This is a genomic window from Cereibacter sediminicola (assembly GCF_007668225.1).
GTDB lineage: Bacteria > Pseudomonadota > Alphaproteobacteria > Rhodobacterales > Rhodobacteraceae > Cereibacter_A > Cereibacter_A azotoformans.
Map to the genome: position 1 here is coordinate 163927 of NZ_VDEK01000003.1, position 55408 is coordinate 219334.

Genomic DNA, 55408 nt, shown 5'->3' on the forward strand with positions numbered 1-55408 from the left:
ATCACGCCCAGCACGTTGATCGCGGCCGCACCCATCAGCATGGACCATTGCACCCCGTCCATCCGGCTTTCGACCGGATCGGTCTCCTTGCCGAAATACATGTAATAGACGATGCGCATGTAGTAGTAGGCGCCGATCACCGCAGCCAGAACCGTGAGGATCGCAAGCCAGGCCATCCCCGCGCTCACCGCCGCCTTCAGGACGTAGAACTTGGCGAAGAAGCCGATGAAGGGCGGCACCCCGGCCAGGCTGAACATCAGGATCAGCACCGCCAGCGCCTTCAGCGGCTCGCGCCTGGCGAACATGTTCAGGCTGTCGATGCTGGTGACCGGGCGGCCGTCCTTCTCCATCGACAGGATGAAGGCGAAGGTGCCGATGTTCATGGTGACATAGATCGCCATGTAAAGCAGCATCGCCTGCACGCCCGCCGCCGTCCCGGCCGCAAGCCCGACGAGCGCATAGCCCATGTGGCCGATCGAGGAATAGGCCATCAGCCGCTTGATGTCGCGCTGCCCGATGGCCGCGATCGAGCCGAGGAACATCGAGGCCACCGCCAGCGCCGCCAGCACCTGCCGCCAGTCCATCGGGATGCCGCCGAAGGCGTCATGCACCGTCCGCGCGATCAGGGCGATCGCCGCCACCTTGGGCGCGGTCGAGAAGAAGGCGGTGACCGGCGTCGGCGAGCCCTCATAGACGTCCGGCGTCCACATGTGGAAGGGCGCGGCCGAGACCTTGAAGGCGAGGCCCGACAGCATGAAGACCAGCCCGAACAGCAGGCCCAGCGGCACCCCCTCGTTCAGCGTCAGCATGATGCCCGAGAAGAGCGTCGTGCCGGCATAGCCATAGACGAGCGACGCGCCGTAGAGCAGCAGGCCCGACGACAGGGCGCCCAGCACGAAATACTTCATGCCGGCCTCCGTCGATTTCACCGAGTCGCGCCGCAGCGAGGCCACGACATAAAGGGCAAGGCTCTGCAGCTCGAGCCCCATGTAGAGCGCGATCAGGTCTCCGGCAGAGACCATCATCATCATGCCGGTGACCGAGAGCGCGACAAGGATCGGGAACTCGAACCGGCCGAGGTCGCGTCGCTGCATGTAGTCCTGCCCCAGCAGCAGAACCGCCGCCGCCGAAACGAGGATCGTGACCTTGGCAAAGCGCGAGAACGGATCCTCGATGAACATGCCGCCAAAGGCCAGGCGCGCGCCCGAACCGCCAAAGCCGATCCAGACCGCCAGGAGCAGCATCAGGCCCGAGATGGCCCAGGTCATCACGGGGGTCGTCCGGTCCTTGCCCCCATAGACCCCGGCCATCAGGCCGATCATGGCGGCGGTGGCGAGCACCACTTCGGGAAGGACGGTCGAGAAGTCAGCGGAGGTCATCGTTCGTCCCTCATTCCATGGCCAGCCGCGAGCCCGCCTCGAACAGGGCAGCCGCGGACTGGTAGTCGCTCGTCAGGCGGGCCACCGAGGGCCCGATGATGTCGGTCACAAGGCTCGGATAGACGCCGAGCAGCAGCGTCATGGCTACGAGCGGGGCGAAGATCGCCTTCTCGCGCCGGTCCATGTCGCGGATGGTGCGCAGCGCTTCCCGGACCAGTTCGCCGAAGACCACGCGGCGGTAGAGCCAGAGGCCGTAGGCCGCCGAGAGGATCACGCCGGTCGTAGCCACCATCGCCACCCAGGTGTTGACCTGGAAGATGCCGACGAGGGTCAGGAACTCACCCACGAACCCGCTGGTGCCGGGAAGCCCCACGTTGGCCATGGTGAAGAACATGAAGATCAGCGCATAGGCCGGCATCCGGTTCACGAGGCCGCCGTAGGCGTCGATCTCGCGCGTGTGCATCCGGTCGTAGATCACGCCGACGCAGAGGAACAGCGCGCCCGAGATGAAGCCGTGCGACAGCATCTGGAAGATCGCTCCGTCCACGCCCTGCTGGTTCGCGGCGAAGATCCCCATGGTCACATAGCCCATGTGCGCGACCGACGAATAAGCGATCAGCTTCTTCATGTCCGACTGCGCCAGCGCCACCAGCGAGGTGTAGACGATGGCGATCGCCGACAGCCACAGCACCAGCGGCGACAGCAGGTCCGACCCCACCGGGAACATCGGCAGCGAGAAGCGCAGGAAGCCATAGCCGCCCATCTTCAGCAGGATCGCCGCCAGCACGACCGAACCCGCCGTCGGCGCCTGCACGTGCGCGTCCGGCAGCCAGGTGTGCACCGGCCACATCGGCATCTTCACGGCGAAGCTCGCGAAGAAGGCCAGGAACAGCAGCGTCTGCAACCCGCCCACGATCTGGAAGCCCGCGATCGACAGCGTCCCCGACGAGAATTCATGCGCCATCAGCGTCGGAATGTCGGTCGTGCCCGCGTCGAAATACATCGCGATCATCGCGATCAGCATCAGGACCGAGCCGAGGAACGTGTAGAGGAAGAACTTGAAGGCCGCGTAGATCCGCTCCTTGCCGCCCCAGATCCCGATGATGAGGAACATCGGAATGAGGCCCGCCTCGAAGAACAGGTAGAAGAGCACGAGGTCAAGGGCGCAGAAGACGCCGATCATAAGCGTCTCGAGCACCAGGAAGGCGATCATGTATTCCTTGACCCGGTTCTCGACCTCCCAGGCCGAGGCGATGGTCAGCGGCATGAGGAACGTGGTCAGCATCACGAACAGGATCGAGATGCCGTCCACGCCCATCTTGTACTTCAGGCCCGCGATCCAGTCGTAGGTCTCGACGAACTGGAAGCCGGTGTTGTCGGGGTCGAAGCCCGCCAGCAGGAAGAGCGACACGAGGAAGGTCGCCGAGGTGGCCAGCAACGCCAGCCACTTGGCGTTCCGCTGCGCGGCCGCGTCCTCGCCCCGCAGGAACAGCGCCATGATCAGCGCCGCGACCAGCGGGATGAAGGTGATGATCGACAGCAGGTTTTCCATCAGTGCGCGCCCCCCGTGAGCGTCATCCAGGTAATGAGGATCGCGATGCCGAGGAACATGGCGAAGGCATAGTGGAAGATGTAGCCGGACTGCACGCGGCCGGCGAGCCGGGTCAGCGCCGGGATGATCCCCAGCGCAAGCCCGTTGATCGCGCCGTCGATCACCGCCCCGTCGCCCCGCTTCCAGAGGAAGCGGCCGAGGAACCGGGCCGGACGGACGAAGATCACGTCATACAGCTCGTCGAAATACCACTTGTTCAGCAGGAACAGGTAGAGCGGACGCTGGTTCTGCGCGAGAGCCCCCGGCAGCGACGGCTTGGCGATGTAGAAGAGCCAGGCAAAGGCAAAGCCGATCAGCATTGCGACGAAGGGCGAGACCTTGACCCAGACCGGGGCGTGGTGCGCCTCGTCCATGACATGGTTCTCTGGGCCCATGTAGATCGCGCCGATCGGGCCAAGCGCCGCCACTTCGGCATGGGCCTCGGTCTCGGCCGCGCTCGGCGCCTCGCCGGCACCGGCCAGGTTGCCGGCCTCGGGCAGCGCCTCGTCGGCGGCCTGGGTCCCCGCTCCGTGCTCGGCCGCGGCCTCGGCGTGCGACTCGCCCTCTTCCGAGGAGGCCGCGTGGTGCGGGATGCCGAACCAGGTGGCCACGCGGTTGTGGTCGCCGAAGAACGAGTTGTACCAGATCATCCCCGAGAACACCGCGCCAAGCGCCAGGACACCCAGCGGGATCAGCATGGTCTTCGGGCTTTCATGCGCATGGTCATAGGCATGGTGATCGCCGCGCGGCGTGCCGAAGAAGGTCAGGAAGATCAGCCGCCAGGAATAGAAGCTGGTGAAGCAGGCGGCCACGACCAGCAGCCAGAAGGCATAGGAGGAGCCCACGAAGGCGCTCTCGATGATCGCGTCCTTGCTGAGGAACCCGGCGAAACCGATATGGGTGAGCGGGATGCCGACGCCGGTGATGGCGAAGGTGCCGATCATCATCGCCCAGAAGGTCAGCGGGATCTTGTGGCGCAGGCCGCCATAGTTCCGCATGTCCTGCTCGTGGTGCATGGCGTGGATGACCGAGCCCGCGCCGAGGAACAGCATCGCCTTGAAGAAGGCGTGGGTGAAGAGGTGGAACATCGCCGCCGAATAGACGCCCACGCCCGCCGCCACGAACATGTAGCCGAGCTGCGAGCAGGTCGAATAGGCGATCACCCGCTTGATGTCGTTCTGCACGAGGCCCACGGTCGCCGCGAAGAAGGCGGTGGTGGCGCCCACCACGACGATCATGGTCTGGGCATCGGGCGCGAACTCATAGAGCGGCGACATGCGGCAGACGAGGAAGACGCCCGCGGTCACCATGGTGGCGGCGTGGATCAGCGCCGACACGGGCGTCGGGCCCTCCATTGCGTCGGGCAGCCAGGTGTGCAGGCCGAGCTGGGCCGATTTCCCCATCGCGCCGATGAACAGCAGCACGCCGATCAGGTTCGCGGCGTTCCACTCGGTCCACAGGAAGGTGACGTTGGTCTGCGCAAGCTGCGGCACCGCGTCGAAGACATCGTCGAAACGGATCGAATCCACCAGGAAGAACAGGGCCATGATGCCAAGGGCAAGGCCGAAGTCACCCACGCGGTTCACCACGAAGGCCTTGATCGCGGCCGCATTGGCGGACGGTTTCCGGTAGTAGAAGCCGATCAGCAGATACGAGGCGACGCCTACGCCCTCCCAGCCGAAGAAGAGCTGCACGAGGTTGTCCGAGGTCACCAGCGTCAGCATCGCGAAGGTGAAGAACGAGAGATAGGCGAAGAACCGCGCCTTGTAATGCTCGTGATGGTTCCAGTTGTCGTCATGCGCCATGTAGCCGAACGAATACAGGTGCACGAGCGCCGAGACGGTGTTCACCACCACCAGCATGATCGCGGTCAGCCGGTCGATGCGGATCGCCCATTCGGTCGAAAGCGAGCCGCTCTCGATCCAGCGCAGCAGGACGACCTGATACATCTCGCCGTCGAAGCCGAGGAAGATGATCCACGAGAGCAGCGCCGCGAGGAACACCAGCGCGGTGGCGATGATCTGCCCCGCCCGCTCGCCGATGAGACGCCAGCCGAAGCCGCAGATCAGCGCGCCGAGGAGCGGCGCCAGAAGGATGATCGTTGCCATGTGCCTCAGCCCTTCATCACGTTGACGTCTTCGACGTCGATGGTGCCGCGGTTACGGAAGAAGGTGACGAGGATCGCAAGCCCGATCGCGGCCTCGGCCGCGGCCACGGTCAGCACGAAGAGCGTGAACACCTGCCCCGTGAGATCCCCGAGGAAGCTCGAGAAGGCCACGAGGTTGATGTTCACCGCGAGCAGCATCAGCTCGATGGACATCAGGATCACGATCACGTTCTTCCGGTTGAGGAAGATGCCGAAGATCCCGATCACCAGCAGCGCGGCCGATACCGTCAGATAATGCTCAAGTCCCACCATTCTCGTCCCTCCGGCTCACCGCCCGTCTTTCCCTTGTGCCGGCGGCCGGCCCGCGCGCAAGCGCAGACCCCGGCCCCCGGATCTTCCGCACGCGGACCCGACGAGGGGTCCGCACCACGGTCTGTCCGTCAGGCTCCGAAGAGCCCGTCCCGGTCTGGCCTCAGAGGCCCTGCCCCGGCTTCACGTCCTTCAGTTCCATCGCCTTGGCGGGATCGCGCCACATCTGCGCCAGCACGTTCTGGCGCTTGACGTCGCGCCGCTCGCGCAGCGTGAGCAGGATCGCCCCCACCATCGCCACGAGCAGGATCAGCCCGGCCGCCTGGAAGAGGTAGAGATACTTGTCATAGATCAGCAGGCCGAGCGCGCGGCTGTTCTCGATCTGGTTCGGGTCGGGCGTCGGCGCCTGGCGCAGCCCCGGCGCGCCCTCGGCCTGCACCCATGCGCCGATCCCCATCGAGAGCTGAAGCAGGATCACGATCCCGATCAGCGCCGCCACCGGCATGTAGCGCGCCATCTCGGACTTGAGCGCCTCGAAATCGACGTCGAGCATCATCACGACGAACAGGAACAGCACCGCCACCGCGCCGACATAGACGATCACGAGCAGCATGGCCACGAACTCGGCGCCGAGCAGCACGAACATCCCGGCCGAGCTGAGGAACACGAGGATCAGCCACAGCACCGCATGAACCATGTTGCGCTGCGTCACGACCATGAGCGCGGCGAAGACCGCGGGCACGGCAAAACAGTAGAAGGCCAGATCGGCGACACTCATTCGTCTGTCTCCTCGAACTCGGCAAAGACGCTCTGGGCCACGTCCAGCGCCTTCTGCATGGCGGGCACCCCGCCGAATAGGCTCATCTGCCAGATCACCTCGGCGATCTCGCGCTTGGTGGCCCCGGCCGCCAGCGCATGGCGGATCGTGAGCCGGATCTGGGGCTCGGCATGGGCGCCGAGAACGGTCAGGGCGGCGATCGTCACGAGGAGGCGGGTCTTGGCGTCCAGCCCCTCGCGGTTGAAGGTCTTGCCGAACCACATCTCCATCACGTCCTTCGACATGGTGGGGATGAGCTTCTCGAACTCCTTCACCTGGAAATGCTCAAGGGCAGGATTGAACGAGCGGGCCATCTCGTGGCCCTGCTCGATCATCGCCTTGAACATCTTCGCCAGCTCGTCGTTCATCGGTAGGGCGCATCCAGTTCGAGGTTGCGGGCGATCTCGGCTTCCCACCGCGCGCCGTTCTCGAGGAGCTTTTCCTTGGTGTAGAACAGCTCCTCGCGCGTTTCGGTCGAGAATTCGAAGTTCGGCCCCTCCACGATCGCATCCACCGGGCAGGCTTCCTGGCAGAAGCCGCAGTAGATGCATTTCGTCATGTCGATGTCGTAGCGCGTGGTGCGGCGGCTGCCGTCCTCGCGCGGTTCGGCGTCGATGGTGATGGCCTGAGCCGGGCAGACCGCCTCGCAGAGCTTGCAGGCGATGCAGCGTTCCTCGCCGTTGGGATAGCGGCGCAGCGCGTGCTCGCCCCGGAAGCGGGGCGACAGCGGCCCCTTCTCGTGCGGGTAGTTCAGCGTGTGCTTGGGCGCGAAGAAATACTTCATGCCAAGGCCGAAGCCCTTGATGAAATCGAGCAGCAGGAAGTATTTGACCGCCCGGCCGTAGTCGATTGCGCCTGTCCTGGCCATGTCAGCCCCCCATCGCCCAGCGGGCCCAGAAGCCGCCGAACACTTCGAATTTCGCAAGGAACGCCACCAGAACCACCCAGGCGAGGCTGAAGGGCAGGAACACCTTCCAGCCGATCCGCATGAGCTGGTCGTAGCGGTAGCGCGGCACGATGGCCTTCACCATCGCGAACAGGAAGAAGAAGAAGCCCATCTTCAGCACCATCCAGAGCGCGCCGTCGGGCAGCCCCGGAATGGGCGAGAGCCAGCCGCCGAAGAACAGAAGGCTCATCAGCGCGCACATCAGGAAGATGGCGATATATTCACCGGCCATGAACAGCAGGAACGGGGTCGAGCTGTATTCGACCTGGAAGCCGGCAACGAGTTCGGATTCCGCTTCGGGCAGGTCGAAGGGCGGGCGGTTGGTCTCGGCCAGCGCCGAGATGAAGAACAGCGCCACCATCGGCAGGTGCGGCAGCCAGTACCAGTTGAAGATCCCGAACGAGCCCGCCTGCGCCTCGACGATGTGGGTCAGGTTCATCGAGCCCGTCGAGATGATGATCCCGATGATGATCAGCCCCAGCGACACCTCGTACGAGATCATCTGCGCCGCCGAACGCAGCGAGCCGAGGAACGGATATTTCGAGTTCGAGGCCCAGCCGCCCATGATCACGCCATAGACCTCGAGCGAGGAGACGGCGAAGACGAACAGGATCGCCACGTTGATGTCCGACAGCACCCAGCCGGGGCTGAAGGGGATCACGGCCCAGGCCAGCACCGCCAGCACGAAGGACAGAAGCGGCGCAAGGAAGAAGACCGGCCGGTCCACGCCCGCGGGAACCACGACCTCCTTGAAGACGTATTTGGCGGCGTCGGCCACCGTCTGCAGCAGGCCGAAGGCGCCGACCACGTTCGGGCCGCGCCGCATCTGCACCGCCGCCCAGATCTTGCGGTCGCCATAGACGAGGAACAGGAGCGAGATCATCACGAAGCCGATGACCAGAAGCCCCTGCGCCGCGATCGTGAGGATGATGCCCATCCCCGAATTCATGAACTCACCCATGGCGCCTCGCATCCCTCATGCCGATCGTCATATCGTCGGTATTCCCTGTTCCCGGCAATCGCGCACCGTCACCTCGGCGTCGATCGTCTGCACGCCGCGGGGCAGCGCGGCCGAAATGGTGTAAATCGCATCACCCCGCCAAATGCCACCCCTCTCCGCGACATTTGTTCGCAGATGCCGGGCAAAGCCGTAACCGCGGATGAGCGTGTATTGGGCAGCGGCGCAGCGGGCGTAATCCTCGACATCGGGGATGCCCCGCGCTCCCTCCATCTCGACGAGGAACTCGACGAGATCATCGTCGAGCAGCCGCGTCTCGATGCCCTTGTAGACGGGCGTGAACTCCTCGTCCGGCAGCGCGGCCTCGGGTGCGGCCGGCGGACCGCACGAGGCGAGGCCCGCCAGAGCGAGCCCGACCGGAAAGAGGACGGCCGGCCGCACGCCCTACTCCGCGGCGAGCGACGGCTGGCCGCGCCGCGCGGCCAGAGCCGAAAGCTCGCCCATCAGCGCCGAGGCGCGCGCGATCGGGTTGGTCAGGTAGAAGTCCCGCACCGCAAGACGGAAGTCCGCCGTGCCCGGTTCGCGCAGCGGCAGCGGCTGCCACTCGTTCGCGGCCACCTGATCGACGCGGCCCAGATGCGGCACGGCCTCGACCAGCTTGCGGCGCAGGGCGGCCATCGTGTCCCACGGAAGCGTCTGGCCCAGTTCGGACGACAGCGCGCGCAGGATCGCCCAGTTCTCCTTGGCCTCGCCCGGCGGGAAGCCCGCGCGGAAGGCGAGCTGCGGACGACCCTCGGTGTTGACGAAGAGGCCGTTCTCCTCGGTGTAGGCGGCGGCCGGCAGGATCACGTCGGCGCGGTGCGCGCCGCGGTCACCGTGGCTGCCCTGATAGATCACGATGGGGCCTGCTCCGATCTCGACTTCGTCGGCGCCGAGGTTGAAGATCACCTCGGCCCCCTCGATGGCGGCCGGAAGCCCGCCCTCGGTCACGCAGCCCACATCCATCGCGCCCACACGCGCGGCGGCGGTGTGCAGCACCAGAAGCTTCGCGCCCGTCGCCTCGGCCAGCTTCATCGCCTGCGCCAGAACCGCCTCGCCATCGGCCTCGGTCAGCGCGCCCTGCCCCACGATCACGAGGCCGCCGCGCTTCTCTTCCGCCACAGGCTCGTCCGCCAGCTTCACCAGCGCCGCCCGGTCGGTGCCGAGATGGGCATAGTCATAGGTCAGATCCACGGCGCGGCCGATCAGCCCGACCTCGGCCCCCAGAAGCCACGCCTTGCGGATGCGCGCGTTCAGCACCGGCGCCTCGTTGCGCGGGTCGGCGCCGATCAGCAGGATGCGCTTCGCGGTGTCGATCTCCTCGATCGCCGCATTGCCCACATAGGCCGAACGGTTGCCCGCGGGCAGCCGCGCGCCGTCCGTCCGGCACTCGACGCGGCCCCCCAGCCCTTCGACCAGCGTCTTCAGCGAGAAGGCGGCCTCGACCGGGACCAGATCGCCCACGAGGCCCGCGACCTTCCGGCCCTTCATCGCGGCGGCGGCGGTCTGCAGCGCCTCGGCCCACGAGGCTTTCCGCAGCTTGCCGTTCTCGCGGACGTAGGGAACATCCAGACGCTGGCGGCGCAGCCCGTCCCAGACGAAGCGGGTCTTGTCGCTGATCCATTCCTCGTTCACGCCGTCGTGGTTGCGCGGCAGGATGCGCATGACCTCGCGGCCCTTGGTGTCCACGCGGATGTTCGATCCCAGCGCGTCCATCACGTCGATCGACTCGGTCTTGCCCAGTTCCCACGGCCGCGCCGTGAAGGCATAGGGCTTCGAGGTCAGCGCGCCGACCGGGCAGAGGTCGATGATGTTGCCCTGAAGGTTGGTATCGAGCGTCTGGTTGAGATAGCTGGTGATCTCGCTGTCTTCGCCGCGGCCCGTCTGGCCCATCTGGCTGATGCCGGCGACCTCGGTCGTGAAGCGCACGCAGCGGGTGCAGGAGATGCAGCGCGTCATCTGCGTCGCCACCAGCGGCCCGAGGTTCAGGTTCTCGGAGGCGCGCTTCGGCTCGCGGTAGCGGCTGAAATCGACGCCATAGGCCATCGCCTGGTCCTGCAGGTCGCACTCGCCGCCCTGGTCGCAGATCGGGCAGTCGAGCGGGTGGTTGATGAGCAGGAACTCCATCACCCCCTCGCGGGCCTTCTTGACCATGGGCGAGTTGGTCTTGACCACCGGCGGCTCGCCGTTCGGGCCGGGGCGCAGGTCGCGCACCTGCATCGCGCAGGAGGCGGTGGGCTTCGGCGGGCCGCCCACGACCTCGACAAGGCACATGCGGCAGTTGCCGGCGATCGACAGCCGCTCGTGGTAGCAGAAGCGCGGGATCTCGATCCCGATTTCCTCGGCCGCCTGCAGAAGCGTCATGGCGCCGTCCACCTCGACCTCGATACCGTCGATGATGATCTTCTTGAGGTTGCTCATCCGCCTACTCCGCCGTGCGGCCCCCGCCGCCCAAGTTCCGTTCCGTCACGCGCGGGCCCGCTGGGCCCGCGGCTCGGTCATTCCGCCGCCATGGCGCCCATGCGCCCGGTCTTCTTCGCCTTGATCCGGTCCTCGATCTCTTCCCGGTAGTGCCGGATCAGGCCCTGGATCGGCCAGGCCGCCGCATCGCCGAGCGCGCAGATCGTGTGGCCCTCGACCTGCTTCGTCACCGAGAGCAGCATGTCGATTTCTTCAACCTCGGCCTCGCCGCGCACGAGGCGGTCCATGACCCGCATCATCCAGCCCGTGCCCTCGCGGCAGGGGGTGCACTGGCCGCAGCTTTCGTGCTTGAAGAACTTCGCCAGCCGCCAGACCGCCTTGATGACGTCGGTCTGCTGGTCCATCACGATCATGCAGGCGGTGCCGAAGCTGGATTTCAGCTCGCGCATCCCGTCGTAGTCCATCACCGCGTCTTCGCATTGCTCGGCCGGGATGATCGGGCAGGAGGCGCCGCCGGGGATCACCGCCTTGAGGTTCTTCCAGCCGCCGCGCACCCCGCCGCCATGCTTCTCGATGAGTTCCTTCATCGAGATCGACATGCTCTCCTCGATGACGCAGGGCGTGTTGACGTGCCCCGACATGGCAAAGAGCTTCACGCCCGCGTTGTTCGGCCGGCCAAAGCCCGCGAACCACTCGCCGCCCCGGCGCAGGATGGCCGGGATCACCGCGATGGATTCCACGTTGTTCACCGTGGTCGGGCAGCCGTAGAGACCGGACCCGGCCGGGAACGGCGGCTTCATCCGCGGCATTCCCTTCTTGCCCTCGAGGCTTTCCAGCAGCGCGGTTTCCTCGCCGCAGATGTAGGCGCCGGCGCCGTGGTGCAGGTAGATGTCGAAGTCGTAGCCCGACTTGCAGGCGTTACGGCCGATCAGGCCCGCGTCATAGGCCTCGTCGATGGCGGCCTGCAGGGCCTCCTTCTCGCGGATGTATTCGCCGCGGATGTAGATGTAGGCCGCAACCGCCCCCATCGCAAAGCCCGAGAGCAGCGCGCCCTCGATCAGCGTGTGGGGGTCGTGCCGCATGATCTCGCGGTCCTTGCAGGTCGCGGGCTCGGATTCGTCGGCGTTGATGACGAGATAGGAGGGCCGGCCGTCCGACTGCTTGGGCATGAAGGACCATTTGAGGCCCGTCGGGAAGCCCGCCCCGCCCCGGCCGCGCAGGCCGGAGGTCTTCACGATGTCGATGATCCGGTCGCGGCCGAGCGCGAGCAGGTCGGCCGTTCCGTCCCACTGGCCCCGCGCCATCGCGCCCTTCAGGCTGCGGTCGCCCATCCCGTAGAGGTTGGTGAAGATCCGGTCCTGGTCCTTCAGCATCGCATCGTCCTCATTTCCCCTGGCGCCGTCGCCAGATCCGCCAGGTTGTCACCAGCGCCCAACTGAACCCGGCGAGCGCCGCCAGGTCGAAGAGGAGGTAGATCCGGGCCTCCAAGCCCAGCCATCCTCCCAGGATCTGCGCCCCGATCCACATGAGACCCGTCGCCGCGATGAGAAGCGCGACCTGCCGCGCCTGCCGCGTGTCGTCGGGCCCGCCAGCCATCAGCCCTCGGGCTTCTTCGGATCGGAGGTCTGCGCCCCCGGTTCGGCCGTGGCCGTTCCGCCGGTGGCCACGCCCGTCTTCTCGGGACGCGCCGCCCGATCGGCCGGTGCCTCCTCGATGGTGACGCCGGTCTTGTCCACCGGACGGCCCGCGCCGGGTGTCGGCCGCTGCGGCTCACCGGCCGCCGCGGCCACCGGCGGACGCCGGCCCAGCCACGGGGTCAGGATCGGAACCTCGGTCCCGTCGATCCGCTTGATCGTGTCGCCGATCCCGAGCGCCAGCGCCACCGAGGCGTTGTGCTCGGAGACCTGCGGGCCGACCTCGGTCAGGCTCGTGGCGCCGCCCGCGGGCTCGGACGAGAAACGCCCGATCTGCGAGCCGGGCCGCGGCACCTCGCCCGCCGAGAAGCGGTCGATCAGCGCCGAGAGCGTCTCGGCGTTCAGATCCTCGTAATAGTCCTTGCCGATCTGGGCCATCGGCGCGTTCGCGCAGGCGCCGAGGCACTCGACCTCTTCCCACGAGAAGCGGCCGTCGGCCGACAGCATGTGCGGCTGCGGCGCGATCTTCTCGCGGCAGACGCGGATCAGCTCCTCGGCGCCGCAGATCAGGCACGAGGTCGTGCCGCAGATCTGGATATGCGCCACGCTGCCAACGGGTTGCAGCTGGAACATGAAGTAGAAGGTTGCCACTTCCAGCGCCCGGATGCGGGCCATGCCCAGCATGTCGGCCACATGTTCGATGGCGGGCTTGGTCAGCCAGCCCTCCTGCTCCTGCGCGCGCCACAGAAGCGGGATGATCGCCGAGGCCTGACGGCCCTCGGGATATTTCGAGATCTGGCCACGCGCCCATTCGAGATTCGCCGGAGTGAAGGCGAAGCTGTCGGGCTGGGCGTGATGCAGGCGGCGAAGCATTAGCGGTCGATCTCCCCGAACACGACGTCGAGCGTGCCGATGATGGCGGACACATCGGCCAGCAGGTGGCCCTTGGCGATGTAGTCGATGGCTTGCAGATGCAGGAAGCCCGGCGCGCGGATCTTGGCGCGGTAGGGCCGGTTGGTTCCGTCCGCGACCAGATAGACGCCGAACTCGCCCTTGGGCGCCTCGACGGCGGCGTAGACCTCGCCCTCGGGCACGTGGAAGCCCTCGGTGTAGAGCTTGAAATGATGGATGAGCGCCTCCATCGAGGTCTTCATCTCGGCCCGCGGCGGCGGCGTGATCTTGCCCCGCGCCAGCACGTCCCCCTTCTCCACCCGCAGCTTGGCAAGGCACTGCTGGATGATCCGGGTGGACTGGCGCATCTCTTCCATGCGGCAGAGGTAGCGGTCGTAGCAGTCGCCGTTCTTGCCCACCGGGATCTGGAAGTCGAACTCGTCGTAGCATTCGTAGGGCTGCGAGCGGCGCAGGTCCCACGCCAGCCCCGACCCGCGCACCATCACGCCGGAGAAGCCCCAGTCGAGAATGTCCTTCTCGGACACGACGCCGATATCGACGTTGCGCTGCTTGAAGATCCGGTTCTCGGTCAGGAGTTCGTCAAGGTCGTCGAGCACCTTCGGGAAATGCTCGGCCCACTCCTCGATGTCCTCGATCAGGCGCGGCGTCAGGTCCTGGTGCACGCCCCCGGGCCGGAAGTAGGCCGCGTGGAGCCGCGCCCCCGAGGCCCGCTCGTAGAAGACCATCAGCTTCTCGCGCTCTTCGAAGCCCCAGAGCGGCGGGGTCAGCGCGCCCACGTCCATGGCCTGCGTCGTGACGTTCAGCAGGTGGTTCAGGACGCGCCCGATCTCGGAATAGAGCACGCGGATGATGCTGGCGCGCCGCGGCACCTGCACTCCGGTCAGCTTCTCGATGGCGAGGCACCAGGCATGTTCCTGGTTCATCGGCGCCACATAGTCGAGCCGGTCGAAATAGGGCAGGTTCTGCAGGTAGGTCCGCGTCTCCATCAGCTTCTCGGTGCCGCGGTGCAGCAGGCCGATATGCGGATCGCACCGTTCCACCACCTCGCCGTCAAGCTCCAGCACAAGGCGAAGAACGCCATGCGCCGCAGGGTGTTGCGGGCCGAAGTTGATGTTGAAGTTGCGAAGCTTCTGCTCGCCGGTCAGCACGTCGTCGAACTTGGTGTCCATGGCCATCCCCTTACGTCCGCGCCTTGTCGTCGCCGGGCAGGATGTAGTCCGCACCCTCCCACGGGGAAAGGAAGTCGAACTGGCGGTATTCCTGCACCAGCCTTACCGGCTCATAGACCACGCGCTTCTGGACCTCGTCATAGCGGACCTCGGTGTAGCCCGTGGTCGGGAAGTCCTTGCGCATCGGATGGCCACGGAAGCCGTAGTCGGTCAGGATGCGGCGCAGGTCGGGGTGGCCGGTGAAGAGGATGCCGAACATGTCGAACACCTCGCGCTCGAACCAGTTGGCCGAGGGATGCACGGAATGGATCGAAGGCACCGTCTCGTCCTCGCGCACCTGCATCTTCAGGCGGATGCGGTGGTTCTGATACATCGACAGGAAGTGATAGACCATGTCGAACCGGGCCGGCCGCTCGGGATGGTCCACCGCCGTGATGTCCACCAGCGACGAGAACCGGCAGCGCGCGTCGGTGCGCAGGAACTCGACCAGTCCGACGATATGGTTCGGCGCAACATCCAGCGTCAGCTCGCCGAACTCGATCCGATGACCGAGGATCGCGTCGGGCTGGCGCATCTCGACATGCGCGGCCAGTTCCTGAAGGGCTTCGGCCATGTCGGTCTCCTCAGCGGGTAATGGTGCCGGTGCGGCGGATTCTCCGCTGCAACTGGAGGATGCCATAGAGCAGCGCCTCCGCCGTGGGCGGGCAGCCCGGCACATAGATGTCCACCGGCACGATCCGGTCGCAGCCGCGCACCACCGAGTAGCTGTAGTGGTAGTAGCCCCCGCCATTCGCGCAGGAGCCCATCGAGATCACATAGCGCGGCTCGGGCATCTGGTCATAGACCTTGCGCAACGCCGGCGCCATCTTGTTGGTCAGGGTGCCGGCCACGATCATCACGTCGGACTGGCGCGGGCTGGCGCGCGGCGCCACGCCGAACCGTTCCACGTCATAACGCGGCATCGAGGTGTGCATCATCTCGACCGCGCAGCAGGCCAGGCCGAAGGTCATCCAGTGAAGCGAGCCGGTGCGCGCCCAGTTGATGAGATCCTCGGTCGTGGTCAGCAGGAAGCCCTTGTCCTGAAGCTCGCGGTTGAGGCCCGCGGTGTCGTAGTCGCGGTCATGGCCCGCGGTGTTGAGGCCGGTCATTGCCATTCCAGCGCCCCCTTCTTCCATTCGTAGGCGAAGCCGACGGTCAGGACGGCCAGGAACACCATCATCGACCAGAAGGCCGTCATCGAGATGTCGCCGAAGGCCACGGCCCAGGGGAACAGGAACGCCACCTCGAGGTCGAAGATGATGAAGAGGATCGAGACGAGGTAGAAGCGCACCTCGAACTTCATCCGGGCGTCGTCGAAGGCGTTGAAGCCGCATTCGTAGGCCGACACCTTCTCGGGGTCGGGCCGGCGCACCGCCACGATCACCGCCGACAGCATGAGCAGGAGCCCGAGGCCTCCCGCCAGCACCGTCAGGATGACGATGGGAAGAAACTCTCGGAGAAGATCGTCCATGGTGGCTCCCTCGGCTGGCGGCTGGCCACCGTTTCCGGCGGCACAGGCAGTCACGTGCTGACGCTTCGTTTACTCTGCGCCCCGGCCGGGGTCAACCAAACCTCGCGACAAAACACCGCGACGGAAATGTGCCTTATGTCATTGGTATACAATGGTGAACCGAAATTTTGCTTATGCGGCAATGGCGAGCACGGACGCCCTGCCGCACGCCGGGTGCGACTCAGACCTGTCCCGCCCATGCTGCGGGGCGGCGGCCGAAAAAGGCCTCGACCCCTTCCCGCGCCTCGTCACTCTCCCATCGGTTGACGAGGGCGCGGATGCTGGCCTCGATCCGCTCCTCGTCGATCGGGGGGCCGAAGCGGCGCAGCAGGGCCTTGGCCTCGGCCACGGCCCCCGGCGCGCAGGAGAGGTAGGGCCGCACTTCGGCCTCGATGGCGGCGTCGAGCGCATCGGGCGCGACGGCCGCCGAAAGGAAGCCCAGCCGCACCGCCTCGTCCGCCCCGAAGAGCCGGGACGAGAAGAAGACGCGCCGCGCCATGGCCTCGCCCACGCGCGCGGCGACATAGGGGCCGATGGTGGCCGGGATCAGCCCGAGGCGGGTCTCGGTCAGGCCGAAGCGCGCCCCGTCCGCGGCAATCGCCGTGTCGCAGACCGAGATCAGCCCCATGCCGCCCCCGAAGGCCTGGCCCTGCACGCGGCCGATCAGCGGCTTCGGCAGCTCGTTCAGGGCCCGCAGCATGCGGGCCAGCTTGCGCGCCTCGTCCGCGCGGGTGGGCCCGTCCGCCGCCATCTGCGCCTTCATCCAGCCCAGATCCCCCCCGGCGCAGAAACTCTCGCCCGCCGCGGCCAGCACGACCACCCGGACCGAGGCCGCAGCCCCGAGCCGCGCCGCCGCCTCGGTCAGTTCCGCGATCATGGCGGCCGACAGGGCGTTGTGCTTGTCCGCCCGGTCGAGTGTGAGGGTCGCGACGCCCCGGCTGTCTTCCGCGATACGGATGGTGTCGAACATGTCCCCTCCTGTCAGCCGGTGCGCAGGCGCCGCGCCAGCGCCGCGGCCTCGGCCAGTCTCGCCGGATCGAGCCCGGTCTCGTATCCCTTGGCCACAAGATGGGCCGCGACCGCTTCGGTGGCGACGTTGCCCGCAGCCCCCGGCGCATAGGGGCAGCCGCCGAGCCCGCCCACCGAGGCATCCACCACCCGCAGCCCACGCGCGAGGGCCGCGTCGATCACCTCAAGCGCCCGGCCGGCCGTGTCGTGGCAATGGGCGGCCAGCCGCGCGGGCGGCAGTTCCCCAAGGACCGCGGTCAGCATGGCGTCGAACCCGTCGGGCGTCGCCCGCCCGACCGTGTCCCCGAGCGAGACTTCGGCGCAGTCCAGATCGCGCAGCGCCGCCGCCACCCGAGCCACCGCAGCGGGCGGCGTCGGACCGTCGAAGGGACATTCCACCACCATCGAGATGTAGCCGCGCAGCCGCGTGCCGTCGCGCCGGGCGGCCTCGGCGATGGGGCCGAGCCGCTCGAGGCTCTCGGCGACGCTGCAGTTGAGGTTGGCCTTCGAGAAACCCTCGGAGGCCGACACGAAGACCGCGACCTCGCCCGCCCCAGCGGCCACCGCGCCCTCGTAGCCGCGCAGGTTCGGCGCAAGGGCGGCGTAGGTCACGCCGGGCCTGCGCCGGATGCCCGCCAGCACCTCGGCCCCGTCGACCATCTGCGGCACCCAATTCGGGCTCACGAAGCTCGCCACCTCGATCCGGCGGAAGCCGCAGGCCGAGAGCGCATCGACCAGCGCGATCTTGTCGCGGGTGGGGATCGCCCGCGGCTCGTTCTGGAGCCCGTCTCGTGGGCCCACCTCGAAGATCTCGACGAGCTCAGCCATCCTCGTCCTCCAGACGCACGAGGGCCGCGCCCGCCTCGACCTGCGCCCCGGCCTCGACCAGCACCTCGGCCACCCGTCCGTCGCGCGAGGCGGCCAGGACATGCTCCATCTTCATCGCCTCGATCACGGCCAGCCGGTCGCCCTTCGCGACATGCTCGCCCACGCGCACCGCCACCTCGCGCACAAGCCCCGGCATCGGCGAGAGCGTCAGGCCACCCTGCCCCGCCTCGTCGCCGCCCCGGTCGAACGGGTCGGGGATCTCGAAGCTGACCGTGCCCTGTCGGGCGAAGACATGGACCTGCGCGTCGGTCCGCAGCACGCGCCCCGGATGGCGGCCCGCCACCTCCCAGCCTTCGGGGCAGAGACGGGCCGCCAGCGTGACCCCGCCCAGTTCCACGCTCGCGCGGCCGGGGGCCTCGACGATCAGCATGGCCGCGATCTCCTCGCCGTCACGCCGCAGGCGCGCGTGGCGGCGCAGCGGACCCCAGAGGCTGAAGCCCTGCAGCGGGGGCGCCATGTCGCCCAGCTCGGCCGTCAGGATGGCGGCAGCGGTGATTTCGGGCGCAACCGCCACGGGTTCGGTCAGGCTTGCCAGATCGCGGGCGATGAGGCCGGTATCCACCTCGCCCGCAGCAAAGCCCGGATGGCGCGCGAGACGGCCGAGGAAGGCGAGGTTCGTGACCGTCCCCGCCACCTCGGTCTCCTCGAGCGCCCGCGCAAGGCGGTTGAGCGCGCTTGCCCGCGAGGGGCCGTGCGCCACGATCTTGGCGATCATCGGATCATACCAGGGGCTGATGCGGTCGCCCGTGCGAACGCCCGTGTCGGCCCGCACGCCATCGGCGAAGCGCAGATGGTCGAGCCGCCCGGTGGCGGGCAGGAAGCCCGCGGGCACGTCCTCGGCGTAAAGGCGCGCCTCGAAGGCGTGGCCCATCAGCGGGATCTCGTCCTGCGCAAGCGGGAGGGGTTCGCCCGCCGCGACGCGGAGCTGCCATTCCACAAGGTCGATCCCGGTGACGGCCTCGGTCACCGGATGCTCGACCTGAAGGCGGGTGTTCATCTCCATGAACCAGAAGCGGTCCGGGCGGAGGCCCTCGGACCCGTCCACGATGAATTCGACCGTGCCCGCGCCGCGGTAGCCGATGGCGCGGGCGGCGCGGACGGCGGCCTCGCCCATGGCGGCGCGCATCTCGGGCGTCATGCCGGGCGCCGGGGCCTCCTCGATCACCTTCTGGTGGCGGCGCTGGAGCGAGCAGTCGCGTTCATAGAGATGGACGGCGTCGCTGCCGTCGCCGAAGACCTGCACCTCGATGTGGCGCGGGCAGTCGATCCATTTCTCGATCAGGACGTCCTCGTTGCCGAAGGCGGTGCGGGCCTCGGCGCGGGCCGAGGCGAGAGCGGTTGTGAAATCCCCGGCCCGCTCGACCCGGCGCATGCCCTTGCCGCCGCCGCCCGCAACCGCCTTGATGAGGACGGGGTAGCCCACATCCCCGGCCATCAGCGCGAGATGCTCGGGCTCCTGATCCTCGCCGTGATAGCCAGGGACAACCGGAACGCCGGCGCGCGCCATCAGCGCCTTGGCCGCATCCTTCAGCCCCATGGCGCGGATCGCCGCGGCCGAGGGGCCGATGAAGGTGAGGCCCGCCGCCTCGACCGCCTCGACGAACCCGGGGTTCTCGGAGAGGAAGCCGTAACCCGGATGGATCGCCTCGGCGCCGGAGGCCAGCGCGGCCTCGATCAGCCGATCGCCGCGCAGGTAGCTGTCGGCGGGCTGCGGGCCCCCGATCGGCACCGCCTCGTCGGCCAGCGCCACATGCAGCGCATCGGCATCGGCGTCGGAATGGACGGCCACCGTCGCCACGCCGAGGCGGCGGGCGGTGGCGATGATGCGGACGGCGATCTCGCCGCGGTTGGCGATCAGGATCTTGCGGAACATCGGACCTCGCCTTCCGGGCCGGCCGCGGGGGGCTGTCTGCCCCCCGCACCCCCCGAGGATATTTTTCCAAGAGTGAAAGGAAGAGCGTCGCCCACGGATCACATCCGGAAGAGGCCGAAGCGGGTGGCCTCGATCGGCGCGTTGAGGGCGGCCGAGAGCGAAAGGAAGAGCGTCTCGCGGCTCTTGCGCGGGTCCACGATCCCGTCGTCCCAGAGCCGGGCCGAAGCGTAGAGCGGATGGCTCTGGCGCTCGAACATCTCGATGGTGGGGCCCTTGAAGGCGGCCTCCTCCTCGGCGCTCCATGCGCCGCCCTGCCGCTCGATCGCGTCGCGCCGGACGGTGGCGAGGACGCCCGCCGCCTGCTCGCCGCCCATGACCGAGATGCGCGAGTTCGGCCATGTCCAGAGGAAGCGCGGGGAATAGGCGCGTCCCGCCATGCCGTAGTTGCCCGCCCCGAAGGAGCCGCCCACGATCATCGTGATCTTGGGCACGGCGGTGGTGGCCACGGCCGTCACCATCTTGGCGCCATGGCGGGCGATGCCCTCGTTCTCGTAGCGGCGCCCCACCATGAAGCCCGTGATGTTCTGCAGGAAGACCAGCGGGATCGAGCGTTGCGAGCAGAGCTCGACGAAATGGGCGCCCTTGATGGCGGCCTCGGAGAAGAGGACGCCGTTGTTGGCGACGATCCCCACCGGGCAGCCCATGAGATGCGCAAAGCCCGTGACCAGCGTCTCGCCGAAGCGCGGCTTGAACTCGTCGAAGCGCGAGCCGTCCACCAGCCGCGCGATCAGTTCGCGGATGTCCCAGGGCGTGCGCAGGTCGGCCGGGACGAGGCCCAGAATCTCCTCGGGGTCGTGGGCGGGCTCTTCGGGGACGGCCCAGGCGACCGAAGGCGGGCGGGTCCGGTTGAGGCTTTCCAGAGCCCGGCGTGCGAGCGCGAGGGCGTGGGCGTCGTCCTCGGCCAGATAGTCGGCCACGCCCGACAGCCGGGTGTGGACGTCGCCGCCGCCGAGATCCTCGGCCGAGACGACCTCGCCCGTGGCCGCCTTCACCAGAGGGGGGCCGGCGAGGAAGATCGTGCCCTGGTTTCGGACGATGATCGTGACGTCGGACATGGCGGGCACATAGGCGCCCCCCGCGGTGCACGAGCCCATGACGACGGCGATCTGCGGAATGCCCGCGGCGCTCATCTGCGCCTGGTTGTAGAAGATGCGGCCGAAATGGTCGCGGTCGGGGAAGACCTCGTCCTGGTTGGGGAGGTTCGCCCCGCCGGAATCGACCAGATAGACGCAGGGCAGACGGCATTCGGCGGCGATCTCCTGCGCGCGGAGGTGCTTCTTGACCGTCATCGGATAGTAGGTGCCGCCCTTCACGGTGGCATCGTTGCAGACGACCATCACCTCCTGCCCGTGCACCCGGCCGATGCCGGCGATGACGCCCGCGCAGGGGGCGGCATCCTCATACATGCCGTGCGCCGCGAAGGCCCCGATCTCGAGGAACGGCGAGCCCGGATCGAGGAGCCCCGCCACCCGCTCGCGCGGGGGCAGCTTGCCGCGTGCGGCGTGGCGCGCCTGGGCGGCCGCTCCCCCGCCCTGAGCCGCGCGGGCCGCAACCGCGGCTGTCTCGGCGATCAGCGCCAGATGGTGCGCGCGGTTGGCGCGGAAGGCCTCGGACGAGGGCAGGATGCGGGAGGCGAGTTTCATGGGCGGCTCGGAGGCTGAAGGGAACAGGCGGCGTGTCCGCCGGGCTGCGGCCCATGGATCGCCAGAAAGTATTGACGCAGATCAAGGCGGTCAGGCCATTGCGGGACGAGGGTCGCCCGCGTCGGTAACTCCAAGGTATGCAGATGCACACGATGATTCCCGCGGCCGTCGCCGCAAGCCTCGCCCTCTTCGCCGCCGCGCCCGTCGCCGCGCAATCGGCCGGAGAGATGACCTTCGGCCTCGGTATCGGCAGCGTGATGCCGAAGTCCGACAACGGCACGCTGACCGCAGGCGACCTCGAGGTCGGCAACGAGATCCAGCCGACGATCACCTTCGAATATTTCATCCGCGACAACCTGGGGATCGAGATCCTCGCGGCCACGCCGTTCAAGCACGACCTGAAGGTGGGTGGCGCTGACATCGGCTCGGTCAAGCATCTGCCGCCGACGGTGACGCTGCAGTATCACTTCCCGACCGGCGGCGCCTTCGCGCCCTTCATCGGGGCGGGCGTGACCTATGTGACCTTCTTCGAGGAACGCACCCCGCTCGGCGCTCTGAAACTCGATGACAGCTGGGGCCTCTCGGTGCACGCGGGCTTCGACTACTGGCTGAACGACCGCAACGCGATCCGCGCCGACGTCCGCTGGATGGACATCGACAGCGACGTGACGCTCGAGGGCGTGGATCGCGGCACGGCCGAGATCGATCCCGTGGTGGTGGGCGTGTCCTACATCTGGAAATTCTGATCCTGCGGCCGGCCCGGTTCTGCCGGGCCGGTTCCTCCGGCGGTCAAGGACACTCCTGCCCGCGGGGGGTGAGGCACGCCGCGCCACCGCTCAGCCCGCCATCAGTTCGCGGCCGATGAGCATCCGGCGGATCTCGGACGTGCCGGCACCGATTTCCATCAGCTTGGCATCCCGGAAGAGACGGCTCACGACGGAGTCGTTCAGGAAGCCCGCCCCGCCAAGCGCCTGCACCGCCTGATGGGCCTGCACCATCGCCTGCTCCGAGGCATAGAGCACGCAGCCCGCCGCATCCGCCCGCGTCACGCGCCCCGCGTCGCAGGCGCGGGCCACCTCATAGACATAGGCCCGCGCGGTGTTCAGCGCGACATACATGTCGGCGAGCTTGCCCTGCATCAGCTGGAAACTTCCGATCGGCTGGCCGAACTGCTGGCGGCCTTGGCAATAGGGCACCACCTCGTCGAGACAGGCCGCAAGGATGCCCGTGCCGATGCCCGAAAGCACCACACGCTCGTAATCGAGACCCGACATGAGGACCCGGACGCCCTTGCCCTCGGCGCCGAGGACGTTCTCGAACGGCACCTCGCAGTCCTCGAAGATCAGCTCGCCCGTGTTGGACCCCCGCATCCCCACCTTGTCGAAATGCGGCGAGGTCGAGAATCCCTTCATCGACTTCTCGATCAGGAAGGCGGTGATGCCCTTCGCCCCCGCCTCGGGGTCGGTCTTGGCATAGACCACCAGCACATCCGCATCCGGCCCGTTGGTGATCCAGTATTTCGTGCCGTTCAGCACATAGTAGCCGTTCCGCTTTTCCGCCTTCAGCTTCATCGACACCACGTCCGAGCCCGCGCCCGCCTCGGACATGGCCAGCGCGCCCACATGCTCGCCCGAGACGAGCTTGGGCAGGTAGCGCGCCTGCTGCTCGGGGCTGCCGTTCAGGCGGATCTGGTTCACGCAGAGGTTCGAATGCGCCCCGTAGCTGAGCGAGACCGAGGCCGAAGCGCGCGCCACCTCCTCCACGGCGATCGTGTGGGCGAGATAGCCCATGTCCGAGCCGCCGAACTCCTCGGGCACCGTGATGCCCAGCAGGCCCAGCTCGCCCATCTCGCGCCAGAGCTCGGCCGGAAAGACGTTCTCGCGGTCGATCCGGGCGGCCATGGGCTTCACCCGCTCCTGCGCCCAGGCGTGGACGGTCTCGCGGAGGGCGACGATCTCGTCGCCGAGGTCGAAGGTCATCGGAGCGTGGAACATGCGGCGAGCCTTTTATTGAACATGTGTTCATTTCTTGCCGGACCGGCGCGAGTCGGTCAAGTGCGGCGTGCGAGGGCCTCGCGCGGCGGGCGGAACTGCGCCATGCTCGGCGCCAGGACAGGAGGTGCGGATGATGCGAGTCTGGTTTCTGCTGGCAGCCCTGGTGGCGGCGCCCGCCGCGGCCGAGGTTGTGGGCAAGGTGGGGGTGGACTGGGTCGGCAACGACATCCTGGTCGAGGCGATCCCCGATCCGCAGGTGCAGGGCGTCACCTGCCACATCGCCTATTTCGACCGATCGGTGATCGACCGGCTAAGGCAGGGCAACTGGTTCGAGGATCCGTCCAACGCCTCGATCGCCTGCCGCCAGACCGGCCCCGTCACGGTGGGCAAGATCGACCGATCGCGGGACGGCGAGGAGATCTTCAAGGCGAGCCGCTCGCTCGTGCTGAAGTCGCTCAGGATCACGCGGATCTATGACGAGCCCAACGACACGCTGATCTATCTCGTCCATGCGCGGGAACTGACGGAAGGCTCGGCCAAGATGTCGATCTCGACCGTCCCGCTGTGGCGCGCGCGGCAGGAGTAAGGGCTGCCGCCGCGGCCTCAGCCCAGCAGGCGGGCCGCCAACGCGGGCAGATCGTCGAAATGATCGAGCAGCGCCTCGGGCCCGAGGGCGGCCACCTCCCGGCCGCTGGGCCCGAAGGTCACCAGCGCGACCGGAACGCCCGCCGCCCGCGCCGTCTCGCGGTCGGTGCGCGTGTCGCCCACCAGCATCGAGCGCGCGACCGCCCCGCCCGCCCTTTCGACCGAAGCGACATAGGGCGCGGGATCGGGCTTGCGCACGGGCAGCGTGTCCGCGCCGATCATCGCGTCGAACAGATGCCGGATCTCCATGAGGCCGAGCAGCGTCTCGGCCAGGGCCTCGGGCTTGTTGGTGCAGACGGCGGTGGCATATCCCTCGGCCCGCAGCCGCTCCACCGCGTCCCGCGCGCCGGGATAGAGAGTCGTATGCACGTCGATCGCACAGCGGTAGTTCTCGAGCAGGATCGGGTAATGCAGGTCGATGTCGGCCTCGGACCAGCGCCCCTCCAGCCTCTCGAACCCGAGCCTCAGCATCGCGCGGCCGCCGTGAAAGGCCGTCAGCGCATCCTTCAGCGGATCGAGCGGTTCCCCCCGGCCCAGGGCCCGGAAACAGGCATTGGCCGAGGCGATGAGATCGGCGCTCGTGTCGGCCAGCGTCCCGTCGAGATCGAACACCACCGTGCGAAGGGTGCCGCCGGGCGCGGGCTGCGGGCCGTCTTGGGGATCGGTGCGCATCGTGCCTCCTGAAACAGCCGGTAAAAGAGTGTGATGGCCGCGCGCTTGCGGCTTGGCCATTCCCCGTTAAAAGGTGCGCATAGCAAAGGAAAGGGTGCCCATGAGCCGTCCGACCGTTTCGCTGATCGTTCTCGCTGCCGGACAGGGCACCCGGATGAACTCGGACCTGCCCAAGGTGCTGCACCGCGTCGGCGCGGCGCCCATGCTGCACCACGCGCTGCGCGCCGGCCAGTCGCTCGAGCCCGAGCGCGTGGTGGTTGTCGCGGGTCACGGCGCCGAGCAGGTCGCCCGTGCCGCGCGGGCCTTCGACGAGACGGTCGAGGTCGTCGTGCAGGCCGAACAGCTCGGCACGGCCCACGCCGTCGCCCAGGCGGCCCCGCTTCTGGCCGATGCGCCGGGAGAGGTGGTGGTGCTCTACGGCGACACGCCCTTCATCCGGCCCGAAACGCTCGAGCGGATGATCGAGATGCGGGCGCGCCATGCGGTGGTCGTGCTGGGCTTCGAGGCCGCCGATCCGGGCCGCTACGGCCGCCTCGTCTCCCGCGGCGAAGAGCTCGACCGGATCGTGGAATGGAAGGACGCCACGGATGAAGAGCGCGCGATAACCCTATGCAATTCCGGCGTGATCTGCGCCGAGACGCAGCTTCTGTTCTCGCTCGTCTCGGAGGTGGGCAACGCCAATGCCGCGGGCGAATATTACCTGACGGACGTGGTGGCCCTCGCGCGGGCCAAGGGCCTGTCCGCCGGCGTGGCCATCTGCGACGAGGCCGAGACGCTCGGCGTGAACACCCGCGCGCAACTGGCTGCCGCCGAAGCGGAATTCCAGAATCTGTCCCGCGCCGCGGCGCTCGAGGACGGGGTGACGCTCACTGCGCCCGACACGGTCTTCTTCGCGCTCGACACCTTCCTGGGCCGCGACGCGATCGTGGGGCCGAACGTGGTCTTCGGCCCCGGTGTGACGGTCGAATCCGGTGCCGAGATCCGGGCCTTCTGCCATCTGGAAGGCTGCCACATCTCGCGCGGGGCGACGGTCGGGCCCTTCGCCCGCCTGCGTCCGGGTGCGGAACTGGCCGAGGATGTGCATGTCGGCAACTTCGTCGAGATCAAGAACGCGGTGCTCGACGAGGGGGTGAAGGTGGGCCACCTCACCTATCTCGGCGACGCGCATGTGGGCGAGCACACCAACATCGGCGCGGGCACGGTGACCTGCAACTATGACGGGGTGAACAAGCACCGGACCGAGATCGGCGCCCATGCCTTCATCGGCTCGGACACGATGCTGGTGGCGCCGGTCAAGGTCGGGGCGCGCGCGATGACGGCGTCGGGCTCGGTCATCACCGAGGATGTTCCCGCCGAGGCGCTGGCCGTGGGCCGGGCGCGGCAGGTGACGAAAGCCGGTCTGGCCACGCGGCTGATGGAGATGTTCCGCGCCGCAAGGGACGCAAGCAGGAAGGGAGCGAACTGATGTGCGGGATTGTCGGCGTCCTTGGCAACCACGAGGTCGCGCCCCTTCTGGTCGAGGCGCTGAAGCGTCTGGAATATCGCGGCTATGACTCGGCCGGCATCGCCACCGTGAACGGCGGCAAGCTCGACCGCCGCCGCGCGGTGGGCAAGCTCGTCAATCTCTCGGACCTTCTGGTGCACGAGCCTCTCGCCGGCAAGAGCGGGATCGGTCACACCCGCTGGGCCACGCACGGCGCCGCGACCGTCACCAACGCCCATCCCCACCGCGCGGGCCCGGTCGCGGTCGTCCACAACGGCATCATCGAGAACTTCCGCGAGCTGCGCGCCGAACTGGCCGAGGCCGGTTGCGGGTTCGAAAGCCAGACCGACACCGAGACCGTGGCCCTGCTCACGCAGATGCACATGGCGCGTGGGCTGACCCCGCGCGAGGCCGCGGCCGAGACGCTCTCGCGCCTGACCGGGGCCTTCGCGCTCTGCTTCCTCTTCGAGGGTGAGGACGATCTGCTGATTGCCGCCCGCAAGGGCTCGCCGCTGGCGATCGGGCATGGCGACGGCGAGATGTTCGTGGGCTCGGACGCGATCGCGCTGGCACCGATGACCGACGCGATCACCTATCTCGAGGAAGGCGACTGGGCCGTCGTCACCCGCGCGGGCGCCGAGATCTTCGACAGTCACGGCCGCCGCGTGAACCGCGCCACCTGCCGGATCCAGATCGACGCGACGCGGATCGAGAAGGCCGGCTACAAGCATTTCATGGCCAAGGAGATCGCCGAGCAGCCGGTCGTGCTGGCCGATGCGTTGCGCCACTACGTCCAGAACGGGCGGATCAACCTGCCGGGTGTCGATTTCACCGGTGTGGACCGGGTGACGCTGGTCGCCTGCGGCACGGCCTCCTACGCCTGCCATGTGGCGAAATACTGGTTCGAGCAGATCGCGGGCCTGCCGGCGGACGTCGATATCGCGTCCGAGTTCCGCTACCGCGAGCCGGTGCTCTCGCCCACCTCCTGGGCCATCTTCGTGAGCCAGTCGGGCGAGACGGCCGACACGCTGGCCGCGCTGCGCCATGCGGGCGAGGGCGTGGCGCGCACGCTGGCGGTGGTGAACGTGCCCACCTCGTCGATCGCGCGCGAGGCGAACCTTGCGCTCCCGATCCTTGCCGGCGTCGAAGTGGGGGTGGCCTCGACCAAGGCCTTCACCTGCCAGCTTACGGTGCTGGCACTTCTGGCGCTGAAGGCGGCGCATGACCGCGGCCGGATCGACGCGACTGAACTGGGCCGCAAGCTCGACGCGCTGGCGACGCTGCCGGGGCTGATGAACCACGCGCTCGGGCTGGCCGACGACATCCAGAGCCTCGCGGGCGAGCTGGCCGAGGCGCAGGACATCCTTTTCCTCGGCCGCGGCCCGATGTTCCCGCTCGCCCTTGAGGGGGCGCTGAAACTCAAGGAAATCAGCTACATCCACGCCGAAGGTTATGCATCGGGCGAGCTGAAGCACGGCCCCATCGCGCTGATCGACAACCGCGTGCCGGTGATCGTGATGGCCCCGCGCGACGGGCTCTTCGACAAGACCGTGTCCAACATGCAGGAGGTCATGGCCCGCCACGGCAAGGTTCTTCTGATCTCGGACGCGCACGGGGTCGAGGAGGCGGGCGCCGGTTGCTGGCAGACCCTCACGCTGCCGCAGGTCGCGGACTTTCTGGCGCCGATCCTCTATGCGGTGCCGGCGCAGCTTCTGGCCTATCACACCGCAATCGCCAAGGGCACCGACGTGGACCAGCCGCGCAACCTCGCCAAGTCGGTGACGGTGGAATAGTCGCCGCGGTGCCCGGCCGTGTGGCACGGGCACCCGCCGTTCCGGGCGGACAGGCGCGCCCTCGTCAGGCCGATGCACCCAGCGATGCGGCCGCGGCGGCGAGCGCCCCGTTCCCGTGGGGGATATCGAGCGCGGCAAGGCCCGCCTCCATCACGGCCAGCGCGCCCAGCGTCATGTGGGCGTTCACATGGCCCATGTGCGCCACGCGCAGGAAGCCGTGATAGGCCGGCTCGGACGGCAGCGCCATTCCGAGCCCGATGCCCAGCGTGACCCCGGCCCGCGTCTCGGTCCATTCCCTCAGCCGCGTCGCATGGGGCGCGCCCATCCGGGCCGCGGTGACCGAACGTCCCCGGTGGGCGGGATCGGCCACGTTCAGCGCGATCTCGGGGTTGCCCTCGCCCCAGTGCTCGAAGGCCGTCCAGACCGCGCGGGCCAGCGCCTCGTGCCGCGCCCAGACCGCGGGCAGCCCCTCTTCGAGGATCATGTCGAGCGCGGCCCGCAGCCCATACAGGTGGTGCGTGGGCGCGGTGCCGCAGAAGTGCTGCCAGAATTCGGTGCCGAAGCTGCGCGGGGTCCAGTCCCAGTAGGGCGTGCGCAGGTCCGAGGTCCGGCACCGCTCGTGCGCCCGGTCGGAATACCAGACGAAGCCGAGGCCGGGCGGCGTCATCAGCCCCTTCTGGCTGGCCGAGACGGTCACATCCGCCCCCCATTCGTCCATGCGGTATTCGTCACAGGCCAGCGAGGCGATGCAATCGACCGCCAGCAGCGCCGGATGGCCCGCCGCGTCCATCGCCCGGCGAAGCGCGGGCACATCGTTGCGGATCGAGCTGGCCGTATCGACATGCGTCACCAGCACCGCCTTGATCCGGTGGGCCCGATCGGCGCGCAACGCCTCCTCGAGCCGGGCGGGATCGGCGGGCGAGGAACGGCCGAAGTCGATCAGCTCGACCTCGACTCCCATGGCGCGCGCGCTCTCGGCCCAGCCGTGGCCGAAGCGGCCGGTGGCCAGCACGATGGCCCGGTCCCCGCGGCTGAAGAGGTTCGCGTTCGCCGCCTCCCATGCGCCATGCCCGTTCGCGATGTAGAGCGCGACGTGATGCGCGGTGCCCGCCACCCGCTTCAGATCCGGCCAGAGCCCCGCCACCAGCTCGTGCAGCGCCCCTTCGTAGATGTTGGGCGCCGCGCGATGCATCGCGTTCAGCACCCGGTCCGGCATGGCGGAAGGACCGGGAATGGCGAGATAGGGTCGGCCGTGTGCAAGCGACATGATGTTCTCCGGAGGGACGTGACACTTGGCTACGCGCGGCCGTCAGGAAGGTCAATCGGGCCGCAAGCGGCGCGGATGTCGGCCCCGGCCGCGGCGGCGACGGGCCCGGTCCGCCGGCCGGGCCTTCGGGCCGCCCCGCCTTGCCAGCGGCCGCGCTTTCGCGATAGACCCGGCGAACCCCTTGATCGAGGCCGCCCTTGCCCCGCACGCCCGACGATCCGCGCTACACGTCCGGCCGCCTGTTCGGCAGGCTCTGGACCGGCTACCTCCGGCGCCACACCGGAACGATGGCGCTGGCCTTCCTGCTGAACGTGATGGAGGGCTCGACGCTGGGGGCACTCTCCTGGCTGATCCAGCCGCTCTTCGACCAGGTCTTCGCGCCCGGAGGCAACCGGCTGCTTCTCTGGGTGGGGCTCGCCATCCTCGGTCTGTTCGTGCTGCGCGGCGCGACCTCGGTCGCCTCGAAGGCGCTGCTCACCCGTGTGTCGCAGATCAGCTCGACCGCCATGCAGGTGGATCTGCTGCGCCACATCCTCACGCTCGATCAGGGCTTCTTCCAGAAGAACCCGCCCGGCGCGCTGATGGAGCGGGTTCAGGGCGACACGACGGCGGTGCAGGGCGTCTGGTCGAGCGTCATCCTCGGCATGGGGCGCGATGTCGTCTCGCTGATCGGCCTCTTCACGGTGGCGCTGCTGATCGACCCGATCTGGACGCTGGCCGCGCTGGTGGGGGCGCCGATCCTGATCCTGCCCGCGGTCGTGGTGCAACGCTACATCCGCCGCAAGACCCAGCAGATGCGCGTGCAGGCGGGCGAACGCTCGACCCGGCTGGACGAGATCTTCCACGGAATCCAGCCGATCAAGCTGAACCGGATGGAGGGCTACCAGCTTGCCCGTTTCCGCCGGATCTCGGACCTGATCGTGCGCGGGCAGCTGAAGATGGCCGTGGGCCGGGCGGCCATGCCTGCGCTGATCGACGTGATCACCGGCATCGGCTTCTTTGCCGTGCTGATGCTCGGCGGACGCGAGATCGCGGCGGGAGAGCGGACGACGGGTGAGTTCATGTCCTTCTTCACCGCCATGGCGCTGACCTTCCAGCCGCTGCGCCGGCTGGGCGACCTGTCGGGCTTCTGGCAGATCGCGGCGGCGAGCCTCGAGCGGATCTACCGGCTGTTCGACACCGAGCCCGAGGTGATCCGCCGGCCCGCCAGCGCCGCGCCGAAGGCCGGCACGCCCGACATCCGGCTCGAGAACGTGCATTTCTCCTACGACGGGCACGCGGTGCTGAACGGCCTGACGCTGCGCGCCGCGCCGGGCCGGATGACGGCGCTGGTCGGCCCGTCGGGCGCCGGCAAGAGCACGGTCTTCCACCTGCTGACCGGCCTGATCGAGCCCAGTGCGGGCCGCGTGCTGATCAACGGGGTCGATGCGGCCGACATGGATCTGGCCGACCTGCGCGCCCAGTTCGCCGTCGTCTCGCAGGAGGCGGGGCTCTTCGACGAGACCATCCGCGAGAACGTGACGCTCGGCCGCGAGGTGCCCGAGGACCGGCTGCGCGCCTCGCTGGAGGCGGCGCATGTGACGGACTTCATGGACCTCCTGCCCGAGGGCGACCTGACCCCGGCCGGCCCCCGCGGCTCGCGCCTGTCGGGCGGCCAGAGGCAGCGGGTGGCCATTGCGCGCGCGCTTGTCTCGGATGCGCCGGTGCTGCTGCTCGACGAGGCCACGTCGGCGCTCGATGCGGCCTCGGAGGCGCTGGTCGCCGAGGCGCTGGCGCGGCTTGGCGAGGGGCGCACGACGCTCGTGATTGCGCACCGGCTCTCGACGGTCCGGCAGGCGGACCGGATCGTGGTGATGGAGGCGGGCCGCGTCGCGGACGAAGGCACGCACGAGGAGTTGCTGGCGCGGGGCGGCCTCTATGCCGAGCTGCACCGGCTGCAGTTCAGGAACGGAGAGGCCGATGCCGGGTGAGATCGCGACGGACCGCAGGCTCTGGGAGCTGACGGGCAAGGACGGGCTGCATTTCCTGCAAGGCCTGGTCTCGAACGATGTCCGGCCGCTGGAACGCGGCGACGGGATCGTCTGGGCCGCGCTCCTGTCACCGCAGGGCAAGTATCTGGCGGACTTCTTCATCGTCCGCCTTGAGGGGAGGCTCTTCATCGACATCTCCGACCGGCTGGCCGAGGCCACGTTCCGCCGTCTCGGCATGTACAAGCTGCGCGCCGATGTGCAGATCGCGCCTCTGGATCTGCCGGTCGTGCGCGGCCTCGGCGCCCCGCCCGCGGGCGCCCTGCCCGATCCGCGGCACCCCGACCTCGGCTGGCGCGGCTACGGCCTGACGGGCGATGCGCCCTCGATCGACTGGGACGCGATCCGGGTGGCCCATGTGATCCCCGAGAGCGGGCTCGAGCTGATCCCCGACGACAGCTACATCCTCGAGTCCGGCTTCGAGCGCCTGCACGGCGTCGATTTCCGCAAGGGCTGCTATGTGGGGCAGGAAGTCACCGCGCGGATGAAGCACAAGACCGAGCTGCGCAAGGGCCTCGTGCGGGTCTCGATTTCGGGCGACGCGCCTTTCGGCGCCGAGATCACGGCGGACGGCAAGCCGGTCGGCACGCTCTTCACCCGCTCGGGCGAGCGCGCCATCGCCTTTGTCCGCCACGATCGCACCGCGGGCGAGATGCGGGCGGGCGAGGCGGTGCTGGCGCTCGACAGCGCGGCGACCTGAACCGGCCGGCCGGGGCCCCGCCTCAGACGCGCTCGGAATATTCCATGAGTTCGGTGTGCACGAGGATCTCCTCGTCCGTGCCGATGAAGGGTGGCACCATGATCCGCATTCCGTTGTCGAGTATGGCGGGCTTGTAGCTGTTGGCCGCGGTCTGGCCCTTGACCACCGGCTCGGTCTCGACGACGCGGCACCGCACCTTGGGCGGCAGCGTCACGTTGAGCGCCTCATCGCCGTAGTAGTTGACCGTCGCCACCATGCCGTCCTGCAGGAAGGGGCGCCGGTCGCCCAGAAGCTCGGCGTCGATCTCGACCTGCTCGAAGGTCTCGGCGTCCATGAAGATCAGCCGGCCGTCGCTTTCATAGAGGAACTGCTGGTCCTTGTTCTCAAGCTCCGTCCGCTCGACCTTGTCCTCGGAACGGAACCGCTCGTTCAGCTTGCGCCCGTCACGGAGGTTCTTCAGCTCGACCTGCGCGAAGGCGCCGCCCTTGCCGGGCTTCACATGGTTGACCTTCACGGCCGCCCAGAGCCCCCCGTCATGCTCAAGGATGAATCCCGGCTTGATCTCGTTTCCGTTAATCTTTGGCATGGCTCATCCCGGCGCGCTTGATCGGCTGTGGCCGCACGCTATATATGCGGCCGGGCCGGGCGGCAATGCCTCTGGATAGGATGGCTTTCGGAGACGAGACTTGATCTGAGTGCATGGCAGGCATTCCAAACAGGGGATGCCGAATCGCGCCTCGGTATGCATATTCGCCGGACGCCACAAGAGAAAAGAGCAAGAACAGGACAAACTCATGGCCGATTTCATTGACAGCACCGCTTTCAACTTCGAACAAGGGCAACGTGCCCGAAAGTTGTTCGCTGCTGTGGTGCTGGCCGCGCTGGACGATGCCATCGCGGACGACAAGAAGTATGGCAACGGGCCGGAGCAGATCGCCCGCTGGGCGCGCTCGCGCGACGGGCGCGAAGTGCTGTCCTGTGCCGGGATCGACCCCAACGAGCGGGTCGTGAAGGGACTGATGGAATTCGTCAGCAAGGGCATCCGCACCTCGGTCGCGCTGTCGCGCGAAGAGAGCGAGCGGCGTCATGCCCTCGAGCTGGATCAGGCCGAAGCGGCCTGAACTCCGCCTGCGACCTGACGCACGGATCGCGCGCCCCTCGGGGCGCGTTTTCCATTTGGCCCATCGCTTTGGAGCAAGGTCCGGCCGGTTGACCCATCCCGTTGGTGCAAGGTCCGGCCGGCCCGATCAGCCGTCGGACGGATCGCGCGTGAGGATGGCGCGGTGGATCTCGGCGCGCACCAGCTTGCGGATGTTGCGGGTGATGCGCTCGCCCATCGGCCCCTGAAGCTCTTCGCGGAGCACCGCACGGACGATCTCGCGCAGATGCTCTTCGTCCAGCGCATGCGGCGCCTCGGCCTGTGCGGGCGCGTCGGGCAGGCTCTCGTCCCGCAGGACCGGAGGCTCCTCTGCGGCTGGCTCGTCCCTTGGCGCGGAGGGAGCGGTGGGTCCGAAACTGACCACCGTCGAGGATGTTTCCAGAGCGGCCTGCCCCTCGGGAAGCCACCCCTCCTCGGCCTCCATGAAGGGTGCGGGGGGCACGGATTCCGGTGCCGCCACCACCCGAAGCGCGGGCGTCAGAACCAGAGGGTCGGGCGTCGCCGCGGGGGGATGTGTCTCCGACCCTTCCGCCACAAGGCGGCGGATCGAGGACAGGACATCTCCATAATCCACATTGGTCATGCGTTCCGACATCCTGTCCCCCGGTGGTAGGTCACGCCCCACCTTAGGTCGGCAGCCCCTTGCGCACAAGTTCCAGACCCGTAGGCCGGAGCATTCTCTTGCGCCGGGTGCCGGAACGCTTGCGGGACGGGCCTTCATGAAAAAGGGCCGGACAAGCCGGCCCGTCTTCCCTCTCTGCGCCCGGTCAGTTCCGGCCGATCGACTGAAGCACGCGGTCGAGCCGCTTGCCCTGCGAACTGGTTGCCGGAGCGTGCTTGACGGCATTGTAATAGGCCGCCGGATCATAGGTCGGGATGCCGAGGTTCAGATGCTCGACCGTCAGCAGGCCCATCGAGGCGAGCACCTGGTAGATGCCGACATAGCGCCGCGCCTCAGCCGTGAGCCGGTCAGCCTGGGCGCTGAGCAGGTCCTGTTCGGCGTTCAGCACGTCGAGCGTGGTCCGCGCGCCCAGCGTCGCCTCTTCACGCACGCCTTCAAAGGCGGTGCGCGCGGCCCGGATCTCTTCATCGCCCGCGGCAATGGCGGCGGTGGCAACATCCACCGTGGACCAGGCGTTGCCCACGTTCTGCGCGACGTTCACACCGATCTGAAGGAGGTTGGCCTTCTGCGCATCCCGGTTGGCGAGCGACTGACGGAAGACCGCCGACAACTCGCCCCCGGCATAGAGCGTGTGCCGAAGTGCGATGCCGACGCTGCCGGACTCGCGTCCCTCATCGTTGATGCCAACCCGCGCCTCGCCGTTGATCGTCGGCTTCATGGCGGCCTTCGCACGCGCCACGTTCAGGTCGGCGGCGGCCACCTGACGCTGGGCCTGCCGGACCTGCGGATGGGTGCGCAGCGCAACCTGACGCGCGGCTTCCAGCGAGGCTGCGGTGCGCGGCGGCGCCGGCCTCGGGGCGAGATCCCCCGGATAACGGCCGACGGCCGCCTTGTAAGCCTCCCGCGCGACGACGAGATCCCCCTCGGCCGAGGTCAGATCCGAGCGCGAGCCGGCCAGAGCGGCCTGGGCCTGCGAAACGTCGGTGCGCGTCACTTCGCCCACCTCGAACCGATCCTCCGCGGCCTGGAGTTCCTGCTCGATCAGGCCGAGGTTGTTGCGCCGCAGGTTCACGATGGCCTGCGCCAGCTGCACGCGAACGTAGGCATCCACCGCATCGAGCAGCACGTTCTGCTCGACCTGCAGCAGCGCCTCGCGCGTGGCGAGCACGGATTCCTTCGCGGCCTCGACCGCCAGTGCGTTGCGCCCGAAATCATAAAGCGTCATCGAGGCCGTGAGCCCGATGGACGAGTTCAGATCCTCGACATTGTAGCGGCGGGCAGGGTCGACGAGGTCGCCCCTCACGCGCTGGAAGCTGTAGGACGATTCCGCCACGAACTGAACGACGGGCCGCAGGGCCGCGACCGCGACGGCCACATCCTCATCCGTGGCCCGCAGGAGCGCCCGGTTCTGCTCGAGCAGGTTGCTGTTGCGGTAGGCGGAGATAAGGGCATCGGCCAGCGTTTCCGCCTGGGCCGCGGACGCCATCACCGCCAGAGCCGAGCAGGTCGCCGCTGCCCACAATCTGATCTTTCGCATTCCCATCTCCACTGTCTTATCAATATCTTGTTTTGGAACTAATTGCCTCAGAGCGCAAAATCGCGCTTCACCTCGAATCCCGGCAGGACCGGGGCGCTTGCATTGAACACCGGGCGCCAGGTGACGGCCCCATCCACCTTGTAGCCGATCCGCGCGACGCCGAGCGGCCCCTCCATGAAGATGCAGCCGATGCGGCCGCCTTCCTTGAGCTGGTCGAGAAGCGACTGCGGCACCGTCTCGACCGCGCCTTCGACCGTGATGACGTCATAGGGGCCGTGGCGCCCGGCGCCGCTGGTCAGCGGGCCCACGATGACGGCGGCATTGTCCACGCCCTCGGCCGAGAGGGTGCGCTGCGCCTCGGCGGCGAGTTGCTCATCCTCTTCGAGGCCCACTACGGCTTCGGCCAGCCGCGCGATCACGGCGCAGGAATAGCCCAGCCCGCAACCCACATCGAGAACCGATTCCACCGGCTGGATGTTCAGCGTGTCGAGAAGTTTCGCGAAGGTCCGCGGCTCGAGCAGCACCCGGTTCGGCGCCACCACCACATTCTCGCTCATGTAGGCGACTTCCCGCAGGGCGCGCGGCACATAGACCTCGCGCGGCACGGTCAGCATCGCATCGATGATCGGGAACTTCGTCACGTCCGAGGGGCGGATCTGCGTATCCACCATCATCATGCGCCGCGTTGCAAAATCCGTCATCTGCCAAGCTCTTCCGTCAGCCACAGTCCTCTTCCTCTTGCCACAGATGCGCGGGCGCGGCAACAGAGCGCGGCGGCGGTTTATCCACAGAGTGGCGTGCATCACACGAACTTGCCTCGGGGGCAGCGCCGCGCCAATCTGCGCAGGCCACAGCGCCGGAGCCCCCCGCATGACCTCTTCCCCCGTCCGAAACGGCGACGTTTCCTTCTGGTTCGCCGATCTCGGCGGCCTTCCCGCGCGGCGCCCGCCCCTGCCCGGAGACACGCGGGCCGATGTCTGCATCGTGGGCGCGGGCTACACCGGGCTCTGGGCCGCGCTCTATCTGAAGGAGCAGGCGCCCGAGCTTGACGTGCTGGTGGTCGAGAAGGAGTTCGCGGGCTTTGGCGCCTCGGGGCGCAACGGCGGCTGGCTGACCGGCAGCTTCGCCTGGAACCATGACCGCTACCTCTCGACCGGAACGGCCGAGGGCGTGCGCGCCATGGTGGCCGCCATGAGCGGCACGGTGGACGAGGTGATCCGCATGGCCGAAGCGGAGGGAATCGACGCCGACATCCATCGGACCGACGAGCTGATGGTGGCGGTGACGCCCGCGCAGCGGGCGCGGGCCGAGGCCGAAGTGCGCCACCGCCAGGCTTGGGGCGAGGAACGGGTCAGCTTCCTCGGGGCCGATGCGCTCGCCCGGCGCGTCCGCATCCCGAAGGCGGAAGGGGCGATGGTGGTGGGCGGTGTCGCACGGGTGCAGCCGGCCAAACTCGTGCGCGGGCTGGCCGCGGCCGCCGAGCGGCGCGGCGTGCGGATCGCCGAGGGCACCGAGGTGCTCGGCATCGCCCCCGGCCGGGTCGAGACGCGGCGGGGCACGGTGCAGGCGCGGGTCATCCTGCGCGCGACCGAGGGCTTCACCGCCACCCTGCCCGGCCTGAAGCGCGAGTGGCTGCCGCTCAACTCGGCCCAGATCGTGACCGAGCCGCTGCCGCCCGAGGTCTGGGACCGGATCGGCTGGGAGGGCGCCGAGATCCTCGGCGACATGGCCAACGCCTATTGCTACTGCCAGCGCACGCGCGAAGGGCGCATCGCGGTCGGCGCCCGCGGGCGGGCCTACCGCATGGCCTCGCGCATCGACACGCGCGGCGAGGCCGAAGCCGTCACCGTGGCCCATCTGCTGAAGCGGTTGAGTCGGCATTTCCCGGCCGCGGCCGGGGCGCGGATCGACCATGCCTGGGGTGGGGTGCTGGGCGTGCCGCGCGACTGGTGCGCGACGGTGGGCCTCGATCCCGCGACGGGGATCGGCTGGGCGGGCGGCTATGTGGGGGTGGGCGTCTCGACCTCGAACCTCGCAGGGCGCACGCTGGCCGACCTCGCGCTCGGGCGGGACACGGCGCTGACGCGGCTGCCGTGGGTCAACCGCCGCGTCCGCCGGTGGGAGCCCGAGCCGTTGCGCTGGCTGGGCGTGCGGGGGATGTATCGGCTGCTCGAGGCCGCGGACCGGCAGGAAGAGGCTGGCGGCCCTCCCTCGTGGCTGGCAACCCTCGGCCACCGGCTGGCGGGGCGCTGACCCGCCGGCCAGCGCCTCGATGTCAGAGCGCCCGCGGCTTCGCCGTCTGCCGCAGCGGCATCACGCGCCCCCGCGCGAGCGCGCCCCGCGCGGTGGCCGCGATATCCTCGGCCCGGAGACCCGCATCGGCATACATGTCCTCGGGGCTTGCCTGCTCGATGAAGCGGTCGGGCAAGGTCATCACCCGGAGCGCGAGGCCACCGTCAAAGCCGCCCGAATTGGCTAGGTAGTGCATGACATGGGCGCCGAAGCCGCCCATGGACCCCTGCTCCACCGTCACCAGCGCCGGGTGATGGCGCACGAGCTGGTCGATCAGGCCTGTGTCGAGCGGCCGCGAGAAGCGGGCGTCGGCGACCGTCGCACTCACCCCCTCGGCCTCAAGGAGCTTCGCGGCCTGCAACGCCTCGTGCAGATGCGCGCCGAAGGAGAGGATCGCCACATCCGTCCCCTCGCGCACCACCCGGCCACGGCCCGGTTCCAGCACAGTGCCGCGCTCGGGCATCTCGACGCCCAACCCTTCGCCGCGCGGGAAGCGGAAGGCGATCGGCCCTTCGTCGAAGGCCACGGCGGTCGCGATCATGTGGACGAGTTCCGCCTCGTCGGCGGCGGCCATCACGGTCATGTTCGGCAACGTCGTCAGGAAGCCCACGTCGAAGGCCCCCGCATGGGTCGCGCCATCCGCGCCCACCAGCCCCGCCCGGTCGATCACGAAGCGCACCGGCAGGTTCTGCAGCGCCACGTCATGCGCGATCTGGTCATAACCCCGCTGCAGGAACGAGGAATAGATCGCGCAGAACGGCTTCATCCCGGCCCCGGCGAGGCCGGCGGCAAAGGTCACGGCATGCTGCTCGGCGATGCCCACGTCGAAGACGCGGTTCGGGAACCGCTTCTGCATGATGTCCACCCCCGTGCCCGAGGGCATGGCGGCGGTGATCGCCACGATCCGCGGATCGCGGGCGGCCTCGTCGGTCAGGGTGGTGCCGAAGACCTTGGTGTAGTTGGGCGCGTTGGCGACCGACTTCTTCTGCTCGCCCGTGACAGGGTCGAACTTGTTGACCCCATGATACTTGTCGGGGGCGTTCTCGGCAGGCGCGTAGCCCTTGCCCTTCTTCGTCACGACATGGATCAGCACCGGCCCCGTCGTGCGCGCCCGCGCCGCCCGCAGCGTCTGCAAGAGCGAGGGCATGTCGTGCCCGTCGATGGGGCCGACATAGGTGAAGCCCAGTTCCTCGAAGAGCGTGCCGCCGCCGGGCATGCCCGTCACGAGTTGCCGCGCCCGGCGCGCCCCGTCGCGGAGCGGCCCCGGCAGCGACGCCTCGATCCCGTCGGCCGCGGCCCGCAGCGTCGCGAAGGGCGCCTTGGACGAGAGGTTCACGAGGTAGCGCGCCAGCGCCCCCACGGGCGGGGCGATGCTCATGTCATTGTCGTTCAGGATCACGAACAGCCGCTTGTTCAGGTGGCCGGCGTGGTTCAGCGCCTCGTAGGCCATGCCCGCGGTGATCGAGCCGTCGCCGATCACGGCGATCGTGTCGCCGACCGGCTGGCCCAGTTCACGCCCCATGGCGAAGCCCAGGGCGGCGGAGATCGAGGTCGAGGAATGGGCGGCGCCGAACGGGTCGTAGTCGGACTCGGACCGCTTGGTGAAGCCCGAAAGCCCGCCCTTCTGGCGCAGCGTGCGCATCTGCTCGCGCCGGCCGGTCAGGATCTTGTGGGGATAGCACTGGTGGCCCACGTCCCAGATCAGCTTGTCGGTGGGCGTGTTGAAGACGGCGTGCAACGCCACGGTCAGCTCGACCACCCCCAGCGAGGACCCCAGATGCCCCCCCGTCTCGGCAACGACCGAAATCACCTCGGAACGCACTTCGTCGGCCAGCCGCTCCAGTTCGGCGTCACTCAGCGCCTTCATGTCGGCCGGGCAGCACACGCGATCCAAAAGCGGCGTTTCGGGTCGCGGGGTGGGATTGGTCATTCAAGCCTCCCGAATGTCAAAAGGGTGCCGTGCGGTCTTCCACACGGCACCAGGTCCCTGTCGCCAACAGGAAGGGAACCGGGCTGTGGTTTCGCCCCGGACCCGGGCCGGCGATATGGCCCGGATTTGGAGGGGCGGGCGGCCTGGCGCCGCCCTGCCCCGTGACCGTTCTCAGACGAGATGCTTGATCAGCTCGATCCCGGTCTCCAGGGCGCCGGTCAGGTTCGGCGCCGGAGCGGGGTTCTCGTCGATGGGGAGCGCCCGGCCGATCACCCGGAAGAAGCCGATCATCAGGAGGGTCCCGAAGAAGACGGCCCCGGCCCAACCCGCACCCTTCATCATCTGGAAAGCGACCCAGAGGCGAAGGTTGGTCTTCGGATTGGTGTTGAGGTGATCGTCGAAGATGGTCTTGTCAGCCATTGTGATCGCTCCTCAGTTCAGCGGCGCCATGCCGTGGTTCTGGCCCCAGACGTACCAGTTGTCCACGACGGTGCCCGAGAGCAGGATGCCGATGCCGCCGGTGAGGGTCACGAGGACCGCCATCCAGATGGCCCAGCGGTGGATGCCTTCCATCGTGGCGTTGAAGCCCATGGTCCAGCGCCAGAAGAGGGCCGCCCGCTCCGCCGCCGTCCCGCGGTCGGCGATCTGCTCCAGCTCGCGCTCGCCGCCGAAGCGGGAGACCGCGAGAATGGTCGCACCGTGCATCGCGAAGAGCAGGGCCGAACCGTAGAGGAAGGCGATCGAGAGACCGTGGAAGGGGTTGTAGAACAGGTTCCCGTGGACGAGCGAGAAGTTGTTCGTCCAGTCGAGGTGCGAGAAGATCCCGTAGGGAACCGCCTCGGACCAGGAGCCCATCATGATCGGACGGATGAAGCCCAGCACCATCCACAGCCAGATGGCCGAGAGGAACGCCCAGGCGGTGTGCTTGCCCATGCCGAGGGCTTGCGCCCGCAGATAGACCCGCCCCCACCAGGCCCAGACCGACACGAACATGAAGAACGAGGCGATCAGCCAGAGCCCGCCTTCCTTCAGCGGAGCCGCGAAGGAGAGGCCGTATTCCGGTGCCGGCGGCTCGAGCGAGAAGTAGAACAGGTCGCGCATGAACACGGCCGGGTTCCATCCCGCCTGATACCAGAACCAGATCCCGATGGTGAAGAACCACAGGAAGCCCGAGAACAGGGACAGGACGCCGAGGCTGCCGAGGTAGATCGGGCCGAGCTGGGCGTTGCCGAACCAGCCGAGGAGGGTCGAGAAGGGACCCACGCCCGAACGGTTGGCAAGGTTGACGTCCTCCGTCATCCCCAGGTCAGCCGGTCCGCGGACCTGCACCTGGGTGAAGATGTTCTGATACTCAGCCATTGACGCCTCCCGGGATGTTGGCCCACCAGGGCAGTTCAACCCACCACAGCCACCAGGTCGCCCATTCATCGAACCAGATGGTGCCGGAGATGATCATGCAGACGGCGCTGAAGAACACGGCGCTGAGCGAGAGCAGCAGGCCGAGACGGTGGATCCCGAGCGTCCCGATCGAATAGCCGACCAGATCGCGGAAGAACGTGTCCTCATGGTCCGGGGTCCGCATTTCCTTGCCCTTCTCGGGGTTGGCGGCGGACAGGACCAGGGCGCCATGCAGCGCCAGTGCCAGCGCGTTCGTGAAGAAGAACGTGATGGCGATCATGTGAGCAGGGTTGTAGTGGAAGTTGCCGTAGGTGTAGCCCGTGTTCGACACCCAGTCGAGGTGCGTCCAGATCCCGTAGGGGAACGCATAGCCCCACGCGCCCATCATCACCGGGCGGAAGAGCACCAGCGTCAGGTAGGCCAGGATGGCGAACGAGAAGGCAAAGGGAATGTGATACCCGATGCCGAGCTTACGGCAGATTTCGACTTCGCGCAGCGCCCAGCTGACGAAGGCACCAGTGGCGCAGATCGTGATGATCTGCCAGAGCCCGCCTTCTGCGAGGGGTGCACCTCCCAGACCGTACTCGAGGGCCGGCGGGTAGACAGAGATGAGTTGGGGGTTCCAGGTACCCTGAAGTACGGCGCTCCAGGCAATCAGGAGTGTGCCCAGGGCGGCGAAGAAGAACGTCGCTACCCCGAAGAAGCCGACGTAGAAAGGGCCGACCCAGAAGTCGAACAGGTTTCCGCCGACCAGCGTGCCCCCCGGCACGCGATATTTTCGCTCGAAGCTGAGCAGTGCCATGCTTCCCTCTCCGCTTGCAGTCGGCCCGACCGGCGCTTGCGCGCATGGTGGAGCCGTCTCAATGGCTGAACCTTTGAATCGTCGCGGGCGGTGGGTGCCGCCCGCGACGGAGGGCCGGCCCGATTACTCGGCGACGGCGACGCGGTTGTACTTCGCGGCAGAGATTTCCAGCCAGTTGTAGCTGGGGGTGCTGAGCAGGATGAGGTGGATCATCACCGCGAGCAGGAACAGGAACACGCCCTGAGCCACGAACACGCGGCGGGGGTCGAAGATCATCCAAATCTTGTAGAACTTAGCCATGATCTTGTTCTCCTCAGAACCACGGACGCCAGATGTACACAGCGAGGTGAGCGACAATCGCCACCGCGCTGAACAGCCAAAGACCGCTCATGTAGACGGAGTGCAATTCCTGCGCCTGCTCGTCCGTAAGACCTGTGTAGCCCAGGTCGGATTTATCAGCCATGCTATCCTCCGGATCGTAAGACTGACGCCACATGCTGGTGGCGTGGGTTACGGTAAGGCACCATGCCCTCCCGATTAATCCGCCGCCCCCTGCGGGGACGACGAATGGCGTGTCGCAACCTGACCGGGGTCAGGCGCGGAAAATCAGCGGCGTGATCGCCTTGGCATCGAACCAGGCGGACGCGAAGGGGCCGCGCTTCGGCAGGCGGCGGTGGCGGATCGCCGAGACGATCCAGCTCACGAAGGCCACCGGGAAGGCGCCCAGCAGAATGACGGCGAAGTAGACGTAGAACTCGGCACGCGGTGCTCGGTGCCCGTGGGCCCTGGCGGCATGGACCGGCGTGTTGACGGCATGATCGCTCATTGGTTCTCTCCCTTCCTCTCGCCGAAGCCCGGCCCACGCAGGGCTTCGACCGTCTCTCTCACGACCCGTTCGGCACCGGCATCGAGGGCAGCCTTTTCGGCAGCGTCGCGCAAAGCCCGCGCGGCGCTGATCCGGGTCAGAACCGGATGCTCCTCTACGATGCGGTCCAGGGCCGCTTGCGCATCGGCATCCCAGGGGAAGTCGCGGCGCAGTGTTGTCGGTGTGGCGGCCGCGCTGTCCATCTCCGTCCCGAGGGGCAGGATGTGGAACAGGGCGTCGAACAGGGCGTTGCAAACTTCCTGCAGTAACCACGTGCTACCTGCATATCCCATAACGGGCGTTCCGGTAGCGCGCCGGATCGCCGCACCCGGGAAAGAGGCTGCAATGAAAGAGGGTTGCGGGCCGTGGCCGGCCTTGAGTTCCGCAAGGTAAATCTTCTCGTTGATCGACCCCATCAGGACCAGCGGGCGGTGCTGGCGGATCAGTCCGCGCACCGCCTCGTTATCGGTCTTGGCGCCCCTCTTTCGGGCGACGGCAAAGGCGCAGGGCAGGCCGAGATCCCCTTCCAGGTAGTTTCGGATGCCCCTCGCATAGGTTTCGGTCGCCACGATGCCGAAATTGGCCGTCCCGAAGAAATCCTGCGTGACACTGCGCCACAGGTCCCACACGGGTTTCAGCGTCGAATGCTTCTCGCGCTCGATGAAGGGCTCGGGGTCCAGGCCCAGAATCTCGCCCAGCGCGCACAGGAAGGCGGTGGTGCTCTCCACCCCGATGGGGGCCTGGAGGTAGGGTTTCCCCAGCAGCTCGGCCAGACCGCGGCCGAATTCGCGATACATGACGATGTTGGCGTCGGCATTGACCAAGTGTCGCATCTCGGCCAGATGCGCGCCAAGCGGCATCACCATGTTCACTTCGGCGCCGATCCCTTCCACGAGACGGCGAATCTCGTGCAGGTCGGAGGCCATGTTGAAGGTGCCATACATCGGCCCGAGGATGTTCACCCGCGGCTTGGCGCCTTCGGGGCGCTTGGCCTCGGGCGGCATGCGACCCTTGGTCATCCCGAACTCGGTGAAGAGCCAGGTCATCGCGCGATCGGCGCATTCCCACTGGTCCTCGTCGATGGTCCGGGGCAGGAATCTCTGGATGTTGGTGCCCTGCGGCGTCACGCCACCGCCGATCATCTCGGCGATCGAGCCGGTGACCACCACCGCCGGCAGCGCCGGGTCGAGCACCTTCCAGGCGCGGCGCATCGATTCCTCGGTGCCCTCGCTCATCTCGCCCTCGCCGAGGCCGGTCACCACGATCGGCAGCTCGTGCGGGGGCAGCGCGTCGGTGTAGTGCAGCACCGAGGTCACCGGCAGGTTCTCGCAGCCCACCGGGCCGTCGATCACCACCTGAAGCCCCTTCACCGCGCAGAAGGCGTAAACGGCGCCCCAGTAGCCCCCTGCCCTGTCATGATCCTGCACGAGCATCAGATCATCTCCTCGGCCTTGGCGGCCCTGGCGGCCTTGTCGAGCTTCTTCTGGTGGGCGGCGCGGAAGTCGGGGCGCAGGTTCGGCGCGCCCTCCCAGATGCCGGCGGTATCGCCCTCGCCCACGCCCGCGAAGAAGGATTTCATCTTTGCCATCCGCTCGCGGTTGCCGATGGCGGCGTTGATGACCTGCGCAAGGCTCCCCGCCCCCGCCGGCCCCATCAGCGGCCGGGCCGAGATGAGGTTGGTGAAGTAGAGCGAGGGCAGCCCCATCGCCTTGGCCTTCTGCACCACCGGCGTCGTGCCGATGGCGAGGTCAGGCTCGAAGCCCTCCATCGCGGCCAGGTCATCTTCCAGCGAAGCGCGGTATTTCACCACCACGCCCTTCGATTCCAGCCACTCGCGGTCGGCGGCGCTCCAGGGCGTCTTGCCCGCGGCGGTGCCGACGTAAGGCACATCCGCGCCGCTTTCGATCAGCAGCCGGGCCACGATCAGCTCCGAGCCCTCATAGCCCGAGAGCGTGATCCGCCCCTTGATCGGCGCGCCAGCCAAGGCGCCCCTGATCGCGGGCAGGAAGGCGTTCTGCGCGGCAGCCACCCGTTCGGGCGCGATGCCATAGGCCCGGCCGATGTTGGCCAGCCATTCGGCCGTCCCGTCATGCCCCACCGGGGCCGAGCCCACGATGGCGCGGCCGGCGGCCTCGAACTCGCGGACCGAAGCGGTGTAGAACGGGTGGATCGCCGCAGCCACGCCACTGTCGAGTGCAGCATAAAGCTCGCGCCAGTCGCGGCAGGGCACCACGGGGCCGGCAGCAAGGCCCAGCGGCGCCAGCAGCGCGCCGATCATCACCGGGTCGGCCGGGAACATCTCGCCCAGCAGCGCCACGGTCGGCCGGTCGGACCGGCCCGAGACGGGCGCCTGAACCGGGCCGGCCTCGACCTCGGCGCGGGCGTATTTCAGCATCGCGCCCGCCAGCACGTCCTTGGCTTCCGCATGGGTCGGCACGCCGAAGCCCGGCACGTCGATGCCCACGATCCGCACGCCGTTGATCTCGCTGGGCAACAGCCGCAGCGGCACGCCCGAGGCGGTCGGCACGCAGAGGTTGGTCACCACGATCGCGTCATAGCGTTCGGGGTCGGCCATCTCGTGGACAGCCTCGCGGATGTCCTCGAACAGCTTGCCGGTGACGAGCGATTCCGAGTTGAACGGCACATAGCCGATCGAGCGCCGGGCGCCGTAGAAGTGCGACACGAACGACAGCCCGTAGGTGCAGCAGGCCGAGCCCGAGATGATCGTGCCCACCCGCCGCATCCGAAGGCCGGTGCGCAAGGATCCGAAGGCCGGGCACATGCTTTGGGGCTTGTCATGGGGGCCGACCGGATAGTCGGCCTTGAAGCGGTCCATCAGTTCGGCGTTGCCCGCGGCGCTGGCGGCGGCGGCCATGTCGGCCGCCGAATGGCAGCCCATGCCTTCGGGGGCGCCGGTCGGTGCGGAGTCCGTCATTGCTTCCTCGTCGCGCGCTTTTCGCGCTTCGCGAATTGCTGGAGCGCCTCGTCGAGGCGCGCGAGACCGGCCAGATCAAGCATCGTCGTAGACCACTTCCAGCGACTTCTTCGGCGCGAAGTTCTTGCCGCGCATGTCCTCGTCGGTCGCGGGATCGAGCACGAAGTCGGCGCCCACCGCTTCCGGCGTGAACAGGTCCAGCAGGCCGTCCTGAGTCAGCGGCTTCGGGCGGATCGGCAGCGCCTCGCCCACCGCATTGGCCAGCCCCTCGAACAGCGGACCCCATTTGGTGCCGGGGATCGCCACGATCTGGTAGTTCGCGGACTTGCGGCGCAGCTCCTCATCCGCCGGGATGGTGGCGAGGATCGGGATGTCCACGGCCTTGGCGAAGGCCTGCGCCTCGCCCGTGCCGTCGTCCTTGTTGATGACAAGACCCGCGACGCCGACATTACCGCCCATCTTGCGGAAATATTCCACCGCCGAGCAGACGTTGTTCGTCACATAGAGCGACTGCAGGTCGTTCGACCCGACAAGGATTACCTTCTGCGCCATGTCGCGGGCGATCGGCAGGCCGAAGCCGCCGCAGACCACGTCGCCGAGGAAATCGAGCAGCACATAGTCGAAGTCCCAGTCATGGAAGCCGAGCTTTTCCAGCAGCTCGAAGCCGTGGATGATGCCGCGCCCGCCGCAGCCGCGGCCCACTTCCGGCCCGCCCAGTTCCATCGCGAAGACGCCGCCCCGCTTGAAGCAGACGTCGCCGATCTTCACCTCTTCGCCGGCGAGTTTCTTCTTCGCCGAGGTCTCGATGATCGTGGGGCAAGCCTTGCCGCCGAACAGGAGCGAGGTCGTGTCGGATTTCGGGTCGCAGCCGATCAGCAGCACGCGCTTGCCCAGCTGGGCCATCATGTAGCTGAGGTTGGCCAGCGTGAAGCTCTTGCCGATGCCGCCCTTGCCGTAGATCGCGATGACCTGCGTCTTCTTCTTCGGCTCCCCTTGCGGGATTTCCAGCGTCGGCTCTTCCGCCGCCTCTTCGCGGAGGCGTTGATCGAACGCCTTGAGTTCCGGTGCGTCCGTCATGCGGTAGCCCTCCAGTCCAGGATCATCTTCAGGCAGTCGGGGTCATTGAAGGCGGTTTCATAGGCCTCCGGCGCCTCCGACGCGGGTCGGGTGTGGGTGATCAGGTTGGCAAGCGAAAGCGCCCCGCTCTCGATCAGCGCGCGGGTGGCCACCATGTCCTCGGGCTGCCACTCGGCAGCGATACGGATGCGCGCCTCCTTCATGAAGGCGGGCACGAAGGTGAAGGCGACGGGTTCGGTGTAGAAGCCGGCCAGCACGATCTCGCCGCCCTTGGCAAGCCGCATCACCAGCGTGTCGATGAGCTTCGGATCGCCCGAGGCGTCATAGATCGAGCGGTAGTCGCGCCGGGGATCCGCCGCGGGGTCGATGACCTCGTAGCCGATCGCATGCTTGCGCCGCTCGGGCTTGGTCTCCCAGACCACCGGCGGCTCGCCGCCGGCGGCGATGGTCAGCCGCGCAAGCAGCCGCCCCAGCGTACCGTGGCCCACGATCAGGTCGGGCAGCACGTTGTTCAGGCCGGCCAGCGCATGCCGCGCGGTGGCCGCCAGCGCCAGCAGCGCGCCCTCGGCTTCCAGCGCCGGGTCGATCCGCACCGCGCGGTGGGCGGGCGTGATCAACCGCTTGGTCGCCGCGCCGAAGAGGCCGCGGATCGGGCCGGACTCGGTCGGGGCAAAGCAGTTGGAGCCGGGCACGAACACCCGGTCGCCCGGCTTGAAGCCGGTGTCGGGGGCGGCCTCGACCACCTCGCCCGCGGCCTCGTAGCCCGGAACCAGCGGATAGCCCATCCCCGGGAAGGGCGGCATCTGCCCGGTGTAGAACAGCTTCTCGGTGCCCGTCGAAATCCCCGAATGGGTAATTTCGACCAGAATGTCGCCGGGTGCGGGATCGTTCAGCAGGATGGACTGAAGACCAAGATCTTTCGGACCCGACAGGATGACGGCGGTCGTTCTCACAGCGTTTTCCCCCGCGCTCTTCCGGCCGCCTGACCCCGTGCAGAGGGACTCATGGGCCTATATCGACGCTTCAGGTGTAACTTTAATGGGACAAGGAAGGGTGTCAACTTAATTGGACAGTCGCCCCCTGCGTCCGAATTGCACGGACCCTCCGTCAGGAGGCGTCCGAGGGCCGCACCGCGGTCACGGCGCTGGTCACATAGGGCCGGAAGCCGGGGAAGGTCTTGATCCCGGCGAACCCTTGTTGAGAAAGAAGCTGCGCGATCTCGGCCGCCGAGCGCGTGCGCCCCGTCCCCATCGCGGCCGTGTAGAAGGCCATGTAGGTGTCGGTCTCGCGGTGCGGGCTGGCGCCGCCCGACATGGCCTCGGCGATGATCACGCGCCCCTCCGGCGGCAGCGCCTCGCGCACCCGGGCCAGAAGCAGCTTCACCGTCTCGTCGGAATGGTCGAACAGCACGCGCACGAGGCTGATCGCATCCGCCCCCACCGGCAGCGGATCATCACGGAAACTGCCGCCGTGGACGGTGAAACGACCGGCGAGCCCCGCCGCATTCAGCCGCGCGGGCGCCGCCTCGACCACCACCGGCAGATCGAAGAGCATCAGTTCCATCAGCGGGTAGGCGCGGCCCACGGCGGCCAGGAAGGCCCCGGTGCCGCCCCCCACATCCATCAGCCGCCGGACCCCCATCAGATCGACAAGCCGCAGCGCATCCTCGGCCACGAGGCCCTGGCTCTCGGTCATCAGGCGCGAATATTTCGCCGTCACCTCGGGATCGGTCGCCCCGGCCGCGCCGAAGACATAGGGCCAGAAGCGCGCCAGTTCCGGCTCGGTCTCGCCGCGCAGGAAGGCCACCGGATCGGCAAGGTCACGGTAGAGCACGCCATGATGGCCGACCATCGACTCGAGCCCCGGAACCGCCAGGAAGGCCGCCCCCCGCACCGCGAGATCGAAGCGCCCGTCGCGCAGCCGCCGCAGCAGCTTGAGCGCCGCGCCCCCCTGCAGCAGCAGCTGCATCCGCTCGACCGGCAGGCCGGCCTGCGCCGCCAGCACCGGCACCGGCTGCGGACCGTCGGCCACCATGTGCAGCACCCGCAGCTCGACCAGCGCGAACAGGACCTGCGAATGGACGAAACCCGCGACGATGTCGAACAGCTCGTCCCCCTCGCGCCGGCCGATGCGGCGCAGGAACGGCACACGCTCGGCGATCAGCTGGAAGCGGCGGGAGCCCGCAAGGCGCAGGCCCAGCCGGGACAGGCGGAGCCCCCCGCGGGCGGAGGGTCTGAGGGCGCTCATGTCGTTCCTTTCAGCCGAGGCGCGTCACCGGACGGGGCGGCCAGTTGCGACCCTTGCCCGTCAGACGCGGCTTGCGACCTGCGCGGGCACGATCTTGACCGCATAGCGGCGGACCATCTCGGCCAGCATCGCCTCGCCCGGGCAGGAGGGGATCGAGGCGATCGCGCCGCCAAGGATGTCCTTCAGCCGCTTTGTCGCGCCCTCGACACCATATTCCCGCACCGCGTTCGGCCGGTGGTGGATCTCGTCCTGTCCCGCGGGCTTGCCCAGCGTATCGGCATCGCACAGCGCATCGCGCAGGTCATCGGCCACCTGGAAGGCCTCACCGATGCGCGCGCCCAGTTCTTCCCATGGCTCGGCTTCGTAGCCGGCGGCAATGGCGCCCATCTGGGTCGCGGCGATGAAGAGCGCCCCCGTCTTGGCCCTGTGATAGGCCGAGAGGTTGATCTGGCTCTCGCTCTCCCAGCCCTGGCCCGCGCAGATGCCCATCGGCATCCCCGTCCGCACCGCAAGCGCCGTCACAAGCTGCAGCGCGCGCTGCGGCTGGTCTCCGGCCGCGCGCGCCAGCACCTCGAAGCCCATCACGATCAGGCTGTCGCCGGTCAGGATCGCCAGCGGCTCGGAAAAGGCGCGGTGGGTGGTGGGCTTGCCGCGCCGGATCTCGGCGTCGTCGAAGCAGGGCAGATCGTCATGCACGAGGCTCGCGCAGTGGATCAGTTCGAGCGCGACCGCCGCCGCATCCGACAGCGCCGGGCGGTCGTCGCCACAGGCCGTCGCCACGCTCAGCAGGAGCGTCGGGCGGATGCGCGCCCCGCCCGGTGTCACCGCATAATCGAGCGCCGAGGCGAGCTTCGAGGGCGCCTCGGAGCCCTGCCCACGCGCGATCGCCGCCGCCATTGCCGCTTCAATCCGCTGTTCAAACGCCATCTTGTGCCTCACAAGGACAACTCTGGCGCAGTCAGTGCGCCCAGGGGCGGCCACCGTGCCGCCGACTCCACAGGTGTAAACCTTTTCTTACACCGCTCTGTCTTTGATACTGGACAGCCTGCATCGGGGTGTCAACAATCCCGGACATGAGACAGATTGTGCCGAAAGTGGTGGTGGTCGGGGCCGGGATGGGCGGGTTGGCGTCCGCCATCCGTCTTGCGCGGGCCGGGTGCGAGGTGACGCTGGTCGAGGCGCGGGACGCGCCGGGCGGGCGCATGCGCGCCCTTCCCAGCGTGGCCGGGCCGGTGGACGCGGGCCCCACCGTCCTCACCCTTCGGAGCGTTTTTGACGATATTTTCGAGAGTTGCGGGCAGAAGCTCGATCATCACCTGACCCTTCTTCCCCAGCCGCTTCTGGCGCGGCACTGGTGGCTGGACGGCAGCACGCTCGACCTCACGACGGACCTCGAGGCGAATGTCGAGGCGGTCGCGGCCTTCGCCGGCGGGTCCGAGGCGGGGCGCTTCCGCCGCTTCCACGAGCTTTCGGCGCGGCTTTATGACGCTTTCGACCGGCCGATGATGCGGGCGGCCAAACCGGACACGCGGGCCATCGCGCGGGCGGCCCTGAAGGAGCCCCGGATCTGGCCCGCCCTGCTGCCCGGCATGACCCTCGACCGGCTGCTGCGCCTGTACTTCCGCGATCCGCGACTCCGGCAGCTGTTCGGCCGGTATGCGACCTATGTCGGCGGCACGCCCTACGCCTCGCCCGGTGTGCTGGCCCTGATCTGGGCGGCCGAGGCGCAGGGCGTCTGGGCGGTCGAGGGCGGGATGCACCGGCTTGCCCTCGCGCTGGCCCGGCTGGCCGAGGATCAGGGCGTGACGATCCGCTACAATGCCCCGGTCGCGCGCATCCTGCGCCAGAAGGGCCGCGCCTCGGGCGTCCAGCTGGCCGATGGCCATTCGCTGCACGCCGATCATGTCGTCTTCAACGGCGATCCCGCGGCGCTTCTTGCGGGGCTTCTCGGGGACGGGCCGAAGGATGCCGTGCCCGAGGACCGCATCCACCCCCGCAGCCTGTCGGCCTGGGTCTGGTCCTACGCCGCCCGCACCGAGGGCCAGCCGCTCGTCCATCACAACGTCTTCTTCGCCGACGATCCCCGGCGCGAGTTCGGACCGATCGCCGCAGGACAGATGCCCGAGGATGCGACACTCTACATCTGCGCCGAGGACCGTTCGGGCGGGCAGGTTCCCGACGGACCCGAGCGTTTCGAGATCATCATGAACGGGCCGCCCGGCCGGCCCGCCAGACCCGAGGATTTTGCGCAATGCCGCAGCCGAACCTTCGACCGACTGAGACAGTTCGGACTGACCTTCGACCCGGTGCCGGGCGAGGCGAACCTGACGCCGCCCACGGGATTCGCGAGGCTGTTTCCGGGGTCGCAGGGCTCGATCTACGGACTGAGCCCGCACGGGGCGCTGGCCTCGCTCCGACGTCCGCTGGCGCGGACGGCCCTGCCGGGCCTGTGGCTGGCGGGGGGCGGGGCGCATCCGGGGGCGGGCGTGCCGATGGCGGCCCTCTCCGGACGGCACGCGGCCGAGGCGATATTGACGGACCTTGCTTCGCGATCGAGGTAGCCCCCGACGGCTACGCCTGGTGGTATCTCGACGGCGTGTCCGACGACGGCACCCGCGCGCTGTCGGTGATCGGCTTCATCGGCTCGGTCTTCTCGCCCTGGTATCGCTGGTCGGGCCGGCGCGAGCCGCAGAACAACTGCTGCATCAACGTGGCCACCTACGGGCCCGGCGGGCGCTTCACCATGACCGACCGCGGGCGCGCGGCCCTGCGCCAGTCGAAGGACACGCTGACCGTCGGCCCGAGCCGGATGCACTGGACCGGCACCCAGCTCATCGTCGAGGTGAACGAGATCTCCTCGCCGCCGCTGGTGTCGCCGGTCAAGGGGCGGATCGTGCTGACGCCCTCGGCGGTCACCGAGGTCGAGGTCACGCTGAAGGACGACGGCTCGCACATCTGGCGCCCGTTCGCGCCCACGGCCCGGATCGAGGTCGATCTGACGCAGGGCCACCGCTGGCACGGCCACGGCTATTTCGACGCGAACTTCGGCAGCGCGGCGCTGGAGGCCGACTTCCGGTTCTGGACCTGGGGCCGCTATCCGGTGGCCGATGGCGCGGCCTGCTTCTACGACGCGACGCGGCGCGACGGCTCAAGGCTGGATCTGGGCCTGCATGTCGCGGCCGACGGGCGCGCCCGCCTGATCCAGCCGCCGCCCCAGACCCGCTTCGCCCGCTCGCGCTGGCTGGTCGAGCGTCACACGCCGGCCGATCCGGGCACGCGGCCAAGGCAGGTCATGTCGATGCTGGACGCACCCTTCTACTCGCGGGCAATGGTCGAGACGACGGTCTTCGGACAGACCACGGTGGGCGTGCACGAGGCGCTGGATCTGCGTCGGTTCCGCTCGCCGCTGCTGATGCCGATGCTGGCCGTGCGGGTGCCGCGCCGCGCCGGCTGGCGCTTTCCCAACTCATGATCCGGGGGTGCCGGCCGGGTGAAGCCCCGCCCGGCCGGCACGTCCCGCAGCGAGAGGCCGAGCCTACGACAGGCGCGCCTCGAGCCGCGCCATAAGCCGATCGACCTCGGCCGCGTCCACCGGCGACAGCTTCGGCCCCGGCGCGCGGGTTGCGGCCGACGCGATCGCCCCGCGCTTCATCAGCACATACTTGCGCACCGCGAGGCCGAATCCGGGTTGCTGCTCATGCCGCAGGATCGGGATGTAGCGGTCGAAGAGATCCTCGGCCTCATCGACCTTGCCGGCGTGATGCAGCGCCACCGTCCGCACGAGCGCCTCGGGATAGGCGAAGCCCGTCATGGCGCCGTCGGCGCCCCGCTGAAGCTCTTGCGGCAGATAGAGCCCTCCGTTGCCGGTGAGGATGGACAGCCGGGCCACGTTCGGCGCGTCCTCGTGCCGGCGGAGCTGGGTGATCTTGGCCAGCCCCGGCCAGTCCTCGTGCTTGAGCATGACGACCTGCGCCCGCTCCTGCGACAGACGACGGATGAGGCCCGGCGAGACCGGCAGCCCCGTCGCCAGAGGGAAATCCTGAAAGCAGATCGGCACCTCGCGCCCCAGCGCCTCGCAGACGGCGTGGAAGTAGGTCTCGATCCGGTCCTCGCGCGCGGGGCCGGCGGCGGGCGCCACCATGACGCCCGCCGCGCCCTCGTCCATGGCGTAATGGGCAAGATCGGCCAGATTGCCGAGGCCCGCGTCCGACACCCCCACCACCACCGGCAGGTCGCCCGTGCGCTCGAGCACCGTGTCGATGACGGCCCGGCGTTCGTCGCCCGTCATCTTGTTCGCCTCGCCCATCATGCCCAGGATGGTGAGGCCGCTGACCCCGTGGCCGATGTAGAAATCGACGAGCCGGCGGAGGCTTTCGTGGTCGATGGCACCCTGATCGGTGAAGGGCGTCGCCGCGATGATATAGACGCCGCGGGTGTGGCGGTGAATCCGTTCGGCCATGGTCTCTCTCCTCAGATTGTCGTCGGGCGGCGGGGTCCGGCCGCGGCGCCACGGGTGGGGGTGCGTGGGAGCGCGGGAGGCCCCGCGGCCGCCGCTCAGGGGCGGGCGAAGGGCGCGATCCGGATGCCGTTCTCTTCCAGCGCGCTGCGCAGGCGGCGGGCGATCCCGACCGCGCCGGCGGTGTCGCCGTGGATGCAGAGCGTGTCGGGGGCAACCTGCAGGCGCTTGCCGCCCGTGGTCGGGATATGGCCGTTCACCACCATCTCCAGCACCTGCTTGAGGCTCTGTTCGGGATCGTGGATCACCGCACCCGGCTGGCTGCGCGGCGTCAGCTCACCCTGATCGGTGTAGGTGCGGTCGGCGTAGATCTCGACGGCGACCGGCAGGCCCGCCTTTTCGGCCGCGCGATGGGTCTCCGAATAGGGAAGCGTCACGAAGATGAGGCCGGGATCCACCGCCCGGATCGCGCGGACGCAGAGCGCGGCCAGATCGGGATCGACCGCCGCCATGTTGCCGAGCGCGCCGTGGGTCTTCACATGGGTCATCGGATGGCCCTCCAGGGCGGCCATGCCCTGAAGCGCCACGATCTGGAAGATCAGCTGGGTCTCGAGATCCTCGGGCCGTTCGCCCGAGATCCGCCGCCGCCCGAATCCGTAGAGATCCGCGAATGAGGGATGCGCCCCGACGGACACGCCCTTTTCCTTCGCCATGCGGATCGTGCGACGCATCACCACCGGGTCGCCGGCGTGGAAGCCGCAGGCGATATTGGCCGAGGTCACAAGCTCCAGCATCCCGGCGTCGTCGCCGATCACATAGGCGCCGAAACTCTCGCCCATATCGCAGTTCAGATCGATCTTCCGGACCATTCCCACCCCTGATCTGCGCAATTTCCGCGCTTTTTCCTGCATTTCGGATGTTTCTTCAGGCGCTCCGGCCCCGAGTGTTGACAGATCCGGCGGCGCGGCTTCATAAAACGGATACAGTTGGTATACCGAAATCTCAAGGACAATCCGACCAACCAAACCCCGGAAAGGGAGATCATGAAACAGGGACGTATCACAGTCATCGCGGCCTTTGCCGCATCGGTCGCTGCAACCTCGGCTTCGGCCCAGACCCAATGGGACATGTCGATCGTATGGCCCGAGGGCAACTTTCACACCCAGAACGCGATGGCCTTCGCGGATGCGGTGCGCGAGGCCACGGACGGCGAGGTGGAGATTACCGTCCATTCCGGCGGCGCGCTCGGCATCAAGGGACCGGAGGGCATGGCGGCCGTTCGGGACGGTCTGGTGCCGATCGCCGAGATCCTGCTCAATCAGCAGGTCGGCGAGGCGCCTGTCCTGGGCATCGAGACCCTGCCCTTCCTTGCCCCCACGATGTCCGAGCTGGCGCTTCTGCACAAGTTCTACCGGCCCAAGCTGGACGAGGTTGCCGCCGGGATGAACCAGAAGATCCTCTACATGGTGCCGTGGCCGGGACAGGCCGTCTTCGCGCCCAACCCCATCAACACGGTTGAGGACCTGAAGGGCCTGACCATCCGCGTCGTCGATTCGAACGGCAACGACTTCTTCGGCGCGCTCGGGGCCACCCCGATCCAGATGCCGTGGGGCGAGGTCGTGCCCTCCCTGGCGGCCGGGACGATCAAGGGCGTGACGACCTCCTCCTCCTCGGGGGTGGACGGCGCCTTCTGGGAATTCACCAAGCACATGAGCACGTTCAACTGGCAGGCCTCGTCGAACATCATGTCGGTGAACCTCGATGCCTGGAACGCGCTGCCCGCCGAGACGCAGGCCGCGATCGAGGAGACCGCGGCCGGTCTGGAGGGGCAGTTCTGGCTCAACAGCCGCGCCGAGGACGAGAAGAAGCTCGCCACCCTGCGCGAGAACGGCGTCGAGGTCACGGCGCCCTCGCCCGAGCTGTCGGCGGCGCTGATGGAGAAGGCCCTGCCGCTGTGGGACGCCTTCAAGACCCGCGTGCCCGAGGCCGCGCCGGTGATCGACGCCTACCTCACCCTGCGCGACTGAGCCGCCCCGACGCGGCCGGGCCCCGGGGTCCGGCCGCACCCTGCCCCGGTTTCCGGGCCCTCCTCCCCTCGTCGGACGGCACAGCACCATGACATCTCCCTCCTCCACCCGTTTCCGAAGGACGCTGGCGGCCATCGACGCGCTCACCGATGTCGGAGGCTATCTCGGCGCCCTCAG

General features: G+C 68.3%; 55 protein-coding genes (2 of these 55 running past the window's edge). 12 read left to right on the forward strand and 43 right to left on the reverse strand.

The genetic code is table 11. The features are described from left to right. The 21 genes from nuoN to FG154_RS03515 form a co-directional block, all read right to left on the reverse strand. On the reverse strand, positions 1–1379 hold the 5' portion of the coding sequence (gene nuoN / locus FG154_RS03415; protein ID WP_145104372.1) for an NADH-quinone oxidoreductase subunit NuoN. The gene continues 58 nt to the left of window position 1, outside the view; 1379 of the gene's 1437 nt are visible here — the first part of the coding sequence; its start codon is at positions 1377–1379; its stop codon lies off the left edge, out of view. Positions 1380–1389: 10 nt separating this feature from the next. After that, on the reverse strand, positions 1390–2931 hold the full coding sequence (locus FG154_RS03420; RefSeq protein ID WP_101340328.1) for an NADH-quinone oxidoreductase subunit M: 1542 nt from the start codon (positions 2929–2931) through the stop codon (positions 1390–1392). Then, positions 2931–5078 carry an NADH-quinone oxidoreductase subunit L gene (gene nuoL, locus FG154_RS03425; protein ID WP_145104374.1) on the reverse strand — a complete coding sequence of 716 codons (2148 nt, stop codon included), beginning with the start codon at positions 5076–5078 and terminating at the stop codon, positions 2931–2933. Before nuoL ends, FG154_RS03420 begins: the two co-directional genes overlap by 1 nt. 5 nt (positions 5079–5083) lie before the next feature. Beyond that, positions 5084–5389, reverse strand: coding sequence for an NADH-quinone oxidoreductase subunit NuoK (nuoK, locus tag FG154_RS03430; protein WP_002719678.1), 306 nt, complete (start codon positions 5387–5389; stop codon positions 5084–5086). Positions 5390–5549: 160 nt separating this feature from the next. After that, positions 5550–6164, reverse strand: coding sequence for an NADH-quinone oxidoreductase subunit J (locus FG154_RS03435; protein ID WP_145104376.1), 615 nt, complete (start codon positions 6162–6164; stop codon positions 5550–5552). Beyond that, positions 6161–6571, reverse strand: a complete 411-nt coding sequence (locus FG154_RS03440) for a carboxymuconolactone decarboxylase family protein (protein WP_145104378.1) — start codon at positions 6569–6571, stop codon at positions 6161–6163. Before FG154_RS03440 ends, FG154_RS03435 begins: the two co-directional genes overlap by 4 nt. Further along, on the reverse strand, positions 6568–7071 hold the full coding sequence (gene nuoI / locus FG154_RS03445) for an NADH-quinone oxidoreductase subunit NuoI (protein WP_145104380.1): 504 nt from the start codon (positions 7069–7071) through the stop codon (positions 6568–6570). The genes FG154_RS03440 and nuoI overlap by 4 nt, the downstream gene beginning before the upstream one ends. A gap of 1 nt (position 7072) precedes the next feature. Beyond that, entirely contained in the window at positions 7073–8110 is a 1038-nt protein-coding gene (gene nuoH / locus FG154_RS03450) for an NADH-quinone oxidoreductase subunit NuoH (protein WP_145104382.1), read from the reverse strand. Positions 8111–8137: 27 nt separating this feature from the next. Further along, complete coding sequence (locus tag FG154_RS03455) at positions 8138–8548, reverse strand: hypothetical protein (protein WP_145104384.1); 411 nt, start codon at positions 8546–8548, stop codon at positions 8138–8140. A 3-nt stretch (positions 8549–8551) separates the two neighbouring features. Further along, entirely contained in the window at positions 8552–10567 is a 2016-nt protein-coding gene (gene nuoG / locus FG154_RS03460) for an NADH-quinone oxidoreductase subunit NuoG (protein WP_145104386.1), read from the reverse strand. A 77-nt stretch (positions 10568–10644) separates the two neighbouring features. Further along, the gene (nuoF, locus tag FG154_RS03465) at positions 10645–11940 is read right to left on the reverse strand and encodes an NADH-quinone oxidoreductase subunit NuoF (RefSeq protein ID WP_145104388.1); all 1296 of its coding nucleotides are present in this window, start codon (positions 11938–11940) and stop codon (positions 10645–10647) included. A gap of 10 nt (positions 11941–11950) precedes the next feature. Further along, positions 11951–12163 carry a DUF5337 domain-containing protein gene (locus FG154_RS03470; protein WP_145104390.1) on the reverse strand — a complete coding sequence of 71 codons (213 nt, stop codon included), beginning with the start codon at positions 12161–12163 and terminating at the stop codon, positions 11951–11953. Further along, positions 12163–13074: an NADH-quinone oxidoreductase subunit NuoE gene (gene nuoE, locus FG154_RS03475; RefSeq protein ID WP_145104398.1), complete on the reverse strand. Its 912-nt coding sequence runs from the start codon at positions 13072–13074 to the stop codon at positions 12163–12165. Before nuoE ends, FG154_RS03470 begins: the two co-directional genes overlap by 1 nt. After that, positions 13074–14282 carry an NADH-quinone oxidoreductase subunit D gene (locus FG154_RS03480; protein ID WP_186312279.1) on the reverse strand — a complete coding sequence of 403 codons (1209 nt, stop codon included), beginning with the start codon at positions 14280–14282 and terminating at the stop codon, positions 13074–13076. Before FG154_RS03480 ends, nuoE begins: the two co-directional genes overlap by 1 nt. 10 nt (positions 14283–14292) lie before the next feature. Beyond that, positions 14293–14895 carry an NADH-quinone oxidoreductase subunit C gene (locus FG154_RS03485; RefSeq protein WP_145104402.1) on the reverse strand — a complete coding sequence of 201 codons (603 nt, stop codon included), beginning with the start codon at positions 14893–14895 and terminating at the stop codon, positions 14293–14295. Between the two features lie 10 nt (positions 14896–14905). Then, positions 14906–15430 (reverse strand): NuoB/complex I 20 kDa subunit family protein, encoded by a 525-nt coding sequence (locus FG154_RS03490; protein ID WP_011909017.1) that lies wholly within the window; start codon positions 15428–15430, stop codon positions 14906–14908. Then, on the reverse strand, positions 15427–15792 hold the full coding sequence (locus FG154_RS03495) for an NADH-quinone oxidoreductase subunit A (RefSeq protein ID WP_145104403.1): 366 nt from the start codon (positions 15790–15792) through the stop codon (positions 15427–15429). Before FG154_RS03495 ends, FG154_RS03490 begins: the two co-directional genes overlap by 4 nt. Before the next feature lie 220 nt (positions 15793–16012). After that, complete coding sequence (locus FG154_RS03500) at positions 16013–16801, reverse strand: crotonase/enoyl-CoA hydratase family protein (RefSeq protein WP_145104404.1); 789 nt, start codon at positions 16799–16801, stop codon at positions 16013–16015. Between the two features lie 11 nt (positions 16802–16812). After that, positions 16813–17667: a hydroxymethylglutaryl-CoA lyase gene (locus FG154_RS03505; RefSeq protein WP_145104405.1), complete on the reverse strand. Its 855-nt coding sequence runs from the start codon at positions 17665–17667 to the stop codon at positions 16813–16815. Next, a complete protein-coding gene (locus tag FG154_RS03510; protein ID WP_145104406.1) occupies positions 17660–19600 on the reverse strand; it encodes an acetyl-CoA carboxylase biotin carboxylase subunit in 1941 nt (646 codons plus the stop codon). Before FG154_RS03510 ends, FG154_RS03505 begins: the two co-directional genes overlap by 8 nt. A 98-nt stretch (positions 19601–19698) precedes the next feature. Continuing rightward, complete coding sequence (locus FG154_RS03515) at positions 19699–21303, reverse strand: carboxyl transferase domain-containing protein (protein WP_145104407.1); 1605 nt, start codon at positions 21301–21303, stop codon at positions 19699–19701. A gap of 143 nt (positions 21304–21446) precedes the next feature. On the opposite strand from FG154_RS03515, the gene FG154_RS03520 reads away from it, so the two are divergent. Beyond that, positions 21447–22049 carry an OmpW/AlkL family protein gene (locus FG154_RS03520; protein ID WP_145104408.1) on the forward strand — a complete coding sequence of 201 codons (603 nt, stop codon included), beginning with the start codon at positions 21447–21449 and terminating at the stop codon, positions 22047–22049. A 90-nt stretch (positions 22050–22139) separates the two neighbouring features. On the opposite strand, the gene FG154_RS03525 is transcribed toward FG154_RS03520, so the two are convergent. After that, positions 22140–23297, reverse strand: a complete 1158-nt coding sequence (locus FG154_RS03525; RefSeq protein ID WP_145104409.1) for an isovaleryl-CoA dehydrogenase — start codon at positions 23295–23297, stop codon at positions 22140–22142. A 130-nt stretch (positions 23298–23427) separates the two neighbouring features. Here FG154_RS03525 and FG154_RS03530 point away from each other — a divergent pair, with 130 nt between their 5' ends. After that, positions 23428–23883, forward strand: coding sequence for a CreA family protein (locus FG154_RS03530; RefSeq protein ID WP_145104411.1), 456 nt, complete (start codon positions 23428–23430; stop codon positions 23881–23883). A gap of 17 nt (positions 23884–23900) precedes the next feature. On the opposite strand, the gene FG154_RS03535 is transcribed toward FG154_RS03530, so the two are convergent. Next, positions 23901–24614 carry a phosphoglycolate phosphatase gene (locus tag FG154_RS03535; RefSeq protein WP_145104413.1) on the reverse strand — a complete coding sequence of 238 codons (714 nt, stop codon included), beginning with the start codon at positions 24612–24614 and terminating at the stop codon, positions 23901–23903. A gap of 100 nt (positions 24615–24714) precedes the next feature. On the opposite strand from FG154_RS03535, the gene glmU reads away from it, so the two are divergent. Next, positions 24715–26079, forward strand: coding sequence for a bifunctional UDP-N-acetylglucosamine diphosphorylase/glucosamine-1-phosphate N-acetyltransferase GlmU (gene glmU / locus FG154_RS03540; protein ID WP_145104415.1), 1365 nt, complete (start codon positions 24715–24717; stop codon positions 26077–26079). Further along, a complete protein-coding gene (gene glmS / locus FG154_RS03545) occupies positions 26079–27890 on the forward strand; it encodes a glutamine--fructose-6-phosphate transaminase (isomerizing) (protein WP_145104417.1) in 1812 nt (603 codons plus the stop codon). Before glmU ends, glmS begins: the two co-directional genes overlap by 1 nt. A 64-nt stretch (positions 27891–27954) precedes the next feature. On the opposite strand, the gene FG154_RS03550 is transcribed toward glmS, so the two are convergent. Beyond that, positions 27955–29157: a pyridoxal-phosphate-dependent aminotransferase family protein gene (locus FG154_RS03550; RefSeq protein ID WP_145104419.1), complete on the reverse strand. Its 1203-nt coding sequence runs from the start codon at positions 29155–29157 to the stop codon at positions 27955–27957. A gap of 197 nt (positions 29158–29354) precedes the next feature. On the opposite strand from FG154_RS03550, the gene FG154_RS03555 reads away from it, so the two are divergent. Both FG154_RS03555 and ygfZ read left to right on the forward strand, forming a co-directional pair. Next, positions 29355–31127, forward strand: a complete 1773-nt coding sequence (locus FG154_RS03555) for an ABC transporter ATP-binding protein (RefSeq protein ID WP_145104421.1) — start codon at positions 29355–29357, stop codon at positions 31125–31127. Then, positions 31117–31884 (forward strand): CAF17-like 4Fe-4S cluster assembly/insertion protein YgfZ, encoded by a 768-nt coding sequence (gene ygfZ, locus FG154_RS03560; protein ID WP_145104423.1) that lies wholly within the window; start codon positions 31117–31119, stop codon positions 31882–31884. The genes FG154_RS03555 and ygfZ overlap by 11 nt, the downstream gene beginning before the upstream one ends. Positions 31885–31906: 22 nt before the next feature. Here the strand turns inward: ygfZ and efp are convergent, their stop codons facing one another. Beyond that, positions 31907–32470, reverse strand: a complete 564-nt coding sequence (gene efp, locus FG154_RS03565) for an elongation factor P (protein ID WP_145104425.1) — start codon at positions 32468–32470, stop codon at positions 31907–31909. A gap of 208 nt (positions 32471–32678) precedes the next feature. Between efp and FG154_RS03570 the strand changes: the two genes are divergently transcribed. Then, positions 32679–33005, forward strand: a complete 327-nt coding sequence (locus FG154_RS03570; protein ID WP_011909033.1) for a DUF6280 family protein — start codon at positions 32679–32681, stop codon at positions 33003–33005. Positions 33006–33131: 126 nt separating this feature from the next. Here FG154_RS03570 and FG154_RS03575 read toward each other — a convergent pair whose 3' ends face one another. From FG154_RS03575 to FG154_RS03585, 3 genes are all read right to left on the reverse strand, one after another. Further along, positions 33132–33638 carry a flagellar biosynthesis protein FlhF gene (locus FG154_RS03575; protein ID WP_145104427.1) on the reverse strand — a complete coding sequence of 169 codons (507 nt, stop codon included), beginning with the start codon at positions 33636–33638 and terminating at the stop codon, positions 33132–33134. A gap of 172 nt (positions 33639–33810) precedes the next feature. Beyond that, the gene (locus tag FG154_RS03580) at positions 33811–35202 is read right to left on the reverse strand and encodes a TolC family outer membrane protein (protein ID WP_145104429.1); all 1392 of its coding nucleotides are present in this window, start codon (positions 35200–35202) and stop codon (positions 33811–33813) included. A 47-nt stretch (positions 35203–35249) separates the two neighbouring features. Continuing rightward, complete coding sequence (locus FG154_RS03585; RefSeq protein WP_145104431.1) at positions 35250–35903, reverse strand: protein-L-isoaspartate O-methyltransferase family protein; 654 nt, start codon at positions 35901–35903, stop codon at positions 35250–35252. Between the two features lie 169 nt (positions 35904–36072). Between FG154_RS03585 and FG154_RS03590 the strand changes: the two genes are divergently transcribed. Continuing rightward, complete coding sequence (locus FG154_RS03590) at positions 36073–37455, forward strand: NAD(P)/FAD-dependent oxidoreductase (protein ID WP_145104433.1); 1383 nt, start codon at positions 36073–36075, stop codon at positions 37453–37455. Between the two features lie 22 nt (positions 37456–37477). Here the strand turns inward: FG154_RS03590 and dxs are convergent, their stop codons facing one another. The 13 genes from dxs to FG154_RS03660 form a co-directional block, all read right to left on the reverse strand. Next, complete coding sequence (dxs, locus tag FG154_RS03595; protein ID WP_145104435.1) at positions 37478–39424, reverse strand: 1-deoxy-D-xylulose-5-phosphate synthase; 1947 nt, start codon at positions 39422–39424, stop codon at positions 37478–37480. Positions 39425–39595: 171 nt separating this feature from the next. Then, positions 39596–39844 carry an RC-LH1 core complex protein PufX gene (pufX, locus tag FG154_RS03600; protein WP_145104437.1) on the reverse strand — a complete coding sequence of 83 codons (249 nt, stop codon included), beginning with the start codon at positions 39842–39844 and terminating at the stop codon, positions 39596–39598. 12 nt (positions 39845–39856) lie between these two features. Beyond that, entirely contained in the window at positions 39857–40783 is a 927-nt protein-coding gene (pufM, locus tag FG154_RS03605) for a photosynthetic reaction center subunit M (protein ID WP_145104439.1), read from the reverse strand. After that, positions 40776–41624 carry a photosynthetic reaction center subunit L gene (gene pufL, locus FG154_RS03610; protein ID WP_145104441.1) on the reverse strand — a complete coding sequence of 283 codons (849 nt, stop codon included), beginning with the start codon at positions 41622–41624 and terminating at the stop codon, positions 40776–40778. The genes pufM and pufL overlap by 8 nt, the downstream gene beginning before the upstream one ends. Before the next feature lie 123 nt (positions 41625–41747). After that, positions 41748–41924 (reverse strand): light-harvesting antenna LH1, alpha subunit, encoded by a 177-nt coding sequence (gene pufA, locus FG154_RS03615; protein WP_011909042.1) that lies wholly within the window; start codon positions 41922–41924, stop codon positions 41748–41750. A 13-nt stretch (positions 41925–41937) separates the two neighbouring features. After that, positions 41938–42087 (reverse strand): light-harvesting antenna LH1, beta subunit, encoded by a 150-nt coding sequence (gene pufB / locus FG154_RS03620; RefSeq protein ID WP_002720423.1) that lies wholly within the window; start codon positions 42085–42087, stop codon positions 41938–41940. A 129-nt stretch (positions 42088–42216) separates the two neighbouring features. Continuing rightward, complete coding sequence (gene pufQ / locus FG154_RS03630) at positions 42217–42450, reverse strand: photosystem biosynthesis protein PufQ (protein WP_145104443.1); 234 nt, start codon at positions 42448–42450, stop codon at positions 42217–42219. Beyond that, positions 42447–43922 carry a chlorophyllide a reductase subunit Z gene (gene bchZ, locus FG154_RS03635; protein ID WP_145104445.1) on the reverse strand — a complete coding sequence of 492 codons (1476 nt, stop codon included), beginning with the start codon at positions 43920–43922 and terminating at the stop codon, positions 42447–42449. The genes pufQ and bchZ overlap by 4 nt, the downstream gene beginning before the upstream one ends. Further along, positions 43922–45424, reverse strand: a complete 1503-nt coding sequence (gene bchY / locus FG154_RS03640) for a chlorophyllide a reductase subunit Y (RefSeq protein ID WP_145104447.1) — start codon at positions 45422–45424, stop codon at positions 43922–43924. The genes bchZ and bchY overlap by 1 nt, the downstream gene beginning before the upstream one ends. A 75-nt stretch (positions 45425–45499) precedes the next feature. Continuing rightward, positions 45500–46501, reverse strand: coding sequence for a chlorophyllide a reductase iron protein subunit X (locus tag FG154_RS03645; RefSeq protein WP_145104449.1), 1002 nt, complete (start codon positions 46499–46501; stop codon positions 45500–45502). Then, positions 46498–47454, reverse strand: coding sequence for a chlorophyll synthesis pathway protein BchC (gene bchC / locus FG154_RS03650; RefSeq protein ID WP_145104451.1), 957 nt, complete (start codon positions 47452–47454; stop codon positions 46498–46500). The genes FG154_RS03645 and bchC overlap by 4 nt, the downstream gene beginning before the upstream one ends. 154 nt (positions 47455–47608) lie before the next feature. After that, positions 47609–48748, reverse strand: coding sequence for a methyltransferase (locus tag FG154_RS03655; RefSeq protein WP_145104453.1), 1140 nt, complete (start codon positions 48746–48748; stop codon positions 47609–47611). 60 nt (positions 48749–48808) lie between these two features. Continuing rightward, the gene (locus tag FG154_RS03660) at positions 48809–49675 is read right to left on the reverse strand and encodes a polyprenyl synthetase family protein (RefSeq protein ID WP_186312280.1); all 867 of its coding nucleotides are present in this window, start codon (positions 49673–49675) and stop codon (positions 48809–48811) included. A 146-nt stretch (positions 49676–49821) separates the two neighbouring features. Here FG154_RS03660 and crtD point away from each other — a divergent pair, with 146 nt between their 5' ends. Beyond that, entirely contained in the window at positions 49822–51309 is a 1488-nt protein-coding gene (gene crtD / locus FG154_RS03665) for a 1-hydroxycarotenoid 3,4-desaturase CrtD (protein WP_145104456.1), read from the forward strand. Between the two features lie 35 nt (positions 51310–51344). Next, complete coding sequence (gene crtC / locus FG154_RS03670) at positions 51345–52220, forward strand: carotenoid 1,2-hydratase (protein ID WP_145104458.1); 876 nt, start codon at positions 51345–51347, stop codon at positions 52218–52220. A 63-nt stretch (positions 52221–52283) separates the two neighbouring features. Here crtC and FG154_RS03675 read toward each other — a convergent pair whose 3' ends face one another. Continuing rightward, on the reverse strand, positions 52284–53207 hold the full coding sequence (locus tag FG154_RS03675; RefSeq protein ID WP_145104460.1) for a dihydrodipicolinate synthase family protein: 924 nt from the start codon (positions 53205–53207) through the stop codon (positions 52284–52286). A gap of 95 nt (positions 53208–53302) precedes the next feature. Further along, positions 53303–54073, reverse strand: a complete 771-nt coding sequence (locus tag FG154_RS03680; RefSeq protein ID WP_145104462.1) for a LamB/YcsF family protein — start codon at positions 54071–54073, stop codon at positions 53303–53305. A gap of 174 nt (positions 54074–54247) precedes the next feature. Between FG154_RS03680 and FG154_RS03685 the strand changes: the two genes are divergently transcribed. Beyond that, positions 54248–55231, forward strand: coding sequence for a TRAP transporter substrate-binding protein (locus FG154_RS03685; protein ID WP_145104464.1), 984 nt, complete (start codon positions 54248–54250; stop codon positions 55229–55231). 88 nt (positions 55232–55319) lie between these two features. After that, positions 55320–55408, forward strand: partial view of a TRAP transporter small permease subunit gene (locus tag FG154_RS03690; protein WP_145104466.1) — the beginning only. It continues 445 nt past the right edge of the window; only the first 89 of its 534 coding nucleotides appear in the window; its start codon is at positions 55320–55322; its stop codon lies off the right edge, out of view.

Coding starts and splice junctions, on each gene's coding strand:
- FG154_RS03660 (WP_186312280.1), bottom strand. CDS start 49,675: ATGGCGTTTGAACAGCGGATTGAAGCGGCAATGGCGGCGGCGATCGCG.
- FG154_RS03530 (WP_145104411.1), top strand. CDS start 23,428: ATGATGCGAGTCTGGTTTCTGCTGGCAGCCCTGGTGGCGGCGCCCGCC.
- nuoE (WP_145104398.1), bottom strand. CDS start 13,074: ATGCTTCGCCGCCTGCATCACGCCCAGCCCGACAGCTTCGCCTTCACT.
- nuoL (WP_145104374.1), bottom strand. CDS start 5,078: ATGGCAACGATCATCCTTCTGGCGCCGCTCCTCGGCGCGCTGATCTGC.
- FG154_RS03590 (WP_145104433.1), top strand. CDS start 36,073: ATGACCTCTTCCCCCGTCCGAAACGGCGACGTTTCCTTCTGGTTCGCC.
- FG154_RS03680 (WP_145104462.1), bottom strand. CDS start 54,073: ATGGTCCGGAAGATCGATCTGAACTGCGATATGGGCGAGAGTTTCGGC.
- FG154_RS03470 (WP_145104390.1), bottom strand. CDS start 12,163: ATGGCTGGCGGGCCCGACGACACGCGGCAGGCGCGGCAGGTCGCGCTT.
- FG154_RS03480 (WP_186312279.1), bottom strand. CDS start 14,282: ATGGACACCAAGTTCGACGACGTGCTGACCGGCGAGCAGAAGCTTCGC.
- FG154_RS03580 (WP_145104429.1), bottom strand. CDS start 35,202: ATGCGAAAGATCAGATTGTGGGCAGCGGCGACCTGCTCGGCTCTGGCG.
- efp (WP_145104425.1), bottom strand. CDS start 32,470: ATGCCAAAGATTAACGGAAACGAGATCAAGCCGGGATTCATCCTTGAG.
- FG154_RS03575 (WP_145104427.1), bottom strand. CDS start 33,638: ATGTCGGAACGCATGACCAATGTGGATTATGGAGATGTCCTGTCCTCG.
- dxs (WP_145104435.1), bottom strand. CDS start 39,424: ATGACCAATCCCACCCCGCGACCCGAAACGCCGCTTTTGGATCGCGTG.
- nuoG (WP_145104386.1), bottom strand. CDS start 10,567: ATGAGCAACCTCAAGAAGATCATCATCGACGGTATCGAGGTCGAGGTG.
- ygfZ (WP_145104423.1), top strand. CDS start 31,117: ATGCCGGGTGAGATCGCGACGGACCGCAGGCTCTGGGAGCTGACGGGC.
- bchZ (WP_145104445.1), bottom strand. CDS start 43,922: ATGCTCGTGCAGGATCATGACAGGGCAGGGGGCTACTGGGGCGCCGTT.
- glmU (WP_145104415.1), top strand. CDS start 24,715: ATGAGCCGTCCGACCGTTTCGCTGATCGTTCTCGCTGCCGGACAGGGC.
- nuoH (WP_145104382.1), bottom strand. CDS start 8,110: ATGGGTGAGTTCATGAATTCGGGGATGGGCATCATCCTCACGATCGCG.
- crtD (WP_145104456.1), top strand. CDS start 49,822: ATGAGACAGATTGTGCCGAAAGTGGTGGTGGTCGGGGCCGGGATGGGC.
- pufB (WP_002720423.1), bottom strand. CDS start 42,087: ATGGCTGATAAATCCGACCTGGGCTACACAGGTCTTACGGACGAGCAG.
- FG154_RS03675 (WP_145104460.1), bottom strand. CDS start 53,207: ATGGCCGAACGGATTCACCGCCACACCCGCGGCGTCTATATCATCGCG.
- pufM (WP_145104439.1), bottom strand. CDS start 40,783: ATGGCTGAGTATCAGAACATCTTCACCCAGGTGCAGGTCCGCGGACCG.
- FG154_RS03420 (WP_101340328.1), bottom strand. CDS start 2,931: ATGGAAAACCTGCTGTCGATCATCACCTTCATCCCGCTGGTCGCGGCG.
- FG154_RS03520 (WP_145104408.1), top strand. CDS start 21,447: ATGCACACGATGATTCCCGCGGCCGTCGCCGCAAGCCTCGCCCTCTTC.
- pufA (WP_011909042.1), bottom strand. CDS start 41,924: ATGGCTAAGTTCTACAAGATTTGGATGATCTTCGACCCCCGCCGCGTG.
- FG154_RS03515 (WP_145104407.1), bottom strand. CDS start 21,303: ATGAAACTCGCCTCCCGCATCCTGCCCTCGTCCGAGGCCTTCCGCGCC.
- pufQ (WP_145104443.1), bottom strand. CDS start 42,450: ATGAGCGATCATGCCGTCAACACGCCGGTCCATGCCGCCAGGGCCCAC.
- FG154_RS03685 (WP_145104464.1), top strand. CDS start 54,248: ATGAAACAGGGACGTATCACAGTCATCGCGGCCTTTGCCGCATCGGTC.
- FG154_RS03495 (WP_145104403.1), bottom strand. CDS start 15,792: ATGGACGATCTTCTCCGAGAGTTTCTTCCCATCGTCATCCTGACGGTG.
- FG154_RS03585 (WP_145104431.1), bottom strand. CDS start 35,903: ATGACGGATTTTGCAACGCGGCGCATGATGATGGTGGATACGCAGATC.
- nuoF (WP_145104388.1), bottom strand. CDS start 11,940: ATGCTGAAGGACCAGGACCGGATCTTCACCAACCTCTACGGGATGGGC.
- FG154_RS03645 (WP_145104449.1), bottom strand. CDS start 46,501: ATGACGGACGCACCGGAACTCAAGGCGTTCGATCAACGCCTCCGCGAA.
- FG154_RS03490 (WP_011909017.1), bottom strand. CDS start 15,430: ATGACCGGCCTCAACACCGCGGGCCATGACCGCGACTACGACACCGCG.
- FG154_RS03440 (WP_145104378.1), bottom strand. CDS start 6,571: ATGAACGACGAGCTGGCGAAGATGTTCAAGGCGATGATCGAGCAGGGC.
- glmS (WP_145104417.1), top strand. CDS start 26,079: ATGTGCGGGATTGTCGGCGTCCTTGGCAACCACGAGGTCGCGCCCCTT.
- FG154_RS03505 (WP_145104405.1), bottom strand. CDS start 17,667: ATGGCTGAGCTCGTCGAGATCTTCGAGGTGGGCCCACGAGACGGGCTC.
- FG154_RS03535 (WP_145104413.1), bottom strand. CDS start 24,614: ATGCGCACCGATCCCCAAGACGGCCCGCAGCCCGCGCCCGGCGGCACC.
- nuoI (WP_145104380.1), bottom strand. CDS start 7,071: ATGGCCAGGACAGGCGCAATCGACTACGGCCGGGCGGTCAAATACTTC.
- FG154_RS03525 (WP_145104409.1), bottom strand. CDS start 23,297: ATGTTCCACGCTCCGATGACCTTCGACCTCGGCGACGAGATCGTCGCC.
- pufX (WP_145104437.1), bottom strand. CDS start 39,844: ATGGCTGACAAGACCATCTTCGACGATCACCTCAACACCAATCCGAAG.
- bchY (WP_145104447.1), bottom strand. CDS start 45,424: ATGACGGACTCCGCACCGACCGGCGCCCCCGAAGGCATGGGCTGCCAT.
- FG154_RS03435 (WP_145104376.1), bottom strand. CDS start 6,164: ATGAGTGTCGCCGATCTGGCCTTCTACTGTTTTGCCGTGCCCGCGGTC.
- FG154_RS03550 (WP_145104419.1), bottom strand. CDS start 29,157: ATGTCGCTTGCACACGGCCGACCCTATCTCGCCATTCCCGGTCCTTCC.
- FG154_RS03510 (WP_145104406.1), bottom strand. CDS start 19,600: ATGTTCCGCAAGATCCTGATCGCCAACCGCGGCGAGATCGCCGTCCGC.
- FG154_RS03500 (WP_145104404.1), bottom strand. CDS start 16,801: ATGTTCGACACCATCCGTATCGCGGAAGACAGCCGGGGCGTCGCGACC.
- nuoK (WP_002719678.1), bottom strand. CDS start 5,389: ATGGTGGGACTTGAGCATTATCTGACGGTATCGGCCGCGCTGCTGGTG.
- FG154_RS03485 (WP_145104402.1), bottom strand. CDS start 14,895: ATGGCCGAAGCCCTTCAGGAACTGGCCGCGCATGTCGAGATGCGCCAG.
- FG154_RS03570 (WP_011909033.1), top strand. CDS start 32,679: ATGGCCGATTTCATTGACAGCACCGCTTTCAACTTCGAACAAGGGCAA.
- pufL (WP_145104441.1), bottom strand. CDS start 41,624: ATGGCACTGCTCAGCTTCGAGCGAAAATATCGCGTGCCGGGGGGCACG.
- FG154_RS03655 (WP_145104453.1), bottom strand. CDS start 48,748: ATGAGCGCCCTCAGACCCTCCGCCCGCGGGGGGCTCCGCCTGTCCCGG.